Source organism: uncultured Flavonifractor sp. (assembly GCF_944385615.1).
Classification (GTDB): Bacteria; Bacillota; Clostridia; order Oscillospirales; family Oscillospiraceae; genus Flavonifractor.
In genome coordinates this window covers 1-54987 of sequence record NZ_CALWXV010000012.1, presented here as the reverse complement: position 1 = coordinate 54987, position 54987 = coordinate 1, and the positions used below count along the sequence as shown (strand labels likewise).

Annotated in this window: 60 protein-coding genes and 1 pseudogene; 41 read left to right on the top strand and 20 right to left on the bottom strand. The window is 60.5% G+C overall.

Translation table 11 applies throughout. From position 1 onward, the window contains the following. Positions 1 to 128: 128 nt before the first annotated feature. The 3 genes from Q0J75_RS05210 to Q0J75_RS05200 form a co-directional block, all read right to left on the bottom strand. Positions 129 to 1382, bottom strand: a complete 1254-nt coding sequence (locus tag Q0J75_RS05210; RefSeq protein WP_297197698.1) for an MFS transporter — start codon at positions 1380 to 1382, stop codon at positions 129 to 131. A gap of 68 nt (positions 1383 to 1450) precedes the next feature. After that, on the bottom strand, positions 1451 to 2740 hold the full coding sequence (locus Q0J75_RS05205; protein ID WP_297197695.1) for an amidohydrolase: 1290 nt from the start codon (positions 2738 to 2740) through the stop codon (positions 1451 to 1453). Positions 2741 to 2756: 16 nt separating this feature from the next. Beyond that, on the bottom strand, positions 2757 to 4190 hold the full coding sequence (locus tag Q0J75_RS05200) for a PLP-dependent aminotransferase family protein (RefSeq protein ID WP_297197692.1): 1434 nt from the start codon (positions 4188 to 4190) through the stop codon (positions 2757 to 2759). A gap of 339 nt (positions 4191 to 4529) precedes the next feature. On the opposite strand from Q0J75_RS05200, the gene Q0J75_RS05195 reads away from it, so the two are divergent. Next, positions 4530 to 5621 carry a hypothetical protein gene (locus Q0J75_RS05195; RefSeq protein ID WP_297197687.1) on the top strand — a complete coding sequence of 364 codons (1092 nt, stop codon included), beginning with the start codon at positions 4530 to 4532 and terminating at the stop codon, positions 5619 to 5621. Positions 5622 to 5728: 107 nt separating this feature from the next. On the opposite strand, the gene Q0J75_RS05190 is transcribed toward Q0J75_RS05195, so the two are convergent. The 4 genes from Q0J75_RS05190 to Q0J75_RS05175 all read right to left on the bottom strand — a co-directional run bounded on the left by Q0J75_RS05190 (position 5729) and on the right by Q0J75_RS05175 (position 10338). Further along, positions 5729 to 7870 (bottom strand): methyl-accepting chemotaxis protein, encoded by a 2142-nt coding sequence (locus Q0J75_RS05190; RefSeq protein WP_297197684.1) that lies wholly within the window; start codon positions 7868 to 7870, stop codon positions 5729 to 5731. Between the two features lie 289 nt (positions 7871 to 8159). Next, positions 8160 to 8339, bottom strand: coding sequence for a hypothetical protein (locus Q0J75_RS05185; protein ID WP_297197681.1), 180 nt, complete (start codon positions 8337 to 8339; stop codon positions 8160 to 8162). Between the two features lie 62 nt (positions 8340 to 8401). Next, the gene (locus Q0J75_RS05180; RefSeq protein ID WP_297197678.1) at positions 8402 to 8812 is read right to left on the bottom strand and encodes a DUF3842 family protein; all 411 of its coding nucleotides are present in this window, start codon (positions 8810 to 8812) and stop codon (positions 8402 to 8404) included. Between the two features lie 161 nt (positions 8813 to 8973). Then, positions 8974 to 10338 carry a short-chain fatty acid transporter gene (locus Q0J75_RS05175; protein WP_297197674.1) on the bottom strand — a complete coding sequence of 455 codons (1365 nt, stop codon included), beginning with the start codon at positions 10336 to 10338 and terminating at the stop codon, positions 8974 to 8976. 461 nt (positions 10339 to 10799) lie between these two features. Between Q0J75_RS05175 and Q0J75_RS05170 the strand changes: the two genes are divergently transcribed. Continuing rightward, positions 10800 to 11375 (top strand): rubrerythrin family protein, encoded by a 576-nt coding sequence (locus Q0J75_RS05170; protein WP_297197671.1) that lies wholly within the window; start codon positions 10800 to 10802, stop codon positions 11373 to 11375. Between the two features lie 113 nt (positions 11376 to 11488). Here Q0J75_RS05170 and asnA read toward each other — a convergent pair whose 3' ends face one another. Both asnA and Q0J75_RS05160 read right to left on the bottom strand, forming a co-directional pair. Then, the gene (gene asnA, locus Q0J75_RS05165) at positions 11489 to 12502 is read right to left on the bottom strand and encodes an aspartate--ammonia ligase (RefSeq protein WP_297197668.1); all 1014 of its coding nucleotides are present in this window, start codon (positions 12500 to 12502) and stop codon (positions 11489 to 11491) included. A gap of 76 nt (positions 12503 to 12578) precedes the next feature. Next, the gene (locus Q0J75_RS05160) at positions 12579 to 13898 is read right to left on the bottom strand and encodes an MATE family efflux transporter (RefSeq protein WP_297197665.1); all 1320 of its coding nucleotides are present in this window, start codon (positions 13896 to 13898) and stop codon (positions 12579 to 12581) included. Positions 13899 to 14066: 168 nt separating this feature from the next. Here Q0J75_RS05160 and Q0J75_RS05155 point away from each other — a divergent pair, with 168 nt between their 5' ends. Next, entirely contained in the window at positions 14067 to 15275 is a 1209-nt protein-coding gene (locus Q0J75_RS05155; RefSeq protein ID WP_297197661.1) for an NADP-dependent isocitrate dehydrogenase, read from the top strand. A gap of 52 nt (positions 15276 to 15327) precedes the next feature. On the opposite strand, the gene Q0J75_RS05150 is transcribed toward Q0J75_RS05155, so the two are convergent. The 4 genes and pseudogenes from Q0J75_RS05150 to Q0J75_RS05135 form a co-directional block, all read right to left on the bottom strand. Further along, positions 15328 to 15912, bottom strand: coding sequence for a dipicolinate synthase subunit B (locus Q0J75_RS05150; RefSeq protein WP_297197658.1), 585 nt, complete (start codon positions 15910 to 15912; stop codon positions 15328 to 15330). Between the two features lie 2 nt (positions 15913 to 15914). Next, positions 15915 to 16067, bottom strand: a pseudogene (locus tag Q0J75_RS05145) (dipicolinate synthase); the annotation flags it as partial. After that, positions 16042 to 17499: a recombinase family protein gene (locus Q0J75_RS05140; protein WP_297197655.1), complete on the bottom strand. Its 1458-nt coding sequence runs from the start codon at positions 17497 to 17499 to the stop codon at positions 16042 to 16044. The pseudogene Q0J75_RS05145 and the gene Q0J75_RS05140, both read right to left, overlap by 26 nt. Then, complete coding sequence (locus Q0J75_RS05135; protein ID WP_297197652.1) at positions 17481 to 17603, bottom strand: hypothetical protein; 123 nt, start codon at positions 17601 to 17603, stop codon at positions 17481 to 17483. Before Q0J75_RS05135 ends, Q0J75_RS05140 begins: the two co-directional genes overlap by 19 nt. Positions 17604 to 17783: 180 nt before the next feature. Here Q0J75_RS05135 and thiS point away from each other — a divergent pair, with 180 nt between their 5' ends. The 5 genes from thiS to Q0J75_RS05110 are packed head-to-tail and all read left to right on the top strand — an operon-like array spanning position 17784 to position 21224. Further along, a complete protein-coding gene (thiS, locus tag Q0J75_RS05130) occupies positions 17784 to 17981 on the top strand; it encodes a sulfur carrier protein ThiS (RefSeq protein WP_297197649.1) in 198 nt (65 codons plus the stop codon). Then, positions 17965 to 18615 (top strand): sulfur carrier protein ThiS adenylyltransferase ThiF, encoded by a 651-nt coding sequence (thiF, locus tag Q0J75_RS05125; protein ID WP_297197646.1) that lies wholly within the window; start codon positions 17965 to 17967, stop codon positions 18613 to 18615. Before thiS ends, thiF begins: the two co-directional genes overlap by 17 nt. A gap of 58 nt (positions 18616 to 18673) precedes the next feature. Then, positions 18674 to 19438 (top strand): thiazole synthase, encoded by a 765-nt coding sequence (locus tag Q0J75_RS05120; RefSeq protein ID WP_297197642.1) that lies wholly within the window; start codon positions 18674 to 18676, stop codon positions 19436 to 19438. A 15-nt stretch (positions 19439 to 19453) separates the two neighbouring features. Next, entirely contained in the window at positions 19454 to 20641 is a 1188-nt protein-coding gene (gene thiH, locus Q0J75_RS05115) for a 2-iminoacetate synthase ThiH (RefSeq protein WP_297197639.1), read from the top strand. After that, positions 20628 to 21224, top strand: coding sequence for a thiamine phosphate synthase (locus tag Q0J75_RS05110; protein ID WP_297197636.1), 597 nt, complete (start codon positions 20628 to 20630; stop codon positions 21222 to 21224). Before thiH ends, Q0J75_RS05110 begins: the two co-directional genes overlap by 14 nt. On the opposite strand, the gene Q0J75_RS05105 is transcribed toward Q0J75_RS05110, so the two are convergent. After that, the gene (locus Q0J75_RS05105) at positions 21154 to 21615 is read right to left on the bottom strand and encodes an NAD(P)-dependent oxidoreductase (protein WP_297197633.1); all 462 of its coding nucleotides are present in this window, start codon (positions 21613 to 21615) and stop codon (positions 21154 to 21156) included. The two genes, Q0J75_RS05110 and Q0J75_RS05105, sit on opposite strands and share 71 nt — an antisense overlap. 65 nt (positions 21616 to 21680) lie before the next feature. On the opposite strand from Q0J75_RS05105, the gene Q0J75_RS05100 reads away from it, so the two are divergent. Continuing rightward, complete coding sequence (locus tag Q0J75_RS05100) at positions 21681 to 23285, top strand: recombinase family protein (protein ID WP_297197630.1); 1605 nt, start codon at positions 21681 to 21683, stop codon at positions 23283 to 23285. Positions 23286 to 23352: 67 nt separating this feature from the next. Here Q0J75_RS05100 and Q0J75_RS05095 read toward each other — a convergent pair whose 3' ends face one another. The 5 genes from Q0J75_RS05095 to Q0J75_RS05075 all read right to left on the bottom strand — a co-directional run bounded on the left by Q0J75_RS05095 (position 23353) and on the right by Q0J75_RS05075 (position 28344). After that, complete coding sequence (locus Q0J75_RS05095; RefSeq protein ID WP_297197627.1) at positions 23353 to 24468, bottom strand: phosphotransferase enzyme family protein; 1116 nt, start codon at positions 24466 to 24468, stop codon at positions 23353 to 23355. A gap of 3 nt (positions 24469 to 24471) precedes the next feature. Continuing rightward, positions 24472 to 25398 carry a nucleotidyltransferase family protein gene (locus tag Q0J75_RS05090; protein WP_297197624.1) on the bottom strand — a complete coding sequence of 309 codons (927 nt, stop codon included), beginning with the start codon at positions 25396 to 25398 and terminating at the stop codon, positions 24472 to 24474. 18 nt (positions 25399 to 25416) lie between these two features. Continuing rightward, on the bottom strand, positions 25417 to 26436 hold the full coding sequence (galE, locus tag Q0J75_RS05085; RefSeq protein WP_297197620.1) for a UDP-glucose 4-epimerase GalE: 1020 nt from the start codon (positions 26434 to 26436) through the stop codon (positions 25417 to 25419). 119 nt (positions 26437 to 26555) lie between these two features. Further along, positions 26556 to 27467, bottom strand: coding sequence for an AraC family transcriptional regulator (locus Q0J75_RS05080; protein ID WP_297197617.1), 912 nt, complete (start codon positions 27465 to 27467; stop codon positions 26556 to 26558). Positions 27468 to 27501: 34 nt separating this feature from the next. Beyond that, the gene (locus tag Q0J75_RS05075) at positions 27502 to 28344 is read right to left on the bottom strand and encodes a helix-turn-helix transcriptional regulator (RefSeq protein WP_297197614.1); all 843 of its coding nucleotides are present in this window, start codon (positions 28342 to 28344) and stop codon (positions 27502 to 27504) included. A gap of 355 nt (positions 28345 to 28699) precedes the next feature. On the opposite strand from Q0J75_RS05075, the gene Q0J75_RS05070 reads away from it, so the two are divergent. From Q0J75_RS05070 to gnpA, 5 genes are all read left to right on the top strand, one after another. Beyond that, positions 28700 to 30079 carry a carbohydrate ABC transporter substrate-binding protein gene (locus tag Q0J75_RS05070; RefSeq protein ID WP_297197611.1) on the top strand — a complete coding sequence of 460 codons (1380 nt, stop codon included), beginning with the start codon at positions 28700 to 28702 and terminating at the stop codon, positions 30077 to 30079. A gap of 134 nt (positions 30080 to 30213) precedes the next feature. Continuing rightward, positions 30214 to 31098 carry a carbohydrate ABC transporter permease gene (locus Q0J75_RS05065; protein WP_297197607.1) on the top strand — a complete coding sequence of 295 codons (885 nt, stop codon included), beginning with the start codon at positions 30214 to 30216 and terminating at the stop codon, positions 31096 to 31098. Between the two features lie 12 nt (positions 31099 to 31110). Continuing rightward, entirely contained in the window at positions 31111 to 31998 is an 888-nt protein-coding gene (locus Q0J75_RS05060) for a carbohydrate ABC transporter permease (protein WP_297197602.1), read from the top strand. A gap of 9 nt (positions 31999 to 32007) precedes the next feature. Next, a complete protein-coding gene (locus tag Q0J75_RS05055; protein WP_297197599.1) occupies positions 32008 to 32205 on the top strand; it encodes a DUF6903 family protein in 198 nt (65 codons plus the stop codon). A 61-nt stretch (positions 32206 to 32266) separates the two neighbouring features. Further along, positions 32267 to 34438: a 1,3-beta-galactosyl-N-acetylhexosamine phosphorylase gene (gene gnpA, locus Q0J75_RS05050; RefSeq protein ID WP_297197596.1), complete on the top strand. Its 2172-nt coding sequence runs from the start codon at positions 32267 to 32269 to the stop codon at positions 34436 to 34438. A gap of 80 nt (positions 34439 to 34518) precedes the next feature. Here gnpA and Q0J75_RS05045 read toward each other — a convergent pair whose 3' ends face one another. Beyond that, complete coding sequence (locus tag Q0J75_RS05045) at positions 34519 to 34938, bottom strand: dipicolinate synthase subunit A N-terminal domain-containing protein (protein ID WP_297197592.1); 420 nt, start codon at positions 34936 to 34938, stop codon at positions 34519 to 34521. Positions 34939 to 35065: 127 nt separating this feature from the next. Here Q0J75_RS05045 and Q0J75_RS05040 point away from each other — a divergent pair, with 127 nt between their 5' ends. The 27 genes from Q0J75_RS05040 to rplF all read left to right on the top strand — a co-directional run bounded on the left by Q0J75_RS05040 (position 35066) and on the right by rplF (position 54985). Further along, a complete protein-coding gene (locus tag Q0J75_RS05040) occupies positions 35066 to 36442 on the top strand; it encodes an MATE family efflux transporter (RefSeq protein ID WP_297197589.1) in 1377 nt (458 codons plus the stop codon). A gap of 364 nt (positions 36443 to 36806) precedes the next feature. Continuing rightward, positions 36807 to 37826, top strand: coding sequence for a 3-deoxy-7-phosphoheptulonate synthase (gene aroF, locus Q0J75_RS05035; RefSeq protein ID WP_297197586.1), 1020 nt, complete (start codon positions 36807 to 36809; stop codon positions 37824 to 37826). 91 nt (positions 37827 to 37917) lie between these two features. Then, positions 37918 to 38982 carry a 3-dehydroquinate synthase gene (aroB, locus tag Q0J75_RS05030; RefSeq protein WP_297197583.1) on the top strand — a complete coding sequence of 355 codons (1065 nt, stop codon included), beginning with the start codon at positions 37918 to 37920 and terminating at the stop codon, positions 38980 to 38982. Continuing rightward, positions 38979 to 40232, top strand: a complete 1254-nt coding sequence (gene aroA, locus Q0J75_RS05025; RefSeq protein WP_297197580.1) for a 3-phosphoshikimate 1-carboxyvinyltransferase — start codon at positions 38979 to 38981, stop codon at positions 40230 to 40232. Before aroB ends, aroA begins: the two co-directional genes overlap by 4 nt. A gap of 10 nt (positions 40233 to 40242) precedes the next feature. Beyond that, positions 40243 to 41277 (top strand): chorismate synthase, encoded by a 1035-nt coding sequence (aroC, locus tag Q0J75_RS05020; RefSeq protein ID WP_363315708.1) that lies wholly within the window; start codon positions 40243 to 40245, stop codon positions 41275 to 41277. 13 nt (positions 41278 to 41290) lie between these two features. Next, a complete protein-coding gene (gene pheA, locus Q0J75_RS05015; RefSeq protein ID WP_297197573.1) occupies positions 41291 to 42454 on the top strand; it encodes a prephenate dehydratase in 1164 nt (387 codons plus the stop codon). Further along, positions 42451 to 42957, top strand: coding sequence for a shikimate kinase (locus Q0J75_RS05010; RefSeq protein WP_297197570.1), 507 nt, complete (start codon positions 42451 to 42453; stop codon positions 42955 to 42957). The genes pheA and Q0J75_RS05010 overlap by 4 nt, the downstream gene beginning before the upstream one ends. Continuing rightward, positions 42954 to 43388 (top strand): type II 3-dehydroquinate dehydratase, encoded by a 435-nt coding sequence (aroQ, locus tag Q0J75_RS05005; RefSeq protein ID WP_297197567.1) that lies wholly within the window; start codon positions 42954 to 42956, stop codon positions 43386 to 43388. Before Q0J75_RS05010 ends, aroQ begins: the two co-directional genes overlap by 4 nt. Before the next feature lie 41 nt (positions 43389 to 43429). Continuing rightward, a complete protein-coding gene (aroE, locus tag Q0J75_RS05000; RefSeq protein ID WP_297197565.1) occupies positions 43430 to 44824 on the top strand; it encodes a shikimate dehydrogenase in 1395 nt (464 codons plus the stop codon). Between the two features lie 45 nt (positions 44825 to 44869). Then, positions 44870 to 46321 (top strand): hypothetical protein, encoded by a 1452-nt coding sequence (locus Q0J75_RS04995; protein ID WP_297197562.1) that lies wholly within the window; start codon positions 44870 to 44872, stop codon positions 46319 to 46321. Between the two features lie 328 nt (positions 46322 to 46649). Next, positions 46650 to 46964 (top strand): 30S ribosomal protein S10, encoded by a 315-nt coding sequence (gene rpsJ / locus Q0J75_RS04990; RefSeq protein ID WP_006573401.1) that lies wholly within the window; start codon positions 46650 to 46652, stop codon positions 46962 to 46964. A 260-nt stretch (positions 46965 to 47224) separates the two neighbouring features. Beyond that, on the top strand, positions 47225 to 47950 hold the full coding sequence (gene rplC / locus Q0J75_RS04985) for a 50S ribosomal protein L3 (RefSeq protein ID WP_297197559.1): 726 nt from the start codon (positions 47225 to 47227) through the stop codon (positions 47948 to 47950). A gap of 17 nt (positions 47951 to 47967) precedes the next feature. Then, entirely contained in the window at positions 47968 to 48588 is a 621-nt protein-coding gene (gene rplD, locus Q0J75_RS04980; RefSeq protein ID WP_297197556.1) for a 50S ribosomal protein L4, read from the top strand. Continuing rightward, entirely contained in the window at positions 48588 to 48887 is a 300-nt protein-coding gene (gene rplW / locus Q0J75_RS04975) for a 50S ribosomal protein L23 (protein WP_297197553.1), read from the top strand. Before rplD ends, rplW begins: the two co-directional genes overlap by 1 nt. A gap of 15 nt (positions 48888 to 48902) precedes the next feature. After that, positions 48903 to 49736 (top strand): 50S ribosomal protein L2, encoded by an 834-nt coding sequence (gene rplB, locus Q0J75_RS04970; RefSeq protein WP_297197550.1) that lies wholly within the window; start codon positions 48903 to 48905, stop codon positions 49734 to 49736. 15 nt (positions 49737 to 49751) lie between these two features. After that, on the top strand, positions 49752 to 50024 hold the full coding sequence (rpsS, locus tag Q0J75_RS04965; RefSeq protein WP_007494656.1) for a 30S ribosomal protein S19: 273 nt from the start codon (positions 49752 to 49754) through the stop codon (positions 50022 to 50024). 15 nt (positions 50025 to 50039) lie between these two features. Beyond that, on the top strand, positions 50040 to 50372 hold the full coding sequence (gene rplV / locus Q0J75_RS04960; RefSeq protein WP_297197546.1) for a 50S ribosomal protein L22: 333 nt from the start codon (positions 50040 to 50042) through the stop codon (positions 50370 to 50372). A gap of 15 nt (positions 50373 to 50387) precedes the next feature. Continuing rightward, the gene (gene rpsC / locus Q0J75_RS04955; RefSeq protein ID WP_297197543.1) at positions 50388 to 51251 is read left to right on the top strand and encodes a 30S ribosomal protein S3; all 864 of its coding nucleotides are present in this window, start codon (positions 50388 to 50390) and stop codon (positions 51249 to 51251) included. Beyond that, the gene (rplP, locus tag Q0J75_RS04950; RefSeq protein ID WP_087335574.1) at positions 51251 to 51685 is read left to right on the top strand and encodes a 50S ribosomal protein L16; all 435 of its coding nucleotides are present in this window, start codon (positions 51251 to 51253) and stop codon (positions 51683 to 51685) included. Before rpsC ends, rplP begins: the two co-directional genes overlap by 1 nt. A 2-nt stretch (positions 51686 to 51687) precedes the next feature. Continuing rightward, positions 51688 to 51885 (top strand): 50S ribosomal protein L29, encoded by a 198-nt coding sequence (gene rpmC, locus Q0J75_RS04945; protein ID WP_297197532.1) that lies wholly within the window; start codon positions 51688 to 51690, stop codon positions 51883 to 51885. 17 nt (positions 51886 to 51902) lie between these two features. After that, complete coding sequence (gene rpsQ, locus Q0J75_RS04940; protein WP_297197529.1) at positions 51903 to 52163, top strand: 30S ribosomal protein S17; 261 nt, start codon at positions 51903 to 51905, stop codon at positions 52161 to 52163. 12 nt (positions 52164 to 52175) lie between these two features. Then, a complete protein-coding gene (gene rplN / locus Q0J75_RS04935) occupies positions 52176 to 52544 on the top strand; it encodes a 50S ribosomal protein L14 (protein ID WP_087187790.1) in 369 nt (122 codons plus the stop codon). Positions 52545 to 52560: 16 nt separating this feature from the next. Further along, positions 52561 to 52878, top strand: coding sequence for a 50S ribosomal protein L24 (gene rplX / locus Q0J75_RS04930; RefSeq protein WP_297197523.1), 318 nt, complete (start codon positions 52561 to 52563; stop codon positions 52876 to 52878). A gap of 19 nt (positions 52879 to 52897) precedes the next feature. Beyond that, positions 52898 to 53452 carry a 50S ribosomal protein L5 gene (gene rplE, locus Q0J75_RS04925; protein WP_087187792.1) on the top strand — a complete coding sequence of 185 codons (555 nt, stop codon included), beginning with the start codon at positions 52898 to 52900 and terminating at the stop codon, positions 53450 to 53452. A 14-nt stretch (positions 53453 to 53466) separates the two neighbouring features. Further along, entirely contained in the window at positions 53467 to 53652 is a 186-nt protein-coding gene (locus tag Q0J75_RS04920) for a type Z 30S ribosomal protein S14 (RefSeq protein ID WP_006573415.1), read from the top strand. A gap of 369 nt (positions 53653 to 54021) precedes the next feature. Then, positions 54022 to 54420: a 30S ribosomal protein S8 gene (gene rpsH, locus Q0J75_RS04915; RefSeq protein WP_007494638.1), complete on the top strand. Its 399-nt coding sequence runs from the start codon at positions 54022 to 54024 to the stop codon at positions 54418 to 54420. 16 nt (positions 54421 to 54436) lie between these two features. Continuing rightward, positions 54437 to 54985, top strand: a complete 549-nt coding sequence (gene rplF / locus Q0J75_RS04910) for a 50S ribosomal protein L6 (RefSeq protein ID WP_297197518.1) — start codon at positions 54437 to 54439, stop codon at positions 54983 to 54985. Positions 54986 to 54987: the final 2 nt, after the last annotated feature.

Here is a 54987-nt window from a genome sequence, read left to right as displayed (position 1 = left end):
AATGAGAAAAACGGCATAGCCGAAGCTATACCGTTTCTCTCTTGCCCCACGATGTTTTCTTATCGGGATGTGCCTTGAGGGTGTTGTGTTTTGCAACACCCTCACAGCGCTTTGTCTGGGGGAAAGGTTTAATTGTCGGCCTTTTTCTTCAGGCTGCGGTTCCAGATTACCATACCAACGATACCGATGAGCATAATGACGCCTACGGCAATAAAATAGTATTTATAGCCCATGGCGGAATAGGTGTCCAAAATACTGCCGGCGACAAGCGGACAAATGACTTCAGGCAGATAGCCGATGGTGCAGATCAAGCCGATGGCGGTACCGGAAATATCCATAGGAATACCACCGTCTTCCATCAGGGAGAACACAATGCCGTAGTTGCAGTACATACCGACATAAATGATGGCGCACAGAATAACGAAGATAGGGACGTTCATGGCGGGGAACAGGGCGATGGCAAAGGTGCCTATGGCCATAATCAGGAAGGAAAACACCATAATCTTGGGGCGGCCCATACGGTCTGCCAGTACGCCGCCGCCGATAGAGGCGAAGGGACGGATGTAGTCTGCCATAATGGTCACGATGGTCCCGCCGATCATAGCCATGCCAAAAGCGGAAGTGGCATAGGGATTGAAATAGGCGTAGGACATATTCATAACATACGTGCAGCACAGGATCAGACAGAGAATCCACACCTGGGGCAGTTTGATTACGGTCATAACCTGTTTGAAATTGAACCGCTCAGACTTATCCGAGGTTTGGGGGTCTTTGAAGAACAGCAGCACCAACACACCAAGCAAAATGACCACGACAGAGTAGAAAATAATACCAGCTTTCAGGCCGGCAGCCGTCAGGCTATCGCCGCCGCCGGAGCTCTTACTGACAGCGGTAATGATGGCCAGAGCAATGGCCAGATGGGCGGCATTGGTCACACCGCGTCCGGCTTCCATGAAACCGAAGGCCTTGCCCTGTTCATCGGCAGAGGCCAGGCTTCGGATGCCTTTCAGCAAGGCGGGCCAGAAAGCAAACAGAGCGGTAAAGCCCCACACCAGGTAAATAATCAGAAGTGTGGTATAGTTGGTAGCAATGAGATGGAAAAATCCAGCTACACCAGTTAGAATCAGAGACAGGGAGATCAGCTTTTTAGGGGAAATGAAGTCGGCCACCACGCCGCCGAACAGATAGGAAATCATACCAAACACACCAAACATAGAGCCCAAAGTGCCCATCTGGGTATTGGTCAGGTTGTAGGTTTGCAGATATGCGTCATAATAGTAGGTGCGGAAGTAGGGCAGACCATAGATCAGGGAGCCGGCGATGGCCAGGATAATCAGCCTCCATAGATTGCCCCTTAGTTTTGATGCGACTTTTTGAGCCATTTGACAATTCCTCCTCTGTGTTCATTCGGGACCCGCCGCACTTGTAAGCGGCCACACACTGTATTGCTTCAGGCGTTGATGCGGTGAATCTCCCCCAGGGCCAGTACACATACATCCACTGCCGCCTGTAAACAATCTTCGTCAAAGTCAAATTCCGGGTCATGGACGGTGCTGGTGGCATCCGCACCGATACCCACATAGGCGCCAATGCCGCCATTCTGCTGTACTTTGGTCAGCATCACCGCGGCATCGTCGGTGCCCCCTACATTCCCTTCAAAGTACACGGTCTGGAACCATGGTACCTGTTTGGCGGCGCGTTCCACAATTTCCATCATAGCGTAATCGCTGGCGCCGGCAGGTACTTCGCCGTAGTCCACATAGTGATAATTCAGGTCATATGCCTTGGCAGTACCGTCCAGGATATCGAAAATGCGCTTGCCGGCATATTCCGAAATGACGGGATACTGGCCCCGGTACTCAATACGCATCATGGCGTTGGGGGCAATGGTATTGGCACAGACACCGGCGTGGATCTCACCCACATTGACCCGGCATAGCCCAGCCTCATGGGGGGCAATGCTGTGGATATTCAGCGCGGCGGAACAGGCTGCCAACAGCGCATTTTTGCCGTCTTGTGAGGCGCCGCATGGATGGGCCGCCTTGCCCTCCAGATAGACGTCCAGCTGGCGGTCGCTGAGAAAATCCCGGCAGCCGCAGGCAATGGTATGAGAGGGAAGGGGCTTATTTTCTGCACTCAGGGCGATATGTACCGCAATGAAGTTCATTACATCATCCAGATGGCCCTTGTCCACAATGGATTGTGCCCCGTAGAAGGTCTCCTCAGCAGGCTGGAAGAAGAGCTTGATTTTTCCTTTCAGCTGGTCCTTTTGCCGGAGCAGCTCTTCCGCAATGCCAAGGCCGATGGCTGTGTGGCCATCGTGTCCACAGGCGTGGACCGACTGAGGATTGCAGGAAAAATAGCCTTTGTCATAGGGGCGATATCCCTTTTTCTGAGGTTCGTCATAGGGCAGGCAGTCGATATCAAAGCGCATGGCAGATACAGGTCCCTCACGACCGGTGTCCAATACTGCCATGACCCCAGGCCAGCCCTTGGTCTTGGCTACAAACTCCGGGTTTGCACCCTGGCGGACGGCCCGCTCCATTTCTGCCTGGATTTGCTCCTGGCTCAGACGCTCTGGCGCGCCCACGCTGTCCGGCTCAATTACGTCGGGGCCCATGGATACCGTATATCCAAGGCCGGTCAGGATTTCGGCGATCCGGGCGCTTGTCCGATACTCCCGCCATCCGTTCTCAGGGTAGTGATGAAATTCTCTGCGGTACTTTACTAACTGATTCATGGAACCCCTCCAGACCTTATTGTGCGCTGAGTTTCAGCGCCTCACCCAAAATTTGGGTTGCTTTTTGAATGTCTTCATCGCTGATATTGGAAAAGCAGAGCCGGATATGGCCGCTGCCTTCATATCCTTGGGGATAGAATAGAAACCCGGGAACAATAAGTAAGCCGCGTTTTTCCGCCTCCTGAAAGAGCTTGCGCTCGTTGATGTGCTCATCTAAAGTACACCAGAGCAGAAGTCCGCCTTTTGGTTTGGTATAATGGATTCCCAAATGGGCAATCTGATCCAGGCACCGGCATAGAAGATCCAGCTTATGGGAATAGTGGGCGGCTAACCAGGCTGTGTGCTGCTCAAAGTAACCCCGTTCAATGTATTCATTGAGCAGGTATTGACCAAAACTGCTGACGAAAGTCTCATCCACCATAATGAGCCGCCCCAGGGTTTCGATCATATCGGGGGGACCCACAATATAGCCGGTTTTGATCCCGCAGGGGAAGGTAAGCGTAAAAGAATCAATGTATATAACAGAGCGGTATTTATCCTGGGCGTATAGGCTGGGCAAGCGGTTTCCCACATAGCGGAAATCCCGCTGTGAGTCCTCCTCGATGATGGGAATACAGTACTTCCCAGCTAACTCCAGAAGCTTTTGCCGTTTTTCCAGGGACATGACGATGCCTGTGGGATTGTGGTAATTGGGCATTGTGTAGATGAATTTCGGAGCATATTTTTTAATGGTGGCCTCCAGCTGAAAGATGTCCATGCCGTCTGGCTCCATAGGGACTGTGACCAAATGGATGCCCTTGTTTCGGAACATACTGGCGTTGTCGGGTACTACGGGCTCCTCCGCAATCACATAGTCGCCTGCCTTCACATAGAGGGACATGATGTGGTTTAACGCCTGATTGGTTTCTGAGACGAGCTGGATATTTTTTGGACTGACGTACATATTTTCTTTAAACAGAAGCGAGCAGATATTCTTTTTCATCCGAGCGGCTTCGTCCCGGGGTCCGTGGACCAAATCCCGCACGATTTCCCCAATTTCTTCTGCGGGATAGGCGCTCTCATCCATAATAATGCCGCCCAGAGAGATATAATCACGGCGGTCCGAACGGCAGAAAATATCCAGAAAGAGCTTTTCTTTATCGTTGAAGTGGTAGCGAATCATTTTTTCCAAAGGGAAAAAACGGGTAAATGGGAAGTTGTCCTGGGCAATTTCCTTGACAAAGTATCCCTTTGGCCGCTTGGAGGAGACAATCAGGTATCCTTGGTCCACCAGTTCGTAGTAAGCTTTAATGACAGTGTTGCGATGTACAGACAGCTCATCCGCCAGCTTTCGTTCAGAAGGCATTTTATAGCCTGGGACAATTTCGCCTGACAGGATCAGATTTTGGATGGCGCATTTGATCTGAAGGTACAGCGGAGTCTGGCTGATCCGATTGATTTTGATGTTCATAGATCCTTCTTTCACGATGGACTTGTCATTTTGTGTGAAATGTGAACTTCTGGCCGGTCTGCAACTGCCTTTTTGGGAATTATATCAGTAACTTGCCTGGCCCAAAAGTACCATATCAATATTTTGGCATAGTCCATTATAACAAGCAGGTACCAATATAGAAAAATCCAATTGCTGGATGATGGAAGGAGGTATGGGTGTGAGGGTTTTAATTTCATAAGATGTAAATACGGTGGAAGACAATGGAATCATGTGTGGAAATGGAGGTGTGACCGGCGCACCGTCCAACCTGCCTTTGCATACCCTGAAAGTGAGAAACTTACACTTGGAGGGTCTTTTATGGAAGCAGAGGCAAGGATTTGTTATTACTTAGGGGCCAACGCGCCCTCTGGCTTTTATTCCCTGTACGACCAGCTCATCGACCCGGAACGGGCCAGGGATGTGCGCATCCTGAAGGGGGGACCGGGCTGCGGCAAGTCCACCCTGATGAAGCAGGTGGGGAAAGCCCTGGAGGAGGCGGGCTATTCTGTGGAGTATGTCCGTTGCTCCGGCGACCCCGACTCCCTGGATGCGGTGGTGATCCCTGCCCTGGGGGCGGCGGTGGTGGACGGTACCGCCCCCCATGTGGTGGAGCCCCGGTATCCCGGTCTGGTGGAGAGCTATGTCAATCTGGGGGATTGCTATGACCGGGTTGCCCTTCAGGAGGTGGGACAAGAGCTGAAGGGGTGCATGAAGGGGTATAAGGGCTGCTACAGCCGGGCCTATCGCTGCCTCACCGCCGCCGCCCAGCTGGAAGAGGATATGCGCACCCCCCTGCTCACCCCCGCCCTGGAGGCCCGGATGGCCAAGCGGGTCAGAGGGATCCTCTCCCGGGAGATCAAGCGAGAGGGGGACCAGGCCGGGCGGTCGGTACAGCGGTTTTTGGGGGCCATTACCTGGCAGGGGGTACTGCGGGAATATGGCACGGTAGAGGCCCAGTGTGGCCGGGTCTACGAGCTGGCGGATACCTACGGCCTGGCCCACACCATGCTGACCTGTCTGGCGGCGGGGGCCATGGCGGCGGGCCACGATGTGGTGGCCTGCCCGGACCCCCTCTTCCCGGACCGCATGGCCCACCTGCTCATTCCTTCCCTCTCCCTGGCCTTTGTCAGTACCACCCCGGAGCAGCCCTGGCCCCGCCGGCCCTATCGCCGTATCCGGCTGGACGCCATGGCCGACCAGGAGCTGCTGCGGCGGAATCGGTCCCGGCTGCGTTTTTCCCGCAAGGTGTCCGCCGCCCTGTTGGAGGAGGCGGTGGCCTCTCTGGCCCAGGCCAAAGCCATGCACGACCAGCTGGAGGAGCTGTACAATCCCCATGTGGATTTTGAACAGGTGGCTGCACGGGGCGACCAGATCATCCAGGATTTTTTGGATCTGGCCCAGGGAACCTAAAGCGAAAGCGGTCCGTTGTATGGGCAAAATTATGGGGGTGTTGCATTTTTCTGCAACACCCCCATGGTGGTTGAGCAAGAAAGGAAACCGGGTCTTTTATGAAACGGTCAATACTTTCCGCCGCTGGACTGATACATGGACGAAACGGAGGGAACTTCCTCTCTTTTATCAGCGGGCGCAGGTGCGGGAGCTTTGTCCACATCGTCCGTTGTATGCCTCGGGACGGAAGGAGAAAATTCCGACGACTGCTGCAGGCGGAAATGGCTGATCTCCTCCTGCATATAGGAGGCCTGACCGGCCAGCTCCTCACTGGCGGCGGCGCTCTCCTCGGCAGTGGCCGAGTTGGTCTGTACCACGGTGGAGATCTGATCCACCCCGGAGGCGATGGTTCGCAGGTGGTTTGCCTGCTCCTGATAGTCCCGGGTCACCTGCTCAATGGCCGCCACCACTTCACCGGAGCTGCCGGCGGCGGCGGCCAGGGCGTCGGCGGTGGAACGGGCGATTCCCTCGCCCTGCTTGACCGCCTGAACAGAGCGTTCAATCAGGTCGTTGGTCTCTCTGGCGGCAGCGGCGCTCTTGCCCGCCAGGCTGCGCACCTCATCGGCTACCACGGCAAAGCCCTTGCCCGCCTCACCGGCCCGGGCGGCCTCTACCGCTGCGTTCAGAGCCAGGATATTGGTCTGGAAGGCAATGTCGTCAATGGTTTTGATGATTTTACCAATGTCGCTGGAGTGGCGGCTGATGTCTCCCATGGCCGTCAGCATATCCTGCATCTGACCGTTGCTAGCGTCCACCTGATCCTTTACCAGTTCCAGGCGGGCGATCACCTCGCCGGCCTGCTGGGCGCCTCTGGTGACCTTTTCCTCCAGCTCCCGTACCGTGTCGGACAGGTCCTGAACGGCGGAGGACTGCTCGGTGGCGCCCTGGGCCAGGGCCTGGGCGCCGCTGGCGATCTGATCGGCCCCCATGTTTACCTGAACGGCGGATTGGGCCACGCTGGCCAGAGTATTGGACATATTGCGCTGGATCTGAAGCAGAGCGTCCTTCAACTTGGAGAACTCCCCCTGGTAATCATGTTCCAGCTGGAATACCAGATTGCCCTGCCCGATCTGATGCAACACGGCGGACAGCTCGTCGATATACTGGATATAGGTTTTCAGACGCTCCACAATGCGGGAGATGGACGCGCCCAGCGCCGCCACCTCGTCATGGCCCTTGGCCTGGTAATCCACATTCAGTTCTCCGTCAGCCAGATGTCCGGCCACCTTGCTCAGCTTTTTCAGGGGGCTGGTGATGGAAACCGCCAGCAGGGTCACGATAGCGGCCAGCAGTACGGCGCAGAGCACAAAGCCGATGATAACCAGCCGGACGGTGCTGACGATGTGCCCGTCAAACTCCGAGGCGTGCAGCACGCCTAAAAGCTGATAGCCAAAATCGCTGAGATAGACAGTACTGCCGTAGTAGGTATTACCGTTTTGGGTGTAGGGCATACCCTCTACCGTCTGATTATTGAGCAGCACATCGGTCATATCCTGGGAGCATCCCACCTGAGAGGCGGACTGGCCCACCAGGGAGGGGTCGGGACTGGACAGGATCACATTGGCCGAGTCAATCAGTACGATGTAGCCGCCCTCGCCGATGGCAATGGAATTCAAGGAGGCGCTCAATTCCTCCAGGCTGACGTCGATACCCACCACGCCACGCATCTGGCCGTTGACCATTACCGGCCCGGCAATGGTTACCACCATCTGGTGGCTGCTGCCGTCCTCATAGGCGCTGGTAATGATGGTCTTCTTTTGCTGGGAGCATTTGATGTACCACTCCCGCTGGGTGAAATCCACCTCGGAGCCCAGCAGGCGGCTGTTGTCCTGCAAGACTATTTCGTTGGCGGCAATGTCCATATACCAAACGTTTAAAACATTGTCCTGATAGGTCTCCTGCATCCTTTGAAGCTCGCCCACCAGTCTGGTAAATTCCGCAGCGTCGTCAAAGATGGCCTTATTCGGATCGGTGGCCACACTGAGCAGCACGTCGGACTGCAGCATGCCGTCCACAGCGCCAAAATACTGGGACAGGTAGGCGTCTACCTCCTTGGCGCCTGTCTGGGTCTGGGCCGTCAATGTCTGGGTCATCATTTCCCGTACGGTGCCGGAAACCTGCATCCCAAGAAATACGCCGATGAGTCCCAGTACCAGTACCAACGGCAGCAGGATGCCAAGCAAAAGCTTTTGCACGATACCAAATTTCATGTGATCACCATTTTTCCTTGTTTTTTCGTACCAGGCGGTTCTCTCCAGCCGCCGCAGCGCGGCTTTCTCACAACATACGCCAATTCTATTATCAACCATTTGTCACGCTTTGACAAGAGTTGTTTTGGATTTTTTGTCATATCTGCCTAAAAAATTGGCGATGCATGCATGGGAGGCACAGCAGCACAGGCAGATTACAGATCCATAGGACAGGAGAAAAGAAAACGCTTCCGGCACAAATTCTGTTCCGGAAGCACTTATGAGTAAGAAAAACGATTTCTGAGCAGAATCAGGACAGCTGATTTTTTTGTGTTTGACTGCCGAAGTAGAAGGCGATCACAACCGAGAAGATAGTGAGAAACTGGTCGGCAGCCACCCTGCCCGAGATGGCCAGATGGAGAAAAGCCACTGTCAGGATCAGGGTAACAAGATTCTGTACCTGCATCAGGCAGCGGAGCAGCTCCTTCATGGGATGCCCCTCCTTTAGAAGAGATGGCGGGACAGGGTCCCGCCCACCATTCTATGCGCCCCTCATGCCTCCAGCAGCTTGTCCAGCTCGTCCAGAGCATTGTCAAGCAGCTTGCCCACCGGCAGCTCCGCCACCCCGGCCACAATATTGTCGCACTGATTCATAGGGATCAGGATCTTTTTGGCAGGCGACTGTCCCACCGCCGCCGCCATGGCGGGCGAGATCTCCCCCAGCAGCGCGTCGGCGATGACGATGCCCAGAGGGCCCAAAATCACATCCGCCCGGCGGCAGGCCACCATGAGGGCATTTTCGCCGGTGGCGCCCTGCGCCGCGCCGCCCTTCAGCATGGCCGCCGTGGCCAGACTGTTGGTGCCCACCGCGAACACCCGCAGCTTGGGATGGCGGGTGGTGATGCCCCGCGCCAGCTGCTGTCCGATCCGGCCTCCCTGGCCGTCTACCACTAAAATTTCCAAACCGCACCTCCGGTAAAGGGCTCTATACAGGACCCCGATTAAAAAAATATCATATCATATCCAGCGGAACAGCACAACGCACAGGCACAAAAAAGGTGCGCCGCGTTTGCGGCGCACCTGGAAAAATGTGAGTTATGCTTGGCGGGTGGTTGGCCGGAGTCTCAGAAGAAGAGACCCCACAGCAAGAAGCCGCCGCAGGCCACCACGCCGGTGAAGATGGTGACGATCACCAGATAGCCCATGATGTTGCGGGCGGACAGGCCGGCGATGCCAAGGGCAGGCAGAGCCCAGAAGGGCTGGATCATGTTGGTCCACTGATCGCCCCAGGCGATAGCCATAGCGGCTCGGCCATACTCGATGCCCATCTGGGTGGCGGCAGGCATGACGATAGGCGCCTGGACAGCCCACTGGCCGCCGCCGGAGGGCACGAAGAAGTTGATGATACCGGCGGACAGGAAGGTCAGCACGGGGAAGGTGACGTCATTGGAGATGTTGGTGAAGAAGTTGGCGATGATGGAGGCAAGAGACACGCCGGTGTCAGGATTGGCGGCCACCATCAGGCCCATGATGCCGGCATAGAAGGGGAACTGGAGCAGGATACCGGCAGCGCCCGCGGCAGCGTCACCAATGGCGTCCACATACTTGCGCAGATCGCCGTGGAGCAGGATCCCCAGGAACAGGAAGATCATATTGACGATGTTCAGGTCCAGGTTGAAGCCCTTCTGCACAAAGTAGTACACGATGTAGATGAAGCCCAGCACCAGAGTAATGACCCACAGGATGCGGCTGTGCTCGATCTTGTCAGCGGGGGTCTCTACCTTGTAAGTACGCTCCTCCTCGTCCACCAGCAGAGTGGGGTCCACCACGATGGTGTGGTCGGCGTCAGGATGCATGGCATAGTTGACGAAGGGCATCAGTACCAGAATCACGCCCACCATCAGCAGGTTCACGGGGTGGAAGATGGTGGCGGAAGTGGGGGCAAAGTAGGAGATACCCAAGATCTCCGTACCGCCCTCAGCACCGATCTGCAGGGGGATGGAGCCGGACAGACCGGCATGCCAGATCACAAAGCCGGAGTAGGCCGCCGCGATCAGCAGGGGATAGTCCACATCCTTCACCCGCTTGGCAACCTCGCGGGCCAGCAGGGCGCCGGCGATGAGGCCGAAGCCCCAGTTCAGCCAGCAGCAGATGGTGGAAACAAAGGTGGTAATCAGGATAGCGGAGCGCTTGTTGTGGGCCAGGGACGCAATGGCGCCCAAGATCCGCTTACACACCTTGGCGGAAGCCATGGCGGAGCCCAGCACCAGCACCAGGGCCATCTGCATGGCGAAGGCCAGCAGGCTCCAGAAGCCGGATTCTGTCTTACCCTGGCCGCCCCAGGCCCAGATCAGATCCAGGGGACCTTGCTGGGTACCGATCATGGCGGCGATAAAGACCACGATGGTCAGGATAATGGCGAACAGGAACGGGTCGGGCAGCCACCGGTTCACCACACGTACGCAGCCGTTTGTAAACTTTTTGAACATACGATTTCCTCCTCTCACATTCTCACACATTCTCACAATGAGACACACATGCCCGCCAAACACAGATGCATTATAGTAGGATTGCCATGGAAAGTCAATAAATACCGGGGAGTTCAGTGGAAAATGACGAAAAGCAATGGACCGGTCTCAAATTGCGGAAATGATACTAAACAACTGGAATTTTGGGGATTCTTCCGGGCAGCCTGAAAATCTGTGGGCCAAGAGAAGGGTGGGGGACTGGCGTGGGAGAAGAAAGCGTTGCAGAAAATGACCAAAACAAATGCTTCCAATCAAAATATAAGAAAAAACGAGCAAAAAACATCAAAATAAGGCTCGGTCAGTCAGACACTTAACTTCCAGAGAATACCTAGAGGAAAAATAGGAAAAAAGACTTGACAGAGGAAAAAGTTAAGCGTATATTACAATAATAATAATCGTTATTAGATTAAGGAGGCATCACTATGGAACTGAAAGGCACCCGTACCGAACAAAATCTGCTGGCCGCTTTCAGCGGGGAGTCCATGGCCCGAAATAAATATCTCTTCTATGCCGACAAAGCCAGACAGGAGGGAAACGAGGAGATCGCGGAGCTGTTTGAATCCATGGCAAAGAACGAGGGCATCCACGGCAAGCTGCTCTATCAGCGGCTGAAGGGTGTGGGGAACAGCACCGAAAACCTTCAGGACGCCATTCAGGGAGAGTACGGCGAGTGGAGCAGCATGTATCCCAACTTCGCCCAGATCGCCCGGGAGGAAGGTTTCCCTGATGTGGCCACCCTCTTTGAGGGGATCAGCAAGATCGAAAAAGACCATGAGTTCCGCTTTTTGACCGCCCTGACCCAGCTGACTGCCTCCGCTTCCGCTGCTCAGAGTCACACGGCGCCCAAAGTGCCCACGCCTCCCCGGACGGTGCCGGTGCAGGGCTATCGCTGCCAGTTCTGCGGCGCCACCTTTGAGCATCGCCCTGATGTGTGCCCGGTGTGTGAGGCCATCGGCGCTTTTGAGCCCACCACCATCCAGAAGCAGGTGGAGGACTGACCGCTTCGTCCATAAAGCCAGACATCATGATAGAAAAGGGCCTGCCGCATACATTTGCGGCAAGCCCTCATTTTATTGTGTTGGGGAAGGTCCCTTTGACTTGTAGGGCTTGGTTACAGCAGAATAACGCCTGCGTCCCGGCAGGCGGCCAGGGTCTGCTCATCCCACACGGAGGCCTGAACTTCACCGATGTGGGCTTTGCCCAGCAGCAGCATACACAGCCGGGACTGGCCGATGCCGCCGCCGATGGTCAGAGGCAGCTTGCCCTCCAGCAGCATCTTGTGGAAGGGCAGCTCCCGGCGGTTGTCACAGCCGGCAATGGTGAGTTGCCGGTCCATGGCCGCCGGGTCTACCCGGATGCCCATGGAGGACACCTCAAAGGCGTGGCCCAGCACCGGGTTCCACAGCAGAATATCGCCGTTCAGGGTCCAGTCGTCATAGTCGGGAGCCCGGCCATCGTGGGGCTTGCCCGACTTCAGCGCGCCGCCGATGCCCATGAGGAAGGTGGTGGGGTGCTCTTTGACCCAGGCGTCCTCCCGCTCCTTGGGGGAGAGCTCCGGCCAGCGGTCCTCCAGTTCCTGGGTGGTGACAAAGGACACGTCGGTGTCCAGAGGGGGCAGAGCGGTGAGCTGAGGGAATACCGAGCGCAGGGTGGACTGGGTCTCCGCCATGGCCTTCACGATGGTGGTCACCGTGTCCTTCAGATAGGCCTCGGTCCGGTCCCGGGGGGCGATGACCTTCTCCCAGTCCCACTGGTCCACGTAGACCGAGTGGAGGTTGTCCAGCTCCTCATCCCGGCGAATGGCGTTCATGTCGGTATACAGCCCCTCGCCCACTGAGAACTGATAGCGGTACAGGGCCATCCGCTTCCACTTGGCCAGGGAGTGGACCACCTGAGCATCCCGGCCGGCGTCGGGAATGTCGAAGGATACGGGGCGCTCCACCCCGTTCAAATCGTCGTTCAGGCCGGTGGAGGCCTCCACGAACAGGGGGGCGGATACCCGGCGCAGGTGAAGGGCGCCGCCCAGGGTGTCCTCAAACAGACGCTTCAACAGGCCGATGGCCTTCTGGGTGTCGTACAGGTTGAGACAGGGGGCGTACCCCTGGGGAATCACGGTTTGCAGCATGGTGCAGCACTCCTTTGTTCATCAAATCGTTACAATGCAACACATTATACAGGAAAAGTGAAAGACGCACAAGCCCTCAGCGGTGTTCCACCCACAGCTTTTGCCGGGCCCGGAACACAAAGAAACAGATACGTACGATCCAGTCTCCCACCATGGCGATCCATACCCCGATGACCCCCAGGCCAAAGTGGACCCCTAAAAGGTAGCTGCACCCCAGCCGGACGATCAGCATGGAACAGATGGAGATGACCATGGGGACCTTTACGTCACCGGTAGCCCGCAGGGCGTTGGGCATGGTGAAGGCCATGGGCCAGAACAGCATGGCGCAGCCGTTGTGGATGAAGATGAGCACCGTGGCGTACCAGTGGGTCTCAGGGGTCAGGCTGTACAGGCTCAGAATCAGGGGCAGCCCCAGCAGCAGAATACCGTTGAGAATCCAGGTGAAAAGGTACGTCATTTTGACCAGCTTGACGGTGTAGAAGCGGACCTGGTCCCAAGCCTCCGCCCCCACGCACTGGCCCACCACCGTGATGAGGGCCAGGCCCATGGCGGTGCCGGGAATGACGCCGAAGTTGTCGATGTTGTTGGCCACCGCATTGGCGGCGGTCTGGGCGGTGCCAAAGGTGGAGATAAGGCTTACCAGCAGCACCCGGCCCAGCTGGAAGAAGCAATTTTCCAGGCCGTTGGGTATTCCGATGCGCAAAATACGGCCCATCATAGAGGGTTCCAGTCGAAAGCGGAGCAGACCGGACACCCGCACCGGGTTGTGGCGGCTGTGGAGCAGTACCAGCATGATACCGGCAGCCACCATCCGGGAGAACAGGGAGGACAGGGCCACGCCGTCCACCCCCCGGTGGAAGCCAAAGACAAAGATGGCGTTGCCCACGATGTTCTGCCCGTTCATCCAGGCCGAGACATACATGGAGGCCCGGGAGTTGCCCATGGAGCGCAGCAGGGCAGCGCAGCCGTTATACAGGGCGATAAAGGGATAGGACAAAGCGGAGATGATGAAATAGGTCACCGCTCCCTCCATGACGGCGGGCTCCACCTGGCCGAAGAGCAGCCCCAGCAGGGGGCGGCACAGGATCAGGGACAGGGCCATGATAATGAGGGCGGCGGCGGTGACGATGTACATCAGCTGATTGGCCGCCCGGTTGGCCCGGTCCAGGTTTTGGGCGCCGATGGACTGGGCGCACACCACCGCGCCGCCGGTGGCCAGGGCGGAAAAGACGTTGATGATGAGCACGTTGATGAGGTCCACCAGGGCCACGCTGGAAACGGCGGCCTCTCCGGCGGAGGAGACCATCATAATGTCGGCCATGCCCACCATGACCGCCAGGAACTGCTCGATGATCAGGGGGATAATCAATTTTTTCAGGGCTTGCTTTTGAAACACAGGGGTCCCTCTCTCTGCTTGGGTTACATATTGAAAAAGTATACTCCACCCTGGTATTGAGCCGCAATGGGCAAAACGCACAGGATTGCATCCCATGTGCCGCTTGCCTTTTTCCTGAAATGGGGGTATAATTTTTCCGGAATTGTATGAAAACACAAGGAGGAGACCATGGAAAAGATTCAGATGACCACCCCCCTGGTGGAGATGGACGGCGACGAGATGACCCGGGTGCTGTGGCAGCAGATCAAGGACGAGCTGCTCCTGCCCTTCATCGACCTGAAGACCGAGTATTACGACCTGGGCCTGCCCCACCGGGAGGAGACCGGCGACCAGGTGACCGTGGACTCCGCCGAGGCCACCAAGAAGTACGGCGTGGCGGTGAAGTGCGCCACCATCACCCCCAACGCCCAGCGGGTGGAGGAATATAAGCTCTCCCAGATGTGGAAGTCCCCCAACGGTACTATCCGCGCCATTCTGGACGGCACCGTGTTCCGGGCTCCCATTATGGTCAAGGGCATCTCCCCGGTGGTCAAGACCTGGAAGAAGCCCATCACCATCGCCCGCCACGCCTACGGCGATGTGTACAAGTCCACCGAGTACCGGGTGCCCGGCCCCGGCAAGGCCGAGCTGGTGTTTACCGGCGCTGACGGAAAGGAGCAGTTCCGCCAGACCATCTATGACTTTGAGTGCGGCGGCGTGCTCCAGGGCCAGTACAATAAGGATAGCTCCATCACCTCCTTTGCCCGCTCCTGCTTCCAGTACGCCATCGACACCAAGCAGGATCTTTGGTTTGCCACCAAGGACACCATTTCCAAGCAGTATGACCACACCTTCAAGGATATTTTCCAGGCCATCTTTGACGCCGAGTACAAGGCCAAGTTCGACGAGCTGGGCATCGAGTATTTCTATACCCTGATTGACGACGCAGTGGCCCGTGTGGTCCGCTCTCAGGGCGGCTTTATCTGGGCCTGCAAGAACTACGATGGCGACGTGATGAGCGATATGGTATCCACCGCCTTTGGCTCTCTGGCCATGATGACCTCCGTGCTGGTGTCCCCCGACGGCAAGTATGAGTACGAGGCCGCCCACGGCACTGTCACCCGCCACTATTACAAGTACCTGAAGGGAGAGGAGACCTCCACCAACCCGGTGGCCACCCTCTTCGCCTGGTCAGGCGCCCTCCGCAAGCGGGGCGAGCTGGACGGCAACGCCGATCTGATGGCCTTTGCCGACAAGCTGGAGAAGGCCACCATCGACACCATCGAGGGTGGCGTGATGACCAAGGACCTGGTGGGCCTGTGGGAGGGGGAGACCCCCGCCCAGGGGGTCAACTCCCTGGATTTCCTGAAGGCCATCCGGGCAAAACTGGAAAACTGAGTATACATACCAAAAAGCCTGCCGCAAACCGCTTGCGGCAGGCTTTTTCCATTTAATCGGGGTTGCCCAGCAGCAGAGGCTGGAGCTGACGGCCCTCCAAAGCGGCGGCAATGGCGTCGGGCACCAGGGAAAAGTCGGCCACCACTGAGGTGGGCTTGCCCTGTGGATCGTCCTGACGAAAGGGGACGAAGTAGACGTTTTTCTTGTCCAGCAGGGCCCCGATATTTTTGGCTGAGGCGGCCAAAGCGTCGTTGGTGGCCGGGCAGAGCACCAGAGGCCGGCCGTTGCGCAGATGGGCCTTGGCCGCTAAAGTGACGGTGGAGTCGGTGATTCCGCCCGCCAGCTTGGCCAGCGTGTTGCCGGTACAGGGACAGATCACCAGCACATCCAGCAGCTTTTTGGGGCCGATGGGCTCGGCCTTTACCATGGTGTCAATGACCCGTTTGTCACAGATGCGCTCCATCTCTCGCATGAACTCGTGGGCCGGGCCAAAGCGGGTGTCGGTGGCGGCGGAGGCCTCCGACACGATGGGGGTCACATCCCCAAACCGGGCCTTCACCTGCTCCAGGGCCCGCATGGCCCGGTCATACGTACAAAAGGACCCGCAGAAGGCGAATCCAACCTTCCTTTGTTCCATACTCACACTCCCATTTCCCGCAGAATGTTGTAGATGGTGGTCTGGATGCACCGGCCCGCCGTCACCGGCGCCACCTTCCCCGGCAGGGACAGGGCCCAGATGGCCTTGACCCCCAGCCGGGCGGCCGCCTCAAAGTCCACCCCGGCTGGTGTGGCAAAGGTGGGGGTCCCGGAAGCGGAAGGAGATGGTGAGTGTACCGCCCTCTCCCAGTTCGACACGCTCCACCAGGGTGAGCAGGGCGGGCCGGGCCAGCAGATCGGGCAGGACGGCGGGGGGAGACTCCGGTGGAGACAGCGCGGCCAGACGTACCTCCACCAGCCGGGCCGCCCGGCAGTTTTCTTCCAGCAAAGCGGAAAACTCCTCCTGGTCCAGCGCCCCGGCGGCCCGGTCCCGGTACAGGGCCGCCCCCGCCTGCCGCAGCAGCCGCAGCTCCCCCTCCAAAGCCCGGCGGGCCTTGTCAGATTCCCGGGAGGGGGGCGGGAGCAGAAGAGAAGGCTCTATTCCGGCGGTCAGTCGCTCCAGTTCCCCCTTCAGGGCGGCCAATATGCTGGCCTCTGAGATCCGGCGGGAGGAGCAGGCTCCGGTTTTGCGAGAGCGGCGGCACACTAGATAGAGCCGGTTTCCCTCCTTTACATAGGCCATGGCAGAGCCGCAGGCTCCGCAGAACGCTAGCCCGGTGAGTAAATGGGGCGGACCGGCCTTGGGGGTGTAGCTCCGTACCGCCAGCAGGGCCTGGACCCGGTCAAAGTCGGCCTGGGATACCAAAGGGGGATGGGTATGGGGCACCACCGTCCACTGGTCCGGGGGGTGGTACCGGCGGCGGTCCACCTTGTAGCCTGCCTTTTCCGAGCGGTTCTGGGTCAAATGTCCGGCATAGGTGGGGTTGGTAAGAACCCGGCGCACCATGGTGTCGCTCCACGCTCCCGCCGGTCCCCCCTTGCACTGGGCGGGGGTGGGTACTCCTGCTTTCGTCAGGGCCCGGGCAGTCCCCCGTACCGAGGCCAGGGACAGATAGGTGGAAAACACCGCCTGAGCTGCCCAGGCGGTGGCCGGATCGGGGAGAAGGTGCCCCTTGTGGTCCGGGTCCTTTCGGTAGCCCAGCGGGGGGGAGGCCCCGATGAACAGCCCCTGCTTCCGCCGGGTGTCCAGGGCGGCGCGCACCTTGCGGGAGATATCGGCGGTGTAAAAGTCGTTGGCCGCCGCCAGGAAGGGGAGGGCGATGGCGCTCTGCCCGGCGGCGGTGTCAAAGCCCTCGGCGGCGGCAATGTAGCGCACCCCGTGGGCGGGGAAATAGCACTGGTAATAATACACCGTTCCCGCCTGGTCCCGGCCCAGCCGGGACAGGTCCTTGGTGAGCACCAGGTCAATGCATCCCCCCTCAATGTCGCTCAGCAGGGCCTGAAAGCCGGGGCGGCGGAAGTTGGTGCCGGTATAGCCGTCGTCGGCATAGATTTTTGCCACCGGCCAGCCCCGCCCGGCAGCGTAGTCCAGCAGATAGGCCCGCTGGTTCTCAATGCTCATGGACTCCCCCGCCCCCTCGTCCTCCCGGGACAGGCGGAGGTAGAGCCCTACCCGCGGCCCGCCCATGGCGGCTCCTCTCCCCGGGGCCCGGCCAGCAGACGGGCCAGCAGTTCCTCCAGCGACGGCCCTTCCGCCGGGAAACGGCAGATAATCTCCTGTTGTTCTTCCATAGACGCCCTCCTTTCTCCACCCAATTTACGGCTGGGTGTGGAAAATATGCCTTGACAAGGCGGGGGAGGGGTGCTATTGTATTGCGCAGAGTGAAGCCAAAAAGGCGTCACGAAGGGGTACACCACCGCGGGTGTAGTTCTTCGTGGCGCCTTTTTTTGCTGGAGAAAAGGAGGCAGACGATGCTGCAAGTCAATGGAGAACCCCTGAATAGGACGGGGCTGAATACCGTGCGGGACCTGCTGGACCAAAAAGGCTGGAAGGCCGACCAAGTGGCGGTGGAACTCAACGGGACCATTCTGCGCCGGGAGGACTTTTCCACAATCCGGCTGTCCGATGGGGACAAACTGGAGGTGGTCCGGTTTGTGGGAGGCGGATAAGGCCATGGACCGGGAAACGCTGGAACAGGCCCTTATCGCCCGTCACGGAGCGGAAAATCAGAAAAAATTTGCCGCCGCCTCGGTGGGAGTGGCCGGCTTGGGAGGATTGGGCTCCCACATCGCTGTGCTGCTGGCCCGGCTGGGGGTGGGACGGCTGGTGCTGGCCGATTTTGACCGGGTGGATGTGACCAATCTTCACCGGCAGCACTACTTTCTCCCCCACCTGGGGCAGTACAAGACCGAAGCCTTGGTCCAGCAGCTGCGGCAGATCAACCCCTGGCTGGACTATGAAGTCCACACCTGTAAGGTAAGTGCGGACAACGCCTGTACCCTGTTCCGGGGGTGTCAGGTGGTGTGCGAGGCCTTTGACAAGGCTGAAGAAAAGGCCATGCTGGTGAGCACCCTGCTGGCGGGGCTGCCGGACACTACCGTGGTGGCGGGCTCCGGAATGGGTGGGACAGGCTCGGCCAACGCCATCCGCACCCAAAAGGCCATGGGGCGGCTCTATCTCTGCGGCGACGGGGAGAGTGATATCGCTCTGGGCCAGGGGCTTATGGCCCCCCGGGTGGCGGTGTGCGCCTCCCACCAGGCCACCATGGTCATGCGGCTGCTGTTGGGAAAGAGCGAACCATAGGGTATCCCATAAAAATAGGAACCGGACACTGGCCGGTCCACAGAAAGGAAGAACAAACATGGCAGACGAACTGATTTTGGGGGGACACGCCTTTACCTCCCGTTTTATTCTGGGCTCGGGCAAGTATTCCATGGATCTCATCCGGGCGGCGGTGGAGCATGCCGGGGCTCAGATCATCACCCTGGCCCTCCGCCGGGCCAACTCAGACACCGACAGCATCCTGGACCACATCCCGGAGGGGGTGACCCTGCTGCCCAACACCTCCGGCGCCCGTACCGCCGACGAGGCCGTGCGCATTGCCCGGCTGGCCCGGGCCTGCGGCTGCGGGGACTTTGTAAAGATCGAGATCATGCGGGACAGCAAGTACCTGCTGCCCGACAACTACGAGACGGTCAAGGCCACCGAGATTCTGGCCAAGGAGGGCTTTGTGGTCATGCCCTACATGTATCCCGACCTGAACGTGGCCCGGGATCTGGTGGATGCCGGAGCAGCCTGCGTTATGCCTCTGGGGGCCCCTATTGGCTCCAACAAGGGCCTGGCCACCAGAGAGTTTATCCAGATTCTCATTGACGAGATCGACCTGCCGGTCATTGTGGACGCGGGGATCGGCCGTCCCTCCCAGGCCTGTGAGGCCATGGAGATGGGGGCTGCGGCGGTGATGGCCAACACCGCCATCGCCACTGCCGGGGATATTTCCGCCATGGCTGGGGCCTTCAAGTCCGCCATTGAGGCGGGCCGGGCGGCCTATCTGGCGGGCCTGGGCCGGGTGCTGGACCGGGGTGCGGCTCCATCCTCCCCCCTCACCGGATTTCTGGCGGACTGAGAGGAGGAGACAGACATGGATCAGCCTATGGAAGGCATCACCGTGGTGGAGGTCAAGGATAAGATCGACCACATGGCCTACCTCCCCGGGATGGAGCAGATCGACCCTACCGTGCGGCAGCAGGTCACCGCCGCCCGAGCGGGCTATGACGAGAATGCCTACACCGCTCAGGATGTGCGGGCGGCCCTGGACGCCGACGTGCGCACCCCGGAACACTTTGCCGCCCTGCTCTCCCCGGCGGCCCTGCCTTTTTTGGAGGAGATGGCCCAGAAGGCCCGGATGGAGAAGCGGCGGTATTTTGGGGATAATGTGTACCTTTTCACCCCCATCTACATCTCTAACTACTGCGAAAATTATTGCATCTACTGCGGCTTCAACTGCCACAATAAGATCCGCCGGGCTAAACTGGACCTGGCGGGCATCGAGGAGGAGATGGCCGCCATTGCCCAGACCGGCCTGGAGGAAATCCTGATTCTTACCGGCGAGAGCCGAAAAATGAGCGATGTACAATATATCGGTGAGGCCTGCAAGATCGCCCGGAAGTATTTCAAGATGGTGGGCATCGAGGTCTACCCCATGAACTCCGACGAGTACGCCTACCTCCACCAGTGCGGGGTGGACTATGTGACCGTATTTCAGGAGACTTATGATGATGTGCGGTATGAGCAGCTCCATCTGGCGGGCCATAAGCGCATCTTCCCCTACCGGCTGGAGGCCCAGGAGCGGGCCCTCATGGGCGGGATGCGGGGGGTGGCCTTTGCCGCCCTGCTGGGGCTGGACGACTTCCGCAAGGATGCCTTTGCCACTGGGATGCACGCCTGGCTCCTGCAGCGCAAGTACCCCCACGCCGAAATTTCCTTCTCCTGCCCCCGGCTGCGGCCCATCGTCAACAACGACAAGATCAATCCCAAGGACGTCCATGAGCGGCAGCTGCTCCAGGTCATGTGCGCCTACCGGCTGTTCATGCCCTTTGCCGGCATGACCATCTCCACCCGAGAGCGGGCGGGGTTCCGGGACCGGGTCATCGACATCGCCGCCACCAAGATCTCCGCCGGGGTGTCCACCGGCATCGGCGGCCACAGCGGCGAGGAAGAAGGAGACGACCAGTTCGAGATCGCCGACGGCCGCACCGTGGACCAGGTGGTGGCCGCTATCCGGGAGCAGGGGCTCCAGCCGGTAATGAACGACTATGTCTATGTTTAAGCTCTGCTGTGTCACTCACCGGGGCCTGTGTGCCGGTGACCTGCCCCAGCGGGTGGGTGAGCTGTGCCGGGGCGGCATCGACCGGGTGATTCTGCGGGAAAAGGATCTGACCGAGGAGGAATATGAAGTTCTGGCCCGGCAGGTGGTGGAGGCCGGGGGAGAAGCTGTGGTGCTCCACCACTTTCCCGGTGTGTGCACTCGGCTGGGGGTGCCCCGGCTCCACATCTCCCTGGGGGAACTGGAGGCCTGTCCCCAGCTCCGGGACCAGGTGGAGCTGCTGGGGGTGTCGGTCCACGCTCCGGCGGAGGCGGTGCGGGCCCAGGCCCTGGGGGCCGACTATGCCACCGCCGGGCACGTCTTTGATACCGACTGTAAAAAAGGCCTGCCCGGCCGGGGGCTGGCCTTTTTGGCGTCGGTCTGTGCCGCTGTTACCATTCCAGTATACGCCATCGGAGGCATCGGGCCGGACAACCTGGCGGCGGTGGCCCAAACCGGGGCGGCGGGGGCCTGTCTTATGAGCGGGCTGATGACCTGCCCCCATCCGGCGGAGATGGTGCGGTATTTGCGGGAGAGATTGCCCTGAGCTTTCCCACACCAGCCCCCCCTGGCTTGGAGGCCAGGTCGATGACCAGACATCCCGGCTTCAGGTCGGACAGCTCGGTGAGGCCCAGCACCGGGGCGGGGACCGTGTTGACCACCAGGTCGTAGCCGCACAGCCAGCCCGCCAGGTGTTCGGTCTGCTCCCCGCAGTACCCGCAGCTCTCCGCCCAGGCCAGGTCGGACCACTTTCGGGCGGCCACGCTCACCTTGGCGCCCAGACCATCCAGCCGCTGGGCCAGGGCCTTGCCCACCCGGCCAAAGCCGATGACCAGAACCCGGGCGGCGTGGAGAGTGATGGGCAGCTCCTCCAGGGCGATCTGGATGGCCCCCTCTGCGGTGGGGAGAGCGTTGGCGAAAGGACACGCAGCAGGCAAGCCGGGGCGTGGCGGCGCATATCCTGTTGAGAGGGCGGCCGCCCTCTGAAAGGAGCGGGTCCGGCGTGGAGGAGAAAGGCTTTGAAAAGGGTGGGGACCGCCTGCGGGTGGCGGCCTACTGCCGGGTGTCCACCGACAAGGAGGATCAACGCACTTCTCTGGCCGCCCAGCAGGCTTTTTTCCAAAGCTACATACAGACCCGCCCAGGCTGGGTTCTGGTGGGAGTATTTGCCGACGAGGGCCTGTCCGGAACCTCCGCCAAACGGCGGCCCCAGTTTACCCGGATGGTCCGGCAGGCCATGGAGGGGGAAATCGACCTGATCCTCACCAAGGAGGTGTCCAGATTTGCCCGAAACACCGTGGATACCCTTCAAATCACCCGGCAGCTGAAGGCCAGAGGCGTGGGGGTGTGCTTTCTCAACGACAACATCGACACCAGGGACAATGACGGGGAGTTTCGCCTCACCATCATGGCCAGCGTGGCCCAGGAGGAAAGCCGCAAAATTTCAGAGCGCACCCGATGGGGCCAGCTCCAGGCCATGCGCCGGGGGGTGGTCTTTGGCAACAATTCCATCTACGGCTACACCCTGCAAGGGGGACAGCTCACGGTGGAGAGGGAACAGGCCGCTATCGTGAGGCGGATTTACCACACGTTTCTGACAGCGCGCAAAGGGGCCCACACCATTGCCAAGGAGCTGACCCAGGCTCATATCCCCCCGCCCCTGCGGCCTGACGGCCCATGGTCCTCTGCTATGGTGCTGCGTATCCTGCGCAATGAGAAATACTGCGGGGATCTGCTCCAGAAAAAATACCGCACCACCGACCATTTGACCCACCGCAAGATCGTCAACGACGGGACGGAGGAACAAATCTGCCTGCGGGATCACCATGAGGCCATCGTCAGCCGGGCGGAGTTTCAGGCTGTTCAGGCCGAGCTGGACCGGCGGGCCAAGCTGTTTGCCGGGCAGGAACGGTTTTCCGCCCGATACTGGTATTCCGGCAAGGTTCGCTGTGGGTCCTGTGGCAAGACATTTACCTGCAAACGGACCCGCCGGTCTGACGGCACCCAGTATACCCGCTTTGTCTGCCGGGGGCATCTGGACGGAGCTTGTGCCATGGGGGCTGTTCCGGGAAAGGTGCTTTCCGCGGTGGCCCGTCACGTTCTGGATCAGCTGGGGCTGGACGGCCCGGCGATTATCAGGCAGGTGTTTCAGGAGCTGAGAACGATGGAGAGCGGGGGAGCAGATCAAGCAGGGACAGGCGCACGGCTGCGGCAGGCCCTCCGGCGGCAGCTGGACCGGAAGGATCGGGCCCTGGAAGCCTATCTGGACGGGGCGCTGAGCCGGGCGGAGTTGTCCCGCGTCGTTTCCCGCTGTGAGGAGGAGATTGCCGGGCTGCGGGCGCAGATGGAACAGGGAAAAGAAAATATCCGGCGGGAGGCGGAACGCCTCCAGGAGCTCCAGTCCTTTCTGGAGCGGGAGCTGGAGAGCGGAGAGCTCCTTCTGGAGGAACTGATGGAGCGTATTACCGTTTTTCAGGATGGCTTTCTGGTGGAGGTTGCCGGGCTGCCGGTGGGATTTCGTGTATGTGCCGAGACAAAAAGAGACGGAAGGCGCTGTCAGGTGGAGATCACGGAATGGAGGCCGGTCCCTTTGGGGGAAACCAGATAAGAGGCATAAAAAGAGCCCGTCGCGGAATTGGATGTATCCACGACGGGCTCTTTACTATATGGGAAGGTTACTGGGGACGGTACTTGTCCACCACGGCCTTCATCTGATCCCAACAGGCCTCCATGTCGGCCACCAGCTTGAACTGGGTCCGGCAGCGGTCCAGGTTCTGGCCGGGCCGGTGGGTACGGAAGTAATGGTCTCCCTCCAGATAGTCGGTGAGGAAGCGGATGCCGCACTCCAGCGTCATCAGCTTGGCGCCCCAGGGCAGGTAGTCCAGCTCGGAGGGGGTGAGGGCCCCGGCGGCTCCCTCCAGGAAAGCCTGGGTGTACACCTCGTACAGAGACAGGTCAAAGTTCACCTTGGACAGGTCCTGTTCGTCCTCGGCGCTGTGGTTGGCGCCGAAGCGGATGGAATCACCAAAATCGTTGATGGACAGGCCGGGCATAACGGTGTCCAGGTCGATGACACAGATGCCCTTGCCGGTGGCCCGGTCGATGAGTACGTTGTTGAGCTTGGTGTCGTTGTGGGTCACCCGCAGGGGAAGCTTGCCCTCTCGCAGGGCCTGAAGGGCCACAGAGCAGTCCCCCTCCCGGGCGGTGACGAAGGCCAGCTCGGGCCCTACTTCCTTGACCCGGCCCATGGCGTCGGCGGCTACCGCGGCTTTCAGCTTGGCCAGCCGGTCCTCGGTGTCGTGGAAGCGGGGAATGGTCTCATACAGAGTGTCGGCGGGGTAGTCCTTCAGCATCCGCTGGAATCTGCCAAAGGCCAGGGCGGAGGCAGCAAAGAGCTCCGGAGTCTCAGCGGACTGGAGGCAGATGGTGCCCTCCACAAAGGGATAGGTCCGCCAGGCACCCCCCTCAGAGTCGGTATAGAAGGGCTTGCCGTCCCGGGTGGCGTACACCGACATGGTCTCCCGCTCCGGGTCGCCGCCGGCGGCGGCGATCTGCTTGCCCAGGAAAGAGGTGACTCCCACAATGTTGGCCATCACCTGGTCGGGATGGTGGAAGGCGGCGGCGCTGATGCGCTGGAGAATGAACCGGCGGCAGGGGTCCTCGCCGGGCTGGGTGTGGACGCAGAAGGTGTCGTTGATGTGGCCGGAGCCGTAGCGCACCGCGCCCACCACCTGACCGCCGAAGTCAAAGGCGTTCAGCGCCTCCTGTAAATACTGTTCAGCCTGAGACATGCCTTACACCCCCCACAGATTGTCGGGGTAGAGCCCCTGGGCGGTCATGTCGGCGATGGCCTTGACCACCACGGGCTTGTCCTCCCGGTAGGTGACGCCGTACCACTTGTCGGCGCTGCGCAGCACCTTGACCCGGGCCTTGCCCTCCTCCAGCAGCTGGGTCACCACGCTGGGCAGGAAATACTCGCCCTTGAGGGGGTTTTCCTTCAGCGTCTTGTCCAGGAAGGCGGGGAAACGGGTCTGGGCCTCGTCCAAAAAGCTGCGGGTGAAGCCCCACAGGTTCATGGACACGATGGTATTCCCGGACAGGTGGGTCCAGCTGGCGCCGTCATCCTCGGTAAAGCGGGCGTCGGCCCCGTCCTTCTCGATGCGGGTGCGCTCGGTGACGCGGGTCAGGTAGTTCTCGCCGTCCTCCTCGCACACGCCCCGGGCCACATGGCCGTTTTCGGTGACAGTGTTGCCCAGCAGGTAGCCCACCATGGCGTACTCATAGCAGCCGGGCTGATCGGGGTGGGACTCCAGGTAATCGTAGATCTTCTGGAAACCCTCGGGGCCATAGTAGTCGTCGGCGTTGACCACGGCGAAGGGTCCGTCCACCACCTTGCGGGCGGCCAGGATGGCGTGGCAGGTGCCCCAGGGCTTCTCCCGGCCCTCGGGGACGGAGTAGCCCTCCGGCAGGTCGTCCAGCTGCTGATAGGCGTACTTGACGTTGATGACCTTGCTCAGCCGGTCGCCGATGGCGCTTTTGAAGCTCTCCTCGATCTCGTGCTTGATGACAAAGACCACCGTCTCAAAGCCCGCCCGGCGGGCGTCATAGATGGAATAGTCGATGATGAGCTGGCCGTGATTGCCCACCGGGTCGATCTGCTTCAGACCGCCGTAGCGGCTGCCCATACCGGCGGCCATAACCACCAAAACAGGTTTATTCATCTTGCTCTCGGTCCTTTCTCAGCTGCGATACCCGTTGGGGTTCATGGACTGCCACTTCCAGGAGGAGGCGCACATCTCCTCAATGCCGTACTGGGCCTGCCAGCCCATCTCGTCCCGGGCCTTGGCCGGGTCGGCGTAGCACTCGGCGATATCGCCGGGTCGGCGGGGGTCGATGACATAGGGCAGTTCCTTGCCGCAGGCCTTCTCGTAGGCGTGGAGGATGTCCAGCACGGAGTAGCCCTTGCCGGTGCCCAGGTTGCACACAAACAGGCCGCAGTTGGTATCCAGCTTCTTCAGCGCGGCCACATGGCCCTTGGCCAGATCCACCACATGGATGTAATCCCGCACGCCGGTGCCGTCGGGGGTGGGGTAGTCGTTGCCGTAGACGTGGAGCTTTTCCAGCTTGCCCACCGCCACTTGGGCGATGTAGGGCACCAGGTTGTTGGGGATGCCGTTGGGGTCCTCGCCAATGAGGCCGGACTCATGGGCCCCGATGGGGTTGAAGTAGCGCAGCAGAGCCACATTCAGGGTGGGGTCGGCGGCGCAGTAGTCGGTCAGGATGCGCTCGATGAACAGCTTGGTGGTGCCGTAGGGGTTGGTGGTGCCGCCGGTGGGGAAGTCCTCCCGGATGGGCACGCTGGCCGGGTCGCCGTACACGGTGGCAGAGGAGGAGAACACGAAGTTCTTTACCCCGTGCTTGCGCATGGCGTTGAGGAGCACCAGGGTGTTCACCAGGTTATTGGTGTAATACTCCAGAGGCTTGGCCACACTCTCGCCCACTGCCTTCAGACCGGCGAAGTGGATCACCGCGTCAATGTCGGGGTACTGGGCAAAGAGGGCCTCCACCTCGTCGGGATTGCACAGCTCGGTCTTGACAAAGGGGACGGGCTTGCCCACGATCTGCTCCACCCGGTGCAGGGACTCGGAGGAGGAATTGACCAGGTTGTCCGCCACGACAATATCGTAACCCGCCTGGATCAGCTCTACACAGGTATGGCTGCCAATATAGCCGGCGCCGCCGCTTACAAGAATGGACATGGAAAACGCTCCTTTCATCCGTTGGCTCTTATGGAATTGATCCGCCGTCATTGCGGGAGACCGGCTCCCGCGGATAGCTCTATTGTAGTCGGTTTGTTCAAGAAAGGGAATAGATAATTTTATACATTCTTTGCACAATCGTCCGCGGAGACGCCGGGCAGCTCGGAGAGCATCTTGACGCTCTGGGCATATTCGCTGGGGGACATGTGGGTGACCTGCCGGAACCTGCGGGAGAAATAGTGGACCGACTGGAAGCCCAGCCGGGTGGCGATCTGGGTGAAATTGAGCCGCCCCTCCCGGATCATCCGCCGGGCGGTCTGCATTTTCAGCCAGCTGAAATACTCCATCACCCCGCCGCCGGTGTGGGTGTGGAAGAGCTTTTGCAGCTGGCTGCGGCCGATGAGGTTGTCCCGGCAGATCTGCTCCAGGGTGAGGCTGTGCTCCACCCGCTGCTCCATATAGTGCAGCACCCGGTTCAGGTTGGCGTCCTCAGTGCGGCAGGGGAGAAGCTGGGCGGCGGGAACGGTCTGGCGGCGGATGAGGCGGATGAGCAGCTCCTCCAGGGCGGCGGCCAGCAGAGCCTCCCCGCCAAAGGGGGCCTGGGCCCGGCGCTGGAGGGCGGTGGTGGAGGGGTCGTTGAGGGGGGTGGAGAAGGCGGTGCCGCTCTCCTCCACAATGCGGGCCAGCAGGCTCCGCTCGGTCTCCCCCACAAAGGTGACCAGCCCCTGGAAAAAGGCCATGTGGGGGCTGTCGCACTGAAAGCTCACCACCACCAGATCGGGGGCCACTCCCACCGCTGAGAAGGCGTGGAATTCCCCAGGCGCGTGGAAGATGATCTGCCCTTGGATCAGGTCGTGGACCGCCTCCCCGGCGGTGACCCGCACCAAACCCTTGTCCACATAAAGCAGCTCCCAGAAGTCGTGAGACTCCCCGGCAAAGGCATAGCTGCTGGTATATTCAAAGTAGTGGACGGAGTAGAGCTCCTGGATGGACAGGGGCCGTTTCAGACGGAGAGGGTGGTAGGGGGGCATGGCGGCCTCCTTTCTGCGGCTGGGTGCGGCGAACTTATTTGGCGGCGGGGCGGTTGCGTTTCCGGTACTCCATGGGGCTCACCCCCTCCAGGCGGCGAAAGCTCTGGGAGAAATAGCTCAGGGAGGAAAAGCCAAGGATCTGAGCGATCTGAGACAGGTTGAAGTCGGTGCTGGTCAGGAGCATACGGCTCTCCTGAATCCGGCGGGAGATCTGATAGCTGATGGGGGAGATGCCGTACTCCTTACGGAAGGTATGGACCAGATAGTATTTGTTAATGTGGGCCAGGGCGGCCAGCTGGTCCAGCGTCAGGTTTTCCTTAAAATGGTCGTCAATGTACCGCCGGACCAGGTCGCACTCCCGGCTGCTCCTGCGGTCGGCGTAGGGGGCGGTCAGGACCAGATCGTCCCGGCGCAGCAGCCGCAGCAGGATCACTTCCAGCAGATGCTGGCAGATGTACTGATGCCCTGGCTGGCCGCCCCGTACCTCTTGCAGCATCAGCCGCAGGCAGCTGGCGATCTCATCCCAGCCGGTGTAAAAATGGGACTGGACATAGCCGCAGGCGCTGGCCAGCACCTCCAGACTGTCCACCCCCAGCACGATATACTCCATGGGACTGCCCGATTGGCTCAGCTCGGCGTGGGGGACCCCAGCGTTGATGACCACCAGATCCCGGCTGCTGACGGAGAACTGCCGGTCCTGGAGCTGGAAGCTGCCCTGTCCACCAACGACAAAAAATAGCTCGGCGTGGTTGTGGGTGTGGAGGGAGGAGTTCCACTCCTCACTATATTGCGCCCAGGATATGCTCAGCAGCTTGGCCTGGCTCTGGGGCAGGGAGGAGGTATCCTCCTGACGGATGGTATAATACTGACTGCTCAAAAAAATCCCCCTTTCGCCCGGGTCGGCCCCTTTTATAGGAATGATTATAATCGATTCCCGCCGTTTGCGCAACTTGGAAGGATCAGGAGACTTTTCATGGGTGTGACTGCAAAAAAGCGCCACCCAACGGGGATGGTTTCAGATCCATAACAAGATGCACAAATTAAACGTGCAAAAATTAGCAACTTCACAACAAAAAAACGAGAAAAGCAATATAGCTAAAAAGTAGCGCAAGAAACGCCTTGTTATCTGGCTGGAAATCAATATACTTTTTATCAGAATGGAAGCCAAAACTGGCAGGTTTTAGGCCTTCCGAATTGCGTGTTGGATTTAACTGAAGGAGGTACAACCAACTATGAATGGAAAGAAAGTTCTCAGTCTGGCTCTTGCAGCCACCATGTCTCTGGGTCTTCTGGCCGGCTGTGGCGGCGGCAACGACACCACCGGCGGCGGCAACACCAGTACCCCGGCTGGCAACACCAGCAGCGGCGGCAGCGACACGTCCGGCACCACCATCAAGGTAGCCGCCATCGAGACCAGCTACGGTACCGAGGTGTGGCAGCAGGTGGCCGACGCCTTTACCGAGCAGACCGGCATCAATGTGGAGCTGGTCACCGACAAGAAGCTGGAGGACGTCATCGGGCCTGCCATGCAGGGCGGTGAGTATCCCGACGTGATCCACCTGGCCGTGGGCCGTGAGGCCGGCCTGACCGAGCAGTTCATCAAGGACAAGAACATTGCTGAGATCACCGATGTGCTGTCCATGAACGTGCCCGGCGAGGACGTGACCGTGGGCGAGAAGATCATCCCCGGCTTCGTCAACGACAACTCCACCACCAACCCCTATGCCGACGGCAAGACCTATCTGGCCCCCATGTTCTACTCTCCCTGCGGCCTGTTCTACAACAAGGGCCTGTTTGAGGAGAAGGGCTGGGAAGTGCCCACTACCTGGGACGAGATGTGGGAGCTGGGCGACAAGGCCGCCGCTGAGGGCATCTCCCTGTTTACTTACCCCACCACCGGTTACTTTGACGCTTTCTTCTATGCTCTGATGTATGAGGTCGGCGGCGAGGACTTCTTCTTCGACGCTACCCACTATGCCGAGGGCATCTGGGACTCCCAGGCCGCTCAGACCTGCTTCGACATCGTGGAGAAGCTGGCCAGCTACACCAACCCCATCACCCCCGCTCAGGCCAACGATCAGGACTTCACCCAGAACCAGCAGCTGGTGCTGGACAACAAGGCCCTGTTCATGCCCAACGGCACTTGGATCGTGGGTGAGATGGCCGAGGCTCCCCGGGCCGATGGCTTTGAGTGGGGCATGACCGCCCTGCCCGCCGTCACCGAGGGCGGCGACCGCTACAGCTACACCTTCTTTGAGCAGATGTGGATCCCCGCCGGCGCTGCCAATGTGGACGCCGCCAAGCAGTTCATCGCCTTCATGTACAGCGACACCGCGGCAGACCTGTTTGCCGCCGCCGGCGCTGCCCAGCCTGTCACCGGTATCGTGGATAAGCTCTCCGGCGACAACCAGATCTTCTATGGCATCTATGACGACGGCGCCATGGCCGCTCTGGGCTCCTTTGCCTCTTACAAGTCCGTGGCCGGTCTGGGCACTACCCGCGAAGTGTTCTTCGATCCCGTGAACGCCCTGGTTTCCGGTACCATGACCAAGGATGAGTGGGTGAGCAGCATCAAGACCGCCAGCGATCAGATGCGCGCTAACCTGAGCTGATCTTTAGCGAAAACAAGCAGATCGTCATGACGGGGGACGGCGAGCGGTAGCCCGCTCACCGCCCCCCGTTTTTAGAAGTAAATGTGAACAATTTGTGAACAGAACAAGCCGTAGCCCAGAAAGGAGCTGAGCGTGTGAGAAGAAATAAGGGGCGCAGCCGCTTTATCGTGCTGTGCGTGGCACCCGCCGTCATTTTATTCTTTATCTTCATGATCCTGCCCACCCTCAACGTATTCCGCATGTCCCTGTACGAGCGGGGCGCCTATTCCCCCACGGAGACCTTCGTGGGCATGGGCAATTTCCAGGCCCTTGCGCAGGACAGTCTGTTTATCCGCTCCATGCAGAACACCATTTTGATGGTGGTCGTCGTTACCATCATCACCTTCGCTCTGGCGCTGATCTTCGCCAGCATCCTGACCCATGAGAAGATCAAGGGCACCAACCTTTTCCGCATCATCTTCTACATCCCCAACATTCTGTCTGTGGTGGTTATCTCCGGTATCTTCTCCGCCATCTATAAGCCGGAGAACGGTATGCTCAACAGCATTATCTCCCTCTTCCGGGGGGAGACGGTCACCGTGCTGTGGAAGGACGCCCCTTTGGTGGTGGTGAGTATCATCATCGCCATGATCTGGCAGGCCATCGGCTACTACATGGTCATGTATATGGCCTCCATGGCCAGCGTGCCCGAGAGCCTCTATGAGTCGGCCAGCCTGGACGGCGCCGGGCGGATCACCCAGTTCTTCCAGATCACCATTCCCCTGATCTGGACCAACATCCGCACCACCCTGACCTTCTTCATCATTTCCACCATCAACATGGCCTTCCTGTTTGTCAAGGCCATGACCTCCGGCGGCCCCAACGGCGCCTCCGAGGTGGCCCTGTCCTATATGTACGGGCAGAAGGACGCTGGCCTGTACGGCTACTCCATGGCCATCGGCGTGGTGGTATTCCTGTTCTCCTTCCTGCTCTCCGCAATGGTCAACAAGGCCACCAAGCGGGAGCCGCTGGAATTCTAAGGAGGTGACGGTATGGAACTGAAGGAAAAACACACCAGCACCAAGGTCTATAAGGCCTTTATCTATGTGGCCCTCATTACCCTGGCCGTCACCATCGTGGTGCCGGTGGCGTGGGTCTTCATGGCCTCCATCAAGCAGAACAGCGAGTTCTACGGAAATCCCTGGGCCCTGCCTCTGGGCTTTTACTGGCAGAACTTTGTCAACGCCTGGAATACCGCCAAGATGGGCGACTATATGCTCAACTCGGTGATCGTCACCGCCCTGGCCCTGATTATCCTGCTGGTGGTGGCTCTGCCCGCCGCTTACTGCCTGTCCCGGTTCCACTTCCGGGGCCGCAAGTTCTTCAACGTGGCCTTTATGGCGGGCCTGTTCATCAACGTCAACTACATTGTGGTACCCATCTTCCTGATGCTGCGGGACGGGGATACCTTCCTCAAGAACACCTTTGGCTTCAGCTTTTTGCTGAACAACCTGGTGGTGCTGGCCATTGTGTACGCCGCCACCGCCCTGCCCTTTACCATCTACCTTCTCTCGGGCTATTTTGCCACCCTGCCTCACGACTTTGAGGAGGCCGCCTACATCGACGGCGCCGGGTACGGCAAGACCATGCTCAAAATCATCTTCCCCATGGCCCAGCCCTCCATCATCACCATCATCCTCTTTAACTTCCTCTCCTTCTGGAACGAGTACATCATCTCCATGACCCTGATGAACTCCGCCACCGGCGGCAAGACCCTGCCGGTAGGCCTGCTGAACCTGATGCAGGCCCAGCAGTCGGCTGCCGAGTACGGCACCATGTACGCCGGTCTGGTGCTGGTGATGCTGCCCACGCTGATCCTCTACATCTGCGTGCAGAAGAAGCTGATCCAGGGCATGACCGTGGGCGGATTGAAAGGATAAGGTGGAACCATGAAATTTTGGAAAGAGCATGCCGCGCTGCGGGTGATCCTCATCGCCCTGTTCTTTATCGCAGGGATGGCGATGATCATCGGCGGCTGGAAAATGACCGGGCAGATGAACGGTCTGATTATCATGATCGTGGGCCTGGCGCTGCTCATTGTGGCCCTGGCCATCTACAACAAGCCCTTTCAGGACCCCAAACGGTAAGGCACAGCCTGCCGGCCGCCTCAGGGCGGAAAATTTATAACCCTTATTAGGAGGCAGCATTATGAGCCAGAGCAAGCACAACCGGGGACGGGTCACCATCCCTACCGACGTAGATGTGGTGCCCCAGACCCTGCAGCTGCTGGAGCAATGGGGCGCGGACGCCATCCGGGACTGCGACGGCACCGATTACCCGGAAGAGCTGAAGAAGGTGGACGCCAAGGTATACTCCACCTACTACACCACCCGTAAGGACAACGCCTGGGCCAAGGCCAACCCCGACGAGGTGCAGCAGTGTTATATCATGACAGGCTTCTATACCGCCGCTGGCGGAGCCCTGTCCATTCCCCTGATGCAGGGCATCAGCCCCGAGCTGATGGAGGTCAATACCCGGGACGATATCAAGCGCTGGTGGGAAGTGATGGACCGCACCACCGGCCAGCCTGTGCCCGCAGATCAGTGGCGCTATGACGCTGAGAGCGGCTGCGTGGTGCTGGACGCCCCGGAGGCCTTCCACGACTACACCGTCAGTTTCCTGGCCTATCTCATCTGGGACCCGGTGCATATGTACAACGCCGTCACCAACGACTGGAAGGACTTTGAGCACCAGATCACCTTTGACGTGCGCCAGCCCAAGACCCGCAAGTTCACCATGGAGCGGCTGCGTAAATTCATCGCCGAGCACCCCTATGTGAACGTGATCCGCTACACCACCTTCTTCCACCAGTTCACCCTGGTGTTCGACGAGCTCAAGCGGGAGAAGTACGTGGACTGGTACGGCTACTCCGCCTCGGTGTCCCCCTATATCCTGGAGCAGTTTGAAAAAGAGGTGGGCTACAAGTTCCGCCCTGAGTATATCATCGACCAGGGTTACTACAACAACCAGTACCGGGTGCCCTCCAAGGAGTTTAAGGACTTCATGGCCTTCCAGCGCCGGGAGGTGGCCAAGCTGGCCAAGGAGATGGTGGACATCACCCATGAGCTGGGCAAGGAAGCCATGATGTTCCTGGGCGACCACTGGATCGGCACCGAGCCTTACATGGAAGAGTTCAAGACCATCGGCCTGGACGCGGTGGTGGGCTCGGTGGGCAACGGCTCCACCCTGCGGCTCATCTCCGACATCCCCGGCGTGAAGTACACCGAGGGCCGGTTCCTGCCCTACTTCTTCCCCGACACCTTCCACGAGGGGGGCGACCCCGTCCGGGAGGCTAAGGAGAACTGGGTCACCGCCCGCCGGGCTATCCTGCGCAAGCCCATCGACCGCATCGGCTACGGCGGCTATCTGAAGCTGGCCTGTGACTTCCCCGAGTTCATCCAGTACGTGGAGAGCGTGTGCGACGAGTTCCGGGAGCTGTATGAGAATATCAAGGGCACCACCCCCTATTGCGTCAAGACGGTGGCTGTCCTCAACGCCTGGGGCAAAGCCCGCTCCTGGGGCTGCCACATGGTCCACCATGCCCTCTATCAGAAGCAGAACTACTCTTACGCCGGGGTTATCGAGGCCCTGTCCGGCGCTCCCTTTGATGTGAAGTTCATCAGCTTCGACGATGTGAAGGCCGACCCCAAATGCCTGGACGGGGTGGATGTGCTCATCAACGTGGGCGATGGCGACACCGCCCATACCGGCGGCTGCTGGTGGGAGGACCCCGCCATCTCCTCCGCCGTCAAGGCCTTTGTCTACAACGGCGGCGGCTTCATCGGTGTGGGCGAGCCCGCCGGCCACCAGTATCAGGGCCGCTATCTCCAGCTGGCCAAGGTGCTGGGCGTGGAGAAGGAGACCGGCTTCACCCTGGGCTATGACAAGTATAACTGGGAGCAGCACCCCGACCACTTCATCCTGGCCGACTGCAAGGGTGAGATGGACTTCGGCGAGGGCAAGAAGAGCATCTATGCTCTGGAGGGTACCCAGATCCTGGTCCAGAAGGACAAGGAAGTGCAGATGGCGGTGAACCAGTTCGGCCAGGGCCGGGCGGTCTACCTCTCCGGTCTGCCCTACAGCTTTGAGAACAGCCGTGTGCTCTACCGGGCCATTCTGTGGAGCACCCATGACGAGGACGCGCTCCACACCTGGTTCTCCACCAACTATAACGTGGAGGTCCACGCCTATGTGAAAAACGGCAAGTACTGTGTGGTCAACAACACCTATGAGCCCCAGTCCACCACCGTATATCGGGGAGACGGCAGCTCCTTCCAGCTGGATCTGGATGCCAACGAGATCCGCTGGTACGAGATCTGAGCATTGCCAGACACAAAATACAAGAGATTCCATGAACAATGGCCGCCCGGACGGGCGGCCATTTTTCCATATCTGGCCAATTAGTGTCCATTTGCCAATGCGGTGGGCACCGCATTGGCCACCGCCAGCTCCTCCCGGGCAAAGTAGTCCTGAAGGACCAGGCCTTGCTCCGCCGCCAGGGCGGTCAGGGCCGGGCCCACCATGCCGGCGCACACCAGCTGGCCGGGCCGCAGGGGGGCCAGCAGCTCCTCCAGCGGTCGGGGGCGGTCGGACAGAGGGGCGTGGAGCAGTCCGCCCTCCTCCTCTGCCGGCAGGGGCAGGATCATACAGTCGGCCAGCTCCGCCCCCGCCGGGTCCTCTTCCGCATGGACCCCTGCCAGAGGGCCGTGGCCCTCCAGGGCCCAGGTATGTACCGTGTGGCCGTCGGCGGCCAGCAGCTCCGCCAGTTTGGCCTGCCGCAGATCCCCGCCCGCCACCCATAGGTTCAGTTCATGTCTCATGGCGCGTGCCCTCCGTTCCCAGTGACTGTTCCATCCTATTCCACCGGGGGAGAAGGGTGACTGAGCCGCCGCCTTGACTTTTCCGCTTTGTGGGCTAATAATAAAGGGACACATTTAGAGAGCGGAGATGATCCCCATAAATCGCAATGAGCAAAATCGCCTGACCGAGGGCAGCGTCCCCCGCAAGATGCTGGCCTTTGCCCTGCCTATTTTTTTCAGCAACCTGTTTCAGCAGCTCTACAACGCGGTGGACTCTCTCATCGTGGGCAACTTCATTGGCCGGTCCGCCCTGGCGGCAGTCAGCTCCTCCAGCAGTATGATTTTGCTGATGGTGGGCTTTATCAACGGCGTCTCCCTGGGCGCCGGGGTGCTCATCGCCCGGTATTACGGGGCGGAGGACGACGACAACATGGAACGGGCCATCCACACCACCGTGGCCCTGGGCCTGACGGCGGGGGTGGTGCTGACGGTGGTAGGGGTGCTGCTCACTCCCCAGATCCTCCAATGGATCGGTACCCCGGATGATGTCATTGAAAATTCCATCCTCTATTTCCGCATCTACTTCTTTGGCTCCTCCGCCGTGGTGCTTTACAATATGGGAGCCAGCATTCTCCAGTCGGTGGGGGATAGCCGCAGTCCTATGAAGTACCTCATTGCCGCCTCGGTGACCAATGTGGTGCTGGACCTGCTCTTTGTGGCGGTGCTGAACATGAATGTGGGCAGCGCCGCTCTGGCCACCATTATCAGTCAGTGCCTCTCCGCCTTCCTGGCCTTCCGCAAGCTCACCCTGACCAAGGAGGCCTACCGGGTGAACTGGCGGCGGGTGCGGTTTGAAGGGCCCACCTTCCGGCGGATCATTACCCTGGGTATTCCCTCCGGCGTGCAGAGCTCGGTGGTCTCCCTGGCCAACGTCATCGTGCAGGCCAACATCAACGCCTTTGAGTCGGCCGCCATGGCGGGCTGCGGGGCGTATAGCCGCATTGAGGGTTTTGCCTTCCTGCCGGTGACCTGCTTTGCCCTGGCCCTGTCCACCTTTGTCAGCCAGAACCTGGGAGCCCGAAAGTTTGACCGGGTGCGGGCGGGGATGAAATTCGGCTTGCTGTGCAGTCCTCTGCTGGCCGAGCTCATTGGAGTAGTTATTTTTATTGCCTCCCCGCTGCTGGTGGCCGCCTTCAACAGCGAGCCGGAGGTGGTGGCCTTCGGCACCGCCTACGCCCGCACCGTGTCCCTGTTTTACTGCCTGCTGGCCTTCTCCCACTGCTGTGCCGGCATCCTGCGGGGCATGGGGCGGCCCATCGTGCCCATGGCCATCATGCTCACCGTGTGGTGTGCCCTGCGCATCACCTACATCACCCTCACCGTCCGGATCATCCCCGATATCCGGGTGGTGTACTGGGCCTATCCCCTGACTTGGTCCATCAGCTCGGTGCTCTTTGCGCTGTGCCTGCGGCAGCTGCTGCGGCACATGCCCCAGGGAGAGCTGCAAAATATACACATCGGATAAAAGATGCGCTGCCGCTGAAGCGGCGTGCCCTGGTCATGAAAAAGCCCCGTCCTATCCCGGCGAAAAAAGAGGGTATTTGTACAAAATCCCGGTTGCAATCCCAGGGAGAACGGGGTATAATGACTTCACCTTGGAAAAGTGAGGCGCGCAAGTATGTCCCAATCTTCCCTCACAACCGCATCCTTCCTGTTTTCCTATGGCTGGGCCCGATTTATGGGCGCCGGCTTTTTTGGCATGGGAAAATAAGAGGATGAAGTGAATGGGTGGGCCCGATTGGGCCGGATCAGACCTTGCGGTATTGACAGGGCGCTCATTGATTTCATCAATGAGCGCCTATTTTTGTACCCGAAAGGAAGCGAGTTACATGGTAGTTGTTATGAAGCCCGGCACCAAGCAGGAGGAAATTCAGCGCCTGGTGTGTCAGCTGAAGGAGCAGGGCCTGGAGGTGGGAGTCACCAATGGCGTAGGCTGCACCATCCTGGGCCTGGTGGGAGACACCACGGCTGTGGATATGGACAAGTTCACCATCAACCCCAATGTGGAGCGGGTCATGCGGGTGCAGGAGCCCTATAAGAAGGCCAACCGCAAGTTCCACCCGGAGGATACGGTGGTCAGCGTAGGGAACGCCAAGATCGGCGGGGGGTGCTTCTCGGTCATCGCCGGGCCCTGCTCGGTGGAGAGCGAGGAGCAGATCTGTGCCGTGGCCCAGGATGTGAAGAACGCCGGGGCGGCCATGCTCCGGGGCGGCGCCTTCAAGCCCCGCACTTCCCCCTATTCCTTCCAGGGTATGGGCACCGCCGGTCTGGACCTGCTGATGGAGGCCCGGGCCAAGACCGGTCTGCCCATCGTCACGGAGATCATGGACCCCCGGATGGCCGAGCTCTTCGAGCGGGAGGTGGACGTGGTCCAGGTGGGCGCCCGGAATATGCAGAACTTTGAACTGCTCAAGGAAGTGGGCAAGATGAGCAAGCCCATTCTGCTCAAGCGGGGCCTGTCCAACACCTATGAGGAATGGATCATGTCCGCTGAGTATATCATGGCTGCGGGCAATGAGAACGTGATTTTGTGCGAGCGGGGCGTGCGCACCTTTGAGACCTACACCCGCAACACCCTGGATGTGTCCGCCATCCCCGCCGTCAAGCAGATGAGCCACCTGCCCATTATTGTGGACCCCTCTCACGCCGCCGGGATGTACTGGATGGTGGAACCTCTGGCTCTGGCCGCTGTGGCCGCGGGGGCCGACGGCCTTATCATCGAGGTCCACAACGACCCCGCTCACGCCAAATGCGACGGCCAGCAGTCTCTGACTCCCCAGAAGTTTGACGCCCTTATGCACAAGGTGAGCGCCCTGGTTGACCTGGTGGGGAAAAATTTGATAAGATAATTAAAAGCGCGGAGGCGTTGCGTAGCCGCTGGAGCGTGACAAAAAGCCAAAAGGCCTCTCGCACCCTGCCATCCCAAGGAGGATTGATTCCATGAAAACCCTCACCGTTGCCCTGCCGGGGCGGGAGTATGATATCGTCATTGAACGGGGCCTGCTGGACCGGGCGGGAGAACTCTGCCGGAAGACCCTGCCCGGCGCCCCCAGACTCTTTGTGGTCACCGATTCTACAGTGGGCCCCTTGTACCTGAAGCGGATCATTCCCCCGCTGGAGGCCGCCGGATTTGAGACTGCCGTCTGTGAAATCCCTGCCGGTGAGGCCTCTAAATGTGCCGGAGAGCTGGCCCGTCTGTGGGAGTGTATGATGGACTTCGGCCTCACCCGCACCGACGCTGTGGTGGCCCTGGGCGGCGGCGTGGTGGGGGATCTGGCGGGCTTTGCCGCCGCCACTATCCTCCGGGGGGTGGCCTTTGTGCAGATTCCCACCACCCTCCTGGCCCAGGTGGACTCCTCGGTGGGGGGGAAGGTGGCCATTGACCTGGACCACGGTAAAAATCTGGCGGGGGCCTTCTGGCAGCCCAAGCTGGTGCTCATGGACCCGGACACCCTGGACACCCTGCCAGACGCCACCTTTGCCGACGGTATGGCCGAGGTGGTCAAATACGGCTGTATCCTGGATGGGGCCTTTTTCTCCTTCCTGGCCCAGCGGCCCAGCCGGGCGGCCATCATGGTAGAAATTGAACACGTTTTGTATACCTGCTGCAATTTAAAACGAATGGTTGTGGAAAAGGACGAGCGGGACACCGGAAAACGGATGCTGCTCAACTTCGGCCATACCCTGGGCCACGCCTACGAGAAGGCGGGCCACTATGAGACATGGACCCACGGCCAGGCGGTGGCCGCCGGAATGGTACAGGCCGCCCGGTTGGGTACCCGGCTGGGCGTCACCCCGGCGGGCACGGCGGAAGAGATTGCCGCTCTGCTCACCCCTCTGGGCCTGCCCACCTCCATACCCTGTACCGGGGAGGAGTACGCCGCCGCCATTGGCCTGGATAAAAAGGGGGCTGGGGCGGAGATCAGCGTCATTCTGTTGGAGGCGCTGGGCAAGGCTGTGCCCCATAAAATGCCCAAGGCGGCGCTGCTGGAGGAATTGACATGAACATCACCATTACCCCCGCTCTGTTGGCGGGCGCTGTCACGCCGCCCCCCTCCAAAAGCCAGGCCCACCGGCTTATCATCGCCGCTGCCCTGTCCGACGGCTTTTGCAAGCTGTCCAACGTGGATTTGTCGGAGGATATCCAGGCCACTCTGCGGTGTATGCGCACCCTGGACGCCGACGCCTCCGCCGACGGTACCATCATCCGGGGCTGTGACCTGGTGGACGGCCATGAGGAGCCCGCCCCGGAGGTGATGGACTGCGGCGAGAGCGGCTCCACCCTCCGCTTTCTCATTCCGGTAGCCCTGGCCCTCAAGGGGGGCGGGAAGTTTACCGGCCACGGGCGGCTGATGGAGCGGCCCCAGGAGCCCTACTTCGCTATGTTCCGGGAGAAGGGGATCTCCTATACCCTGGAGGATGGGGTGCTGACGGTAGCGGGCAAGCTGGCCCCCGGTGTGTACACCCTGCCGGGCAATGTGTCCTCCCAGTTCATCACCGGCCTGCTGTACGCCCTGCCTCTCCTGGAGGGAGACAGCGAGATCCGGCTTACCACCGAGCTGGAGTCCCAGGGCTATGTGGACATGACCTTGGACGCTTTAAAGCGGTTCGGAGTGGAGGCTCACTTTGACGGCGGCCGGGTGTTCCGGGTGCCGGGCAATCAGGTCTATCAGCACCAGGATCTGGCCATCGAGGCCGACTGGTCCAACGCCGCCTTCTGGTATGGCGCGGTCAGCCTGGGCTGTCAGGTAGATATCCAGGGGCTCAACGCCTATTCTGTGCAGGGGGATATGCGCATTGTGCCCTATTTTGTGAAATTGCAGGGGGAGGGGCAGGTGGACCTGGACGTGAGCCAGTGTCCCGATCTGGTGCCTCCCCTGGCCGCCATGGCCGCCCTGCGGGCGGGAGAGACCACCCGTATCGTCAATGCCCAGCGGCTGCGCATCAAGGAGAGCGACCGGCTGGCCACGGTGACGGAGGTGCTGAACGCCCTGGGGGCGGATGTGGAGGAGCATGAGGACCATCTGGTGATCCGGGGCAGAGCGGTGCTGCCCGGCGGCGTCACCGTCTCCGGCCACAATGACCACCGTATTGCCATGATGGCCGCCATCGCCGCCATCCGGTGTGAACATCCTGTGACCATCACTGGGGCGGAGTGTGTGAAAAAATCCTACCCCCGGTTCTGGGAGGAGTACCAGGCCCTTGGGGGACAGATCACCCGGAATGGAACCAAACCAGGGACGGAGGAACTGTAACATGCGACACATGATTTTTGGGGAATCCCACGGCCCCGCCATCGGCGTGGTGCTGGAGGGGGTGCCCGCCGGGCTGGAGCTGGACCTGGAGCAGGTCCAAAGAGAGCTGGACCGGCGCAAGCCCGGCCAGGACCCCACCGCCACCGCCCGGAAGGAGAGCGATCTGGTGGAGGTGCTCTCCGGGGTATTTGAGGGCAAGACCACCGGGGCCCCTCTGGCCATGGTGATCCGCAATTCTGACCAGCATTCCCAGGACTACGAGGCCATCCGCTACACCCCACGGCCCAGCCACGGGGATTACGCCGGGTTCATTAAGAGCAAGGGCTGTCTGGATTACCGGGGCGGCGGCCACTTCTCTGGCCGGCTCACCGCTCCTCTGGTGGCGGCGGGGGCCGTGGCCAAGCAGCTGCTGGCCCAGCGGGGCGTGTGGGTAGGGGCCCACATCAGCTCCATCTACGGCATCACCGATGCCTCCCTGGAGGACACGCAGGCGCTGAAGGCGGTGGCCGCAAAGCCCTTCCCGGTGCTGGACGATACCAAGGGGGAGGAGATGCGCCAGGCCATTCTGGAGGCCAAGGAGGAGGGGGACAGCGTGGGAGGCGCCATTGAGTGCGCCGTCACCGGCCTGCCCGCCGGGCTGGGAGCCCCCGACTTCGGCTGCAATGTGGAAGGTATCTTCTCCCAATACCTCTTTGCCGTCCCCGCTGTTAAGGGGGTGGACTTCGGCGCCGGGGTGGCCTTCTCTCTCATGCGGGGCAGCGAGGCCAACGACCCCTTCGAGGTACGGGACGGCCAGGTGGTCACCCGCACCAACCACGCCGGCGGCATCAATGGCGGCATCACCAACGGGATGCCGGTGGCCTTTGAGGTGACCATCCGGCCCACCCCTTCTATCGCTCTGCCCCAGGAGAGCGTGGACCTGCGCACCGGGGAAGAGGTGGAGATGGAGATCAAGGGCCGCCACGATCCCTGTATTGTGCCCCGGGCTGTGCCGGTCATTGAGGCGGCGGCGGCTCTGGCGGCCTGCGCCGTATTGGGGATTTGAGGAGGGAATGGATATGACCGAACTGGAGCGATACCGTCAGGAGATCGACCGGATCGACGGGGAACTGGTGCGGCTCTTTTTGGAGCGGATGGCCGTCACCGGAAAGGTGGGAGAGTTCAAGCAGCGGGAGGGTATCCCGGTACTGGACGCCGCCCGGGAGCGGCAGGTCATCGCCGCCAAGACCGCCCTCACCGACGACCCCGCGCGAAAGGCGGATGTGGCGGCGCTCTATGAGGGTATCATGGCCATCTCCCGCCGGCAGCAGCGCCATCTGGTGAAGGAGGGCAGCGAGGACCCGGGCTATGCCGCCTATCAGGCCGATCTGGCCCGGCGACGGGAGCCAGTGGCCGCCCCCAGGGTGGCCTACCAGGGAGAGCCGGGGTGCTACAGTGAGGAGGCCGCGGCGGGCTATTTTGGCCCCGACGTGAACAGCGTGGGCCTGCCCTGGTTCAACGACGTGTTTGCCGCTTTGGAACGGGGGGAGGCAGACTATGCTGTGCTGCCGGTGGAGAACTCCTCCACTGGGTCCATCCGGCAGGTGTACGATCTGCTGGCCCAGTACCGCTATTATATTGTGGGGGAGTGGCAGGTGCCGGTGGAGCACTGCCTGATGGCTCTGCCGGGAGTGGGCCTTTCCGACATCAGGAAGGTATACTCCCATGAGCAGGGGCTGATGCAGAGCGAGAAGTACCTGGACGCCCACCGGGACTGGGAGCGGGTACCTACTCTGGACACCGCCGGTTCCGCCAAGCTGGTGGCCGAGACGGGGGACCGCTCCGCCGCCGCCATCTGCTCCCGGCGGGCCGCCCAGCTGTACGGCCTGAACATCCTGGCCCAGCGGGTCAACCACAACACCATGAATCACACCCGCTTTGCGGTGGTGTCCCCTGTGCCCGAGCTGCGGCCTGACCGCAACAAGATCAGCGCCGTGTTCCGCCTGCCCCACCAGAGCGGCTCCCTCCACGAGATCCTCACTATTTTTGCCGTCCAGGGGCTCAACCTGCTGAAAATCGAATCCCGGCCCATTCCAGGCCGGGGGTGGGAGTACCTTTTCTTTCTGGACTTTACCGGCGATCTTACCGCCCCCGGCATGGACGGGGTGCTCCATGAACTGAGCCAGCTGGCCACTGAGGTGCGGATACTGGGCAACTACAAGGCCTGGGAGGAGCGGACATGAAGAAAAACATCGTCCTCATCGGGATGCCGGGCTGCGGCAAGTCCGCCGTAGGCAGATGCCTGTCCCAGCTGCTGGAGATGCCCTTGGTGGACACTGACGAGCTGGTGGAGCAGGAGGCGGGGCGAACCATCCCGGAGCTTTTTGCTCAGGAGGGGGAGGGGGCCTTCCGGGATCGGGAGACCGCCGCCGCCCGGGCCGCCGCCGCTATGGAGGGCGTCATCGTCGCCACCGGCGGGGGGATGGTGCTCCGGCCGGAAAATATGCAGGCGCTGGGAGCCACCGGGCTGATCTTCTTCCGGGACCGGGCCCTGGAGGCCATTCTTGGGGAGGACCACTCGGGCCGGCCGCTGGTGGGGAGCCAACCGGACGAATTGCGTAACCTATATGCGCAGCGGATAGAACTCTATCGAAAATACGCTCAGTATACCATTTCCAACACAGACACCGCTCAGGCGGCGGCGGAACAGATCGCGGCGCTCTACCGCGGGAAGGAGCAGATATGAAATTTCTCATCATCAACGGGCCCAATTTGAATCTGTTAGGCAAGCGGGAGCCGGGCATTTATGGGCAGAATACGTATGACAGCCTGCGCGAGCGGCTGAAGGCCTTTGCTGAAACCTATGGCTCCACCGCCGAATGTTACCAGTCCAACTATGAGGGGGACATCGTCAGCGCCATCCAGGATGCCGATGGGGTGTATGACGCCATCGTCATGAACCCCGGAGCCTTGACCCACTACAGCTATGCCATTTTGGATGCGCTGAAAGCGGTGGATGTGCCCTGTGTGGAGGTCCACATCTCCAACGTCCACCAGCGGGAGGAGTTCCGGCACAAGAGCGTCACCGCCCCCGCCTGTGTGGGCCAGATCAGCGGTCTGGGACTGTACGGCTATGAGGCGGCCATGCGCTACTTCCTGGAGCGGGACCAGCGCTGAGCGGCGGACAGATCCCCCCACTTATCCGTAAAGGAGATGCTATGAAGAAAACCGTTCCCCTGCCCCGCATCGGGATGCGGGTCATCAAAACCGCCGTGGCGGTGATGGTGTCCTATCTGCTGTTTGTCCCCTTTGGCCTGCTCTATCGGGAGGAGCTGGGGGGCATACTGGGGCAGATGGGCCCTTTGTATGCCTGCATCGCCTGTATCATCTGTACCCAGAGCACCCTGGGTCAGACCTTTCAGCAGGGAATTTCCCGGCTGATTGGCGTGATCGTGGGCGGCGCTCTGGGTACCGCCACCCTGCTGCTGGGCCCGGCCCTGGACAATCCCTGGGTGAAGATCCCGGTGCTGGGGGCGGTGTGTGTGGCGGGGGTGTGGCTGTGTCTGCTCATCAAGCGGCCCACCGCCTGTGGCATGGCCTGTATTCTGCCCTGCGTCATCCTCATTACCGGTGTGACCGGGGTTACCCGCTATTATTATGCCGCGGCCCGGATGATCGAGACGGTGGTGGGATTGCTCATTGCGCTGGGAGTCAATGCCGCCCTGCCGGACTACCGGCCGGAAACGGAACGGGGAGAGAGCGATATGAACGTCGAACTGCACAATACCACCCGTAAGCTGTGCGTCATCGGGGACCCGGTAGGCCACTCCAAGTCCCCCCTGATCCAGAATACCATGCTGAAAGCCCTGGGGCTGGACTATGTATACCTTTGCCAGCCGGTGCCCCGGGGAAAGTGTAAGGAGTGGCTGGACTGCGCCAAATTTGCCGGGTACGCCGGATTTAACGCCACCATGCCCCACAAGGAGGAACTGGTGCCTCTGATGGATCAGCTGGACCAGGACGCCAGACTGATCGGAGCGGTGAATACCGTGTGCATCCGGGAGGGCAAGGCTTATGGCTATAACACCGATGGGGAAGGCTTTCTCCGTGCCCTGGCTGATGAGGGCATCCATCCGGCGGGAAAGACCGTGGCGGTGTTGGGTGCGGGCGGGGCCTCCAAGGCGGTGTGCCTCAAGCTGGCTCAGGCCGGGGCCCAGGTCATCGTGTGCAACCGCACACTGGACAAAGCCCAGGCCATCTGCGCCCATGACCCGGCCCATCTCCGTCCGGTGGGCTTTGGCCCGGAGGAGCTGGCCCAGGCCGCAGGAGCGTGCGATCTGCTGGTGAACGGTACCTCTCTTGGCATGGAGGGGAGCGGCGGCCAGTTTGCCGACTTCTCCTTTCTGGACAGCCTGAAGGAGGGAGCGCCGGTGGTGGACCTGATCTACGCCCCTGCCCAGACCGAGCTGCTCCGGCAAGCGAAGCTCCGGGGCCACCAGACCGTCAATGGGTTGGGGCTGCTGGTCAATCAGGCGGTATTGTCGTTGGAGTACTTTACGGATACCTCTATTGATGCCGCTGAGATGAAAAAAGTGCTGGCCGAGGTGCTGTGATCGGCTGGAGATGGTTTGAATGATCTGGGAAATGGGGAGAAGGATATGGGACGATGGCGGATCCTGGTGCCTACCGTTCTGACCCGGTGTATGCTGGCGTTGCTGCTGGCGCTGCTGGCGGCGGCCCTTTGGCTGGGCGCCGGTCAGAGCAGTGAGACCAAAAAGGCCTTTGCGGCGGCGGTGGTGGCCCTGCTGGCGGCGTGGAAGGTACTGCCCTGGCTGTCCCGTCAGCTGTCCCGGCTGGGAACAATATGGGTGTGGGTTGCCCTTACCCTGCTGTGCCTGGTGGTAAAGGGGGCATGGGTGGTCCTGGTCCAGGTGCCCATGGAGGGGGACTATGCTACCTTTTGGGGCTATGCCACTGCCCTGGCCCAGAAGTCTGTGCTTGACGGCGGGCGCTATATGGCCCTGTTTCCCCATATTTTTGGCTATGCTTCCTTTTTGAGCTGGTTTATCCGACTGCTGGGTCAGCCCCCTCTGCTGGCCCAGTGGCTCAATGTGCTGCTTACCATTTGCAGCGGCAGCCTGCTCTTTCTGCTGGCAAAACGCTGGTGGAGTCTGCCCGGCGGGGTTTGCGCTTATCTGCTGTGGATCGTCTGTCCCTCTCAGACCATGTACAATAGTCTGGTGCTCTCTGAGCCGCTCTATACCACGCTGCTGCTGCTCTTTCTCTATCTCATAACCGGCCCTCTGCCCGGCGTATTCTGGAAGGCCGCCCTGCTTGGGGCAGGGGCGGGGCTGGTGCTGCGCTGGTTCAATGGGATACGGCCCATTGCCGCGGTGCTGATTATTGCCCTGGTGCTGTGGCGGTTCTTATTGGCCCCTGATGGTCTGAAAGAGTCCAAGGCCAGATGGCAGTGGCTGCCGCTGATGGCCGCCTTGGCGGCGGTCTATCTGCTCACCGGGCCGCTGTGGCAGGGGCATATTGCCGCGCGCATTGGGGAAGAGCCGTCCTCCACACCCGGATACAGCATTTTGGTGGGCTTCAATGCCCAGTCCCGGGGATGCTGGAACCAGGAGGACAGCAATCTGCTGAACGAATACAGCAGTCAGCCCGGCGTCACCGCCCAGCAGGCCCAGGAATACGCCATGGAGGCCGCCAAGGAGCGCATTACCTCCGGTCAGGTGGATTTTCTCCAGCTGTTCCGGGAGAAGCTGCGAGGCTTTCTGGGCGCAGACAGCGCCTGTGTGTCCTATTCCAGCCAGGTGGTGCGCCATGTCCTGTGGTTTGCCCGGGCCTGCAACGCCTATTATTATTTTCTGCTTCTGCTGGCAGGGGGCGGCGGGGTGATGCTGTGGCGGCGGGGGGATCGCTCTGCTGTGCTGCTGCTTCCTCTCTATGTGCTGGGATTGACCTCGGCCCAGATGCTGGTGGAGGTGGCAGGGCGGTACCACTACTCCATTCTGCCTGTGCTCATGCTGCTGGGGCAGGGGCTTTTGTTCCCGCCCCACCCCGGCAGAGAGAAAAAATTGCAAAAAAATCAGGAAACCGCTTGACAGCACCTGGCTTTTAGAGTATCATAATGAAGCGCCTGTTTGAGGTGCATTGTGCGATGATGCGGGAGATTGCTCAGAAATGAGGTAACTTCCGCGGAGTATGTCCGAGCTAGAATCGGGCGGCTGAGGGATCCGTGCGCGGCGTATATCGCCATGCAAGGAGTAAACCGGCCTGCTTGTGCCGGTTTTCTTCATGTCACGGAGTGATACGCACGGAAACGTGTACTGAAATCTCTCACCGTACGAAGCGAGGAATGACACCGCGCTTTGGCCCCGTGGACCCGGCGAAAGCGCACCACTTCGTATGTTTAAGGAGGAACTTAACACCATGGCAGCTCAGAAAGAAATGATCCGCATCCGTCTGAAGGCCTATGATCATCAGCTCATCGACCAAAGCGCTGAGAAGATCGTTGAGACCGCCAAGCGCACCGGCGCTTCCGTGTCCGGCCCCATCCCCCTGCCCACCAAGAAGGAGGTCGTCACCATCCTGCGGGCCGTCCATAAGTACAAGGACAGCCGTGAGCAGTTCGAGCGCCGCACCCATAAGCGCCTGATCGACATCCTCAAGCCCTCTCCCAAGACCGTGGAGGCCCTGATGAGCCTGGAGCTCCCCGCCGGTGTGGAGATTGAGATTAAGCTGTAAGCGTCTGAGCCGTCGTGAGCAGCGGCACAGGGAACCGCGCAGAGAAAAAACAGGCGACGCCGAAGGGGTCGCGGTATTTTTCGCGGAGCGGTGAACAGTGACCGCGTTGCGAACAGGCAAAGCGTGATAGCAGCGCCATCCATTCCTTTGTTTGTACCGCAGTCCGCCGCGTTTTGAGGCGGACGGGTCAAGTTGGCCGAGCAATACCGGTTTCAATGGTAACTCGCCCAACCAATAACCTTAATTAAGGAGGAAAACACATGGAAAAGGCCATTATCGGCAAGAAGGTCGGCATGACGCAGATCTTCGACGAAGCCGGCAAGGTCATCCCGGTCACCGTCATTGAGGCGGGTCCCTGCACCGTAGTGCAGAAGAAGACCGAGGAGAAGGACGGCTACAACGCCGTTCAGCTGGGCTACGGCGACGTAGCCGAGAAGAAGCTCACCAAGCCTGAGCTGGGTCACCTGAAGAAGGCCGGCGAGGCCCGCAAGAAGACCCTGAAGGAGTTCAAGCTGGCCAACTGCGACGCCCTCAACGTGGGCGACGAGGTCAAGGTGGACGTGTTCGCCGAGGGCGACCGGGTGGACGTGACCGGCATCAGCAAGGGTCACGGCTATCAGGGCGTCATCAAGCGCCACGGCGCTCACCGCCTGAAGGAATCCCACGGTACCGGCCCTGTGCACCGTCACGCCGGCTCCATGGGCTCCAGCACCGATCCCTCCCGGATCTTCAAGGGTAAGATCGGCGCCGGCCAGATGGGCAACGAGCAGGTCACCGTCCTCAACCTGGACGTCATCAAGGTGGACCCCGAGCTGGGCATCATCGCTGTCCGCGGCGCCATCCCCGGCCCCAAGGGCGGCATTGTGTACCTGCGCAACTCCGTGATCAACGTCAAGGAGAAGGGCGCCGCTGCCAACGCCAGCATCAACCCGCAGAAGGCTTCCGCCCGCGTCAATCCCCAGAAGGCTTCCGCCCGTAACAAGTAAGAAAGGAGAGAACTCAAATGCCTAAGGCAATTCTTGTGAACATGGCCGGCAACCAGGTCGGCGAAGTGGAGCTCTCCGAAGCTGTGTTCGGGATCGAGCCCAATCAGACCGTTGTCCACGAGGTGGTCAAGAACCACCTGGCCAACTGCCGTCAGGGCACTCAGTCCGCTCTGACCCGCGCCGAGGTCTCCGGCGGCGGCATCAAGCCCTGGCGCCAGAAGGGCACCGGCCGCGCCCGTCAGGGTTCCACCCGTGCTCCCCAGTGGACCCACGGCGGTATCGTTTTTGCTCCCAAGCCCCGCGACTACAGCTATGTGCTGAACAAGAAGGTCAAGCGTCTGGCCCTCAAGTCCGCCCTTTCCGCCAAGGCCGCCTCCGGCGACATCGTGGTGGTGGATGGCCTGAACATGGACGCCATCAAGACCAAGACCATGCAGGGCTTCCTCAACACCGTGGGCGCCAAGAAGGCCGTTGTCGTCACCCCCGAGGTGAACGAGAACGTCATCAAGTCCGCCCGCAACATCCCCGGCGTGGTGACCACCACCGCCAAGATCCTCAGCGTTTACGACATCGTGAACGCCGGCAAGTTCATCGTTGACAAGGCGGCCCTGGCCGTCATCGAGGAGGTGTTCGCGTAATGGCTGCTACCGCTTACGATATCATTAAGCGCCCCATCATCACTGAGCAGTCCATGGCCGAGACCGAGGGCAAGAAGTACACCTTCGAGGTGGCCAAGGACGCCAACAAGATCCAGATCGCCAAGGCGGTCGAGGAGATCTTCGACGTAAAGGTCGCCAAGGTCAACACCCTGAATATGCAGGGCAAGGCCAAGCGGACCGGCCGTTACCCCGCCGGCCGCCGCGCCAACTGGAAGAAGGCTATGGTCACCCTGACCGAGGATTCCAAGACCATCGAGTTCTTCGAAGGCATGGTGTAAGGAGGATAAGGAACAATGGCTATCAAAACTTATAAGCCCACGACGCCCTCCCGCCGCCACATGACCGTGAGCGCCTTCGAGGGCATCGACAAGAAGGCCAAGCCCGAGCGCAGCCTGCTGGAGAATCTGAAGAAGAACGCCGGCCGCAACAGCTATGGCCGCATCACCGTCCGCCACCGCGGCGGCGGCAATAAGAAGAAGTACCGCATCATCGACTTCAAGCGGGACAAAGAGGGTACTGCTACCGTCATCAACCTGCAGTACGATCCCAACCGCTCCGCCAACATCGCCCTCATCCAGTATGAGGACGGCGAGAAGCGCTATATCCTGGCTCCTGTGGGCCTGAAGTCCGGCCACATCATCATGACCGGCGCCGACGCCGACATTCTGCCCGGCAACTGCCTGCCCATCGCCAACATCCCCGTGGGCGAGATGATCCACTGTGTTGAGCTCTATCCCGGCAAGGGCGCCCAGCTGGTGCGCGCCGCCGGCGAGGCCGCTCAGCTGATGGCCAAGGAGAACGGCATGGCTCAGGTCCGTCTGCCCTCCGGCGAGGTCCGCTATATCCGCGAGAACTGCAAGGCCACCATCGGCCAGGTGGGCAACACCGACTGGGCCAACATCCAGATCGGTAAGGCCGGCCGTAAGCGTCACATGGGCTGGCGTCCCACCGTCCGCGGCTCCGTCATGAACCCCAATGACCACCCCCACGGCGGCGGCGAGGGCAAGAGCCCTGTCGGTCGTCCCGGCCCTGTCACCCCCTGGGGCAAGCCTGCTATGGGTTACAAGACCCGCAAGCTGAAAAACCGCACCGAGAAGTTCATCGTCAAGCACCGCAACGCGAAGTAAGGGAGGCAGTAAAAGATGAGCAGAAGTATCAAGAAAGGCCCCTTTTGCGCCCCCGAGCTGCTGAAGCGGGTCGACGAAATGAATCAGACCGGCGAGAAGAAGGTCCTGAAGACCTGGAGCCGCGCCTCCACCATCTTCCCCTCCTTCGTCGGACACACCTTTGCCGTGCACGACGGCCGCAAGCACGTGCCCGTCTACGTGACCGAGGACATGGTGGGCCACAAGCTGGGCGAGTTCGCCCCCACCCGCACCTTCCGCGGCCACGCCGGCAGCAAGACTGGTAAGTAAGGAGGAGGAGAGAACATGGAAGCCAAAGCACATCTGAGATATACCCGTATCTCTCCCCGTAAGGTCCAGATCGTCTGTGACCTGATCCGCGGCAAGAGCGTCGAGCAGGCCACCGCCATTCTGATGACCACCCCCAAGGCTGCCTCCGAGCTGCTGCTCAAGCTCCTCAAGAGCGCTGCCGCCAACGCGGAGAACAACCACCAGATGGACCCCGAGAAGCTGTATATTTCCCAGGTGTTCGCCTGCCCCGGCCCCATCATCAAGCGGATGCGTCCCCGGGCTCAGGGCCGCGCCTATCGGATCAACAAGCGCACTTCTCACATCACCATCGCGGTGGCTGAGCGCTAAGGGAGGAGGAAGAATATGGGACAGAAAGTGAATCCCCACGGCCTGCGCGTGGGTGTCATTAAGGACTGGGACTCCCGCTGGTACGCCCGCAACGAGAAGGTGGGCGACCTGCTGGTGGAGGACAAGAAGATCCGGGACTACCTGAAGAAGACCCTGTATTCCGCCGGTATCCCCAAGATCGAGATCGAGCGTGACAACGCCAAGGTGCGCATCTACCTGCACTGCGCCCGTCCCGGCGTGGTCATCGGCAAGGGCGGCGAGGCCATCGAGGCCCTGCGCCTGAAGCTGGAGAAGATGATCGGCAAGAGCGTGGCCCTCAACATCGTTGAGGTCAAGAGCCCCGACATGGACGCTCAGCTGGTGGCCGAGAACATCGCCCAGCAGCTGGAGAAGCGCATCGGCTTCCGCCGGGCCATGAAGAACGCCATGGGCCGCGCCATGCGCATCGGCGCCCGCGGCATCAAGACTCAGGTGTCCGGCCGTCTGGGCGGTGCCGAGATCGCCCGCACCGAGCACTATCACGACGGCACCATCCCCCTGCAGACCCTGCGGGCCGACATCGACTACGGCTTTGCTGAGGCTGCCACCACCTACGGCCGCATCGGCGTGAAGGTGTGGATCTACAAGGGCGAGGTGCTCACTCAGAGCCTGCGTACCACCCCCCGCACCCTGGACACCAAGAACTTCAAGGAGCGCTCCGACCGTCCCCGCCGCGACCGCCGTGACGGCGACCGCAAGGGCGGCTTCAACCGCAACGGTGGCTTCAACCGCAACGGCGGTAACCGCCAGGGTGGTTTTAACAACAACCGTCCCCAGGGCGGCGGCCGTCCCCAGGGCGGCGCTCGTCCTGCCGCTGCCAAGGAAGGAGGCGCTCAGTAATGCTGCTGCCTAAGCGCGTGAAATATCGCCGCGTGCACCGCGGCCGCCTGAAGGGCAAGGCCCTGAAGGGCAACACCGTGACCTATGGTGAGTTCGGCCTGCAGGCTACCGAGCCCAGCTGGATCACCAGCAACCAGATCGAGGCCGCCCGTATCGCCATGACCCGTTACACCAAGCGTGGCGGTAAGGTTTGGATCAAGATCTTCCCCGATAAGCCCATCACTGAGAAGCCCGCCGAGACCCGCATGGGTTCCGGTAAGGGTTCCCCTGAGTACTGGGTGGCCGTGGTTAAGCCCGGCCGTGTTATGTTCGAGATCGCCGGCGTCTCCGAGGAGGTCGCCCGCGAGGCCCTGCGTCTGGCTTCCCACAAGCTGCCTGTCAAGTGCAAGATCGTGGCTAAGCAGACCGCCGAGACCGAGAATGGTGGTGAATGAAGATGAAGGCTACTGAAATCCGTAAGATGAGCGCCGAGGAGCTGACCAGCAAGCTGGGCGACCTGAAGAAGGATCTCTTCCAGCTCCGTCTTCAGCACGCCACCAATCAGCTGGACAACCCGGTGAAGATCGCTGAGGTCAAGCGGGACATTGCCCGCGTGAAGACCATCATCCGTGAGCAGCAGCTCGCAGGCCGATAAGAAGGAGGAACTAGATCATGGAAAACAGAACTTCTTCCCGTAAGACCAGAGTCGGCCTGGTGGTTTCCGATAAGATGGACAAGACCGTGGTGGTGGCCATTGCCGACCGTGTGACCCACCCCCTGTACAAGAAGATCGTCAAGAGCACCTACAAGCTGAAGGCGCACGACGAGAACAACGAGTGTGGTGTCGGCGACCGCGTGCGGGTCATGGAGACCCGGCCCCTGTCCAAGGACAAGCGCTGGCGCGTCGTCGAGATCATCGAGAAGGCGAAGTAAGGAGGTGCCGGTATGATTCAGCAGGAAACTTATCTGAAGGTGGCCGACAACACCGGCGCCAAGGAGATCAAGACCATCCGCGTGCTGGGCGGCTCCAGCCGCAAGTTTGGCAACATCGGCGACGTGATTGTGGCTTCCGTCCGCAAGGCTCAGCCCGGCGGCACTGTGAAGAAGGGCGAGGTCGTGAAGGCCGTCATCGTCCGTTCCGCCAAGGGCGTCCGCCGTGCAGACGGCAGCTACGTCCGCTTCGACGAGAACGCCGCCGTCCTCATCAAGGACGACAAGAATCCCCGCGGTACCCGTATCTTTGGGCCCGTGGCCCGCGAGCTGCGCGACAAGGACTACATGAAGATCCTGTCGCTGGCTCCCGAAGTGCTGTAAGGGGGTAGGAGATAACATGAACAAGCTGAGCATTCGTAAGGACGACACCGTCATCGTCCTGTCCGGCAAGGACAAGGGCAAGCAGGGCAAGGTCCTGCAGGTTATGCCCAAGGAGGGCAAGGTGGTCGTGGAGAAGGTCAATGTGGTCTCCCGCCACACCAAGCCCCGCCGTCAGGGCGAGCAGGGCGGCATCATCAAGAAGGAAGCCCCCATCTACGCCTGCAAGGTGCAGCGCGTTTGCCCCAAGTGCAACAAGCCCACCCGGCCCGCTCACAAGCTGCTGGCCGACGGCAAGAAGGTCCGCATTTGCAAGAAGTGCGGCGCCGAGATCTGAGAGAGGAGGAGTATAGACAATGGCTGATAAGAAAGTGCCCAACCTGAAGGCGAAGTACCAGGCCGAGGTCGCTCCTGCTCTGATGCAGAAGTTCGGCTACAAGTCCACCATGCAGATCCCCAAGATCGACAAGATCGTGGTCAACTGCGGCTGCGGCGAGGCCCGCGACAACGCCAAGGTCCTGGAGGCCGTTGTGGGCGATCTGACCAAGATCACCGGCCAGAAGGCCATCATCACCAAGGCTAAGAAGTCCGTGGCTAACTTCAAGCTGCGTGAGGGTATGCCCATCGGCGCCAAGGTCACCCTGCGCGCCGACCGGATGTGGGAGTTCCTGGACCGCCTGTTCAACGTGGCCCTGCCCCGTGTCCGTGACTTCCGGGGCATCAACGGCAACTCTTTCGATGGCCGCGGCAACTACGCCCTGGGCATCAAGGAGCAGCTGATCTTCCCCGAGATCGAGTATGACAAGATCGACAAGATCCGCGGCCTGGACGTGGTCATCTGCACCACCGCCAAGACCGACGAAGAGGCCAAAGAGCTGCTGACCCTCATCGGCGCGCCCTTTGCCCGGTAAAGGAGGAGAACGAAATGGCGAAGAAGTCTATGATTCTGAAGCAGCAGGCGGAGCCCAAGTTCTCCACCCGCCGCTATAACCGCTGCAAGATCTGCGGCCGCCCCCACGCCTACCTGCGGGACTACGGCATCTGCCGTATCTGCTTCCGCGAGCTGGCCTACAAGGGCCAGATCCCCGGTGTGAAGAAGGCCTCCTGGTAATCAGGAAGCTCAGGTTACGCAAGCGCCCGCGCCCGGCGTGCGAAAGCACGTCAGGCGCTTGCGTTGCGTGACGGGGTTTTTGGACCGGCACACGGTCTGAAAAATAAAATTCTCCGTTTAGGAGAAAAACCCTGAGATTGTGACGATCCGACTGTGAAAAATGAATAAGCGGCGCCCTCTCCACGGGGTAGGACAGGGCATTCCTCCAAAAGTTTGGCGGGAGGCCACTTTTTCCTTTTCACACAAGGGTTTTCACGATATAATAATTCCTTGGCAGACGGTTAATAGGTCGGAGCCCCGCGAACTCCGATACCTTGCCGCCTTAACGGGTCCTCTCACGGCCCGTCATTCAAAAAGGAGGGTAAACTCATGCACATCACAGACCCCATTGCGGATATGCTGACCCGCATCCGCAACGCGAACAACGCCAAGCATGACACCGTGGACGTCCCCGCGTCCAACATGAAGAAGTCCATCGCGCAGATCCTGCTGGATGAAGGCTATATCAAGAACTTCCAGCTGATCGACGACGGCACTCAGGGCGTCATCCGCGTTACTCTGAAGTACAACCCCGGCAAGGAGAAGGTCATCACTGGTCTTCGCCGCGTTTCCAAGCCCGGCCTGCGTGTCTATGCCGGTGCTGACGAGCTGCCCCGGGTCCTCCACGGCCTGGGTATTGCCATCGTGTCCACGTCCAAGGGCGTCATGACTGACAAGGCTGCCCGCGCAGCCCATGTCGGCGGCGAGGTCCTGGCGTTTGTCTGGTAAGGAGGGAGAGTAGAAAATGTCTCGTATCGGAAGAATGCCGATCTCCATCCCCGCCGGTGTGGACGTGAAGATCGAAGCTGGTAACCTGGTTACCGTAAAGGGCCCCAAGGGCACCCTGACCCAGCAGCTGCACCCCAACATGAACATTGCCCAGGAGGGCGATGTGATCCATGTCACCCGCCCCAATGACGAGAAGGAGAACCGCAGCCTCCACGGCCTGACCCGCACCCTGCTGCACAACATGGTCGTGGGCGTCACCGAGGGCTACAAGAAGGAGCTGGACGTCAACGGCGTCGGCTACCGTGTGGCCAAGGAAGGCAACAAGCTGGTTATGAACCTGGGCTTCTCTCATCAGGTGATCGTCGAGGAGATCGACGGCATCAGCATTGAGGTCCCCAGCGCCAACAAGATCGTCATCAGCGGCGTCGACAAGCAGAAGGTCGGCCAGTTCGCCGCCGAAGTGCGCGAGAAGCGTCCCCCCGAGCCTTATAAGGGCAAGGGCATCAAATACACCGACGAGGTCATCCGCCGCAAGGAAGGCAAGACCGGCGTCAAGAAGAAATAAGG

Excerpts from the sequence above, each read along its gene's own strand:
- Q0J75_RS05210 (WP_297197698.1), bottom strand. The coding sequence starts at position 1,382 with ATGGCTCAAAAAGTCGCATCAAAACTAAGGGGCAATCTATGGAGGCTG.
- Q0J75_RS05205 (WP_297197695.1), bottom strand. The coding sequence starts at position 2,740 with ATGAATCAGTTAGTAAAGTACCGCAGAGAATTTCATCACTACCCTGAG.
- Q0J75_RS05200 (WP_297197692.1), bottom strand. The coding sequence starts at position 4,190 with ATGAACATCAAAATCAATCGGATCAGCCAGACTCCGCTGTACCTTCAG.
- Q0J75_RS05195 (WP_297197687.1), top strand. The coding sequence starts at position 4,530 with ATGGAAGCAGAGGCAAGGATTTGTTATTACTTAGGGGCCAACGCGCCC.
- Q0J75_RS05190 (WP_297197684.1), bottom strand. The coding sequence starts at position 7,870 with ATGAAATTTGGTATCGTGCAAAAGCTTTTGCTTGGCATCCTGCTGCCG.
- Q0J75_RS05185 (WP_297197681.1), bottom strand. The coding sequence starts at position 8,339 with ATGAAGGAGCTGCTCCGCTGCCTGATGCAGGTACAGAATCTTGTTACC.
- Q0J75_RS05175 (WP_297197674.1), bottom strand. The coding sequence starts at position 10,338 with ATGTTCAAAAAGTTTACAAACGGCTGCGTACGTGTGGTGAACCGGTGG.
- Q0J75_RS05170 (WP_297197671.1), top strand. The coding sequence starts at position 10,800 with ATGGAACTGAAAGGCACCCGTACCGAACAAAATCTGCTGGCCGCTTTC.
- asnA (WP_297197668.1), bottom strand. The coding sequence starts at position 12,502 with ATGCTGCAAACCGTGATTCCCCAGGGGTACGCCCCCTGTCTCAACCTG.
- Q0J75_RS05155 (WP_297197661.1), top strand. The coding sequence starts at position 14,067 with ATGGAAAAGATTCAGATGACCACCCCCCTGGTGGAGATGGACGGCGAC.
- Q0J75_RS05150 (WP_297197658.1), bottom strand. The coding sequence starts at position 15,912 with ATGGAACAAAGGAAGGTTGGATTCGCCTTCTGCGGGTCCTTTTGTACG.
- Q0J75_RS05140 (WP_297197655.1), bottom strand. The coding sequence starts at position 17,499 with ATGGGCGGGCCGCGGGTAGGGCTCTACCTCCGCCTGTCCCGGGAGGAC.
- Q0J75_RS05135 (WP_297197652.1), bottom strand. The coding sequence starts at position 17,603 with ATGGAAGAACAACAGGAGATTATCTGCCGTTTCCCGGCGGAAGGGCCG.
- thiS (WP_297197649.1), top strand. The coding sequence starts at position 17,784 with ATGCTGCAAGTCAATGGAGAACCCCTGAATAGGACGGGGCTGAATACC.
- Q0J75_RS05120 (WP_297197642.1), top strand. The coding sequence starts at position 18,674 with ATGGCAGACGAACTGATTTTGGGGGGACACGCCTTTACCTCCCGTTTT.
- thiH (WP_297197639.1), top strand. The coding sequence starts at position 19,454 with ATGGATCAGCCTATGGAAGGCATCACCGTGGTGGAGGTCAAGGATAAG.
- Q0J75_RS05110 (WP_297197636.1), top strand. The coding sequence starts at position 20,628 with ATGTCTATGTTTAAGCTCTGCTGTGTCACTCACCGGGGCCTGTGTGCC.
- Q0J75_RS05095 (WP_297197627.1), bottom strand. The coding sequence starts at position 24,468 with ATGTCTCAGGCTGAACAGTATTTACAGGAGGCGCTGAACGCCTTTGAC.
- Q0J75_RS05090 (WP_297197624.1), bottom strand. The coding sequence starts at position 25,398 with ATGAATAAACCTGTTTTGGTGGTTATGGCCGCCGGTATGGGCAGCCGC.
- galE (WP_297197620.1), bottom strand. The coding sequence starts at position 26,436 with ATGTCCATTCTTGTAAGCGGCGGCGCCGGCTATATTGGCAGCCATACC.
- Q0J75_RS05080 (WP_297197617.1), bottom strand. The coding sequence starts at position 27,467 with ATGCCCCCCTACCACCCTCTCCGTCTGAAACGGCCCCTGTCCATCCAG.
- Q0J75_RS05070 (WP_297197611.1), top strand. The coding sequence starts at position 28,700 with ATGAATGGAAAGAAAGTTCTCAGTCTGGCTCTTGCAGCCACCATGTCT.
- Q0J75_RS05060 (WP_297197602.1), top strand. The coding sequence starts at position 31,111 with ATGGAACTGAAGGAAAAACACACCAGCACCAAGGTCTATAAGGCCTTT.
- Q0J75_RS05055 (WP_297197599.1), top strand. The coding sequence starts at position 32,008 with ATGAAATTTTGGAAAGAGCATGCCGCGCTGCGGGTGATCCTCATCGCC.
- gnpA (WP_297197596.1), top strand. The coding sequence starts at position 32,267 with ATGAGCCAGAGCAAGCACAACCGGGGACGGGTCACCATCCCTACCGAC.
- Q0J75_RS05045 (WP_297197592.1), bottom strand. The coding sequence starts at position 34,938 with ATGAGACATGAACTGAACCTATGGGTGGCGGGCGGGGATCTGCGGCAG.
- Q0J75_RS05040 (WP_297197589.1), top strand. The coding sequence starts at position 35,066 with ATGATCCCCATAAATCGCAATGAGCAAAATCGCCTGACCGAGGGCAGC.
- aroF (WP_297197586.1), top strand. The coding sequence starts at position 36,807 with ATGGTAGTTGTTATGAAGCCCGGCACCAAGCAGGAGGAAATTCAGCGC.
- aroB (WP_297197583.1), top strand. The coding sequence starts at position 37,918 with ATGAAAACCCTCACCGTTGCCCTGCCGGGGCGGGAGTATGATATCGTC.
- aroA (WP_297197580.1), top strand. The coding sequence starts at position 38,979 with ATGAACATCACCATTACCCCCGCTCTGTTGGCGGGCGCTGTCACGCCG.
- aroC (WP_363315708.1), top strand. The coding sequence starts at position 40,243 with ATGATTTTTGGGGAATCCCACGGCCCCGCCATCGGCGTGGTGCTGGAG.
- pheA (WP_297197573.1), top strand. The coding sequence starts at position 41,291 with ATGACCGAACTGGAGCGATACCGTCAGGAGATCGACCGGATCGACGGG.
- Q0J75_RS05010 (WP_297197570.1), top strand. The coding sequence starts at position 42,451 with ATGAAGAAAAACATCGTCCTCATCGGGATGCCGGGCTGCGGCAAGTCC.
- aroQ (WP_297197567.1), top strand. The coding sequence starts at position 42,954 with ATGAAATTTCTCATCATCAACGGGCCCAATTTGAATCTGTTAGGCAAG.
- aroE (WP_297197565.1), top strand. The coding sequence starts at position 43,430 with ATGAAGAAAACCGTTCCCCTGCCCCGCATCGGGATGCGGGTCATCAAA.
- Q0J75_RS04995 (WP_297197562.1), top strand. The coding sequence starts at position 44,870 with ATGGGACGATGGCGGATCCTGGTGCCTACCGTTCTGACCCGGTGTATG.
- rpsJ (WP_006573401.1), top strand. The coding sequence starts at position 46,650 with ATGGCAGCTCAGAAAGAAATGATCCGCATCCGTCTGAAGGCCTATGAT.
- rplC (WP_297197559.1), top strand. The coding sequence starts at position 47,225 with ATGGAAAAGGCCATTATCGGCAAGAAGGTCGGCATGACGCAGATCTTC.
- rplD (WP_297197556.1), top strand. The coding sequence starts at position 47,968 with ATGCCTAAGGCAATTCTTGTGAACATGGCCGGCAACCAGGTCGGCGAA.
- rplW (WP_297197553.1), top strand. The coding sequence starts at position 48,588 with ATGGCTGCTACCGCTTACGATATCATTAAGCGCCCCATCATCACTGAG.
- rplB (WP_297197550.1), top strand. The coding sequence starts at position 48,903 with ATGGCTATCAAAACTTATAAGCCCACGACGCCCTCCCGCCGCCACATG.
- rpsS (WP_007494656.1), top strand. The coding sequence starts at position 49,752 with ATGAGCAGAAGTATCAAGAAAGGCCCCTTTTGCGCCCCCGAGCTGCTG.
- rplV (WP_297197546.1), top strand. The coding sequence starts at position 50,040 with ATGGAAGCCAAAGCACATCTGAGATATACCCGTATCTCTCCCCGTAAG.
- rpsC (WP_297197543.1), top strand. The coding sequence starts at position 50,388 with ATGGGACAGAAAGTGAATCCCCACGGCCTGCGCGTGGGTGTCATTAAG.
- rplP (WP_087335574.1), top strand. The coding sequence starts at position 51,251 with ATGCTGCTGCCTAAGCGCGTGAAATATCGCCGCGTGCACCGCGGCCGC.
- rpmC (WP_297197532.1), top strand. The coding sequence starts at position 51,688 with ATGAAGGCTACTGAAATCCGTAAGATGAGCGCCGAGGAGCTGACCAGC.
- rpsQ (WP_297197529.1), top strand. The coding sequence starts at position 51,903 with ATGGAAAACAGAACTTCTTCCCGTAAGACCAGAGTCGGCCTGGTGGTT.
- rplN (WP_087187790.1), top strand. The coding sequence starts at position 52,176 with ATGATTCAGCAGGAAACTTATCTGAAGGTGGCCGACAACACCGGCGCC.
- rplX (WP_297197523.1), top strand. The coding sequence starts at position 52,561 with ATGAACAAGCTGAGCATTCGTAAGGACGACACCGTCATCGTCCTGTCC.
- rplE (WP_087187792.1), top strand. The coding sequence starts at position 52,898 with ATGGCTGATAAGAAAGTGCCCAACCTGAAGGCGAAGTACCAGGCCGAG.
- Q0J75_RS04920 (WP_006573415.1), top strand. The coding sequence starts at position 53,467 with ATGGCGAAGAAGTCTATGATTCTGAAGCAGCAGGCGGAGCCCAAGTTC.
- rpsH (WP_007494638.1), top strand. The coding sequence starts at position 54,022 with ATGCACATCACAGACCCCATTGCGGATATGCTGACCCGCATCCGCAAC.
- rplF (WP_297197518.1), top strand. The coding sequence starts at position 54,437 with ATGTCTCGTATCGGAAGAATGCCGATCTCCATCCCCGCCGGTGTGGAC.